The 55,050-nt window shown below is 66.4% G+C and carries 56 protein-coding genes (2 of these 56 cut by a window edge); 32 read left to right on the top strand and 24 right to left on the bottom strand.

Annotated features, from left to right (window positions below):
• On the top strand, positions 1-239 hold the 3' end of the coding sequence (locus tag ATO3_RS11855; protein WP_198963264.1) for a molybdopterin-binding protein. It extends 1,861 nt beyond the left edge of the window; 239 of the gene's 2,100 nt are visible here — the last part of the coding sequence; the start codon falls outside the window, past its left edge; it ends in the stop codon at positions 237-239.
• A gap of 68 nt (positions 240-307) precedes the next feature.
• On the opposite strand, the gene ATO3_RS11850 is transcribed toward ATO3_RS11855, so the two are convergent.
• The gene (locus ATO3_RS11850) at positions 308-1,369 is read right to left on the bottom strand and encodes a hypothetical protein (RefSeq protein ID WP_088650075.1); all 1,062 of its coding nucleotides are present in this window, start codon (positions 1,367-1,369) and stop codon (positions 308-310) included.
• 53 nt (positions 1,370-1,422) lie between these two features.
• On the bottom strand, positions 1,423-1,893 hold the full coding sequence (greA, locus tag ATO3_RS11845; RefSeq protein WP_088650074.1) for a transcription elongation factor GreA: 471 nt from the start codon (positions 1,891-1,893) through the stop codon (positions 1,423-1,425).
• Positions 1,894-2,442: 549 nt separating this feature from the next.
• On the opposite strand from greA, the gene ATO3_RS11840 reads away from it, so the two are divergent.
• From ATO3_RS11840 to ATO3_RS11830, 3 genes are all read left to right on the top strand, one after another.
• On the top strand, positions 2,443-4,095 hold the full coding sequence (locus ATO3_RS11840) for an electron transfer flavoprotein-ubiquinone oxidoreductase (protein ID WP_088650073.1): 1,653 nt from the start codon (positions 2,443-2,445) through the stop codon (positions 4,093-4,095).
• A gap of 240 nt (positions 4,096-4,335) precedes the next feature.
• Positions 4,336-6,072: a tetratricopeptide repeat protein gene (locus tag ATO3_RS11835; protein WP_088650072.1), complete on the top strand. Its 1,737-nt coding sequence runs from the start codon at positions 4,336-4,338 to the stop codon at positions 6,070-6,072.
• 92 nt (positions 6,073-6,164) lie between these two features.
• Positions 6,165-6,998, top strand: coding sequence for a 4-(cytidine 5'-diphospho)-2-C-methyl-D-erythritol kinase (locus ATO3_RS11830; RefSeq protein WP_088650436.1), 834 nt, complete (start codon positions 6,165-6,167; stop codon positions 6,996-6,998).
• Positions 6,999-7,119: 121 nt separating this feature from the next.
• On the opposite strand, the gene ATO3_RS11825 is transcribed toward ATO3_RS11830, so the two are convergent.
• A complete protein-coding gene (locus ATO3_RS11825) occupies positions 7,120-8,025 on the bottom strand; it encodes a polyprenyl synthetase family protein (protein WP_408630813.1) in 906 nt (301 codons plus the stop codon).
• 147 nt (positions 8,026-8,172) lie between these two features.
• Here ATO3_RS11825 and ATO3_RS11820 point away from each other — a divergent pair, with 147 nt between their 5' ends.
• The 3 genes from ATO3_RS11820 to ATO3_RS11810 all read left to right on the top strand — a co-directional run bounded on the left by ATO3_RS11820 (position 8,173) and on the right by ATO3_RS11810 (position 9,453).
• Positions 8,173-8,388: a putative signal transducing protein gene (locus ATO3_RS11820; RefSeq protein ID WP_088650070.1), complete on the top strand. Its 216-nt coding sequence runs from the start codon at positions 8,173-8,175 to the stop codon at positions 8,386-8,388.
• 12 nt (positions 8,389-8,400) lie between these two features.
• Entirely contained in the window at positions 8,401-9,195 is a 795-nt protein-coding gene (locus ATO3_RS11815; RefSeq protein ID WP_088650069.1) for a tRNA1(Val) (adenine(37)-N6)-methyltransferase, read from the top strand.
• 93 nt (positions 9,196-9,288) lie between these two features.
• Positions 9,289-9,453, top strand: a complete 165-nt coding sequence (locus tag ATO3_RS11810) for a YdcH family protein (protein WP_088650068.1) — start codon at positions 9,289-9,291, stop codon at positions 9,451-9,453.
• On the opposite strand, the gene yddG is transcribed toward ATO3_RS11810, so the two are convergent.
• Positions 9,450-10,325: an aromatic amino acid exporter YddG gene (gene yddG / locus ATO3_RS11805; RefSeq protein ID WP_408630810.1), complete on the bottom strand. Its 876-nt coding sequence runs from the start codon at positions 10,323-10,325 to the stop codon at positions 9,450-9,452. The two genes, ATO3_RS11810 and yddG, sit on opposite strands and share 4 nt — an antisense overlap.
• Positions 10,322-11,281, bottom strand: coding sequence for a transcriptional regulator GcvA (gcvA, locus tag ATO3_RS11800; RefSeq protein WP_088650067.1), 960 nt, complete (start codon positions 11,279-11,281; stop codon positions 10,322-10,324). The genes yddG and gcvA overlap by 4 nt, the downstream gene beginning before the upstream one ends.
• 116 nt (positions 11,282-11,397) lie before the next feature.
• Here gcvA and ATO3_RS28820 point away from each other — a divergent pair, with 116 nt between their 5' ends.
• The gene (locus ATO3_RS28820; RefSeq protein ID WP_158217952.1) at positions 11,398-11,553 is read left to right on the top strand and encodes a hypothetical protein; all 156 of its coding nucleotides are present in this window, start codon (positions 11,398-11,400) and stop codon (positions 11,551-11,553) included.
• Between the two features lie 61 nt (positions 11,554-11,614).
• Here ATO3_RS28820 and phbB read toward each other — a convergent pair whose 3' ends face one another.
• The 5 genes from phbB to ATO3_RS11775 all read right to left on the bottom strand — a co-directional run bounded on the left by phbB (position 11,615) and on the right by ATO3_RS11775 (position 16,142).
• The gene (gene phbB, locus ATO3_RS11795) at positions 11,615-12,337 is read right to left on the bottom strand and encodes an acetoacetyl-CoA reductase (RefSeq protein WP_088650066.1); all 723 of its coding nucleotides are present in this window, start codon (positions 12,335-12,337) and stop codon (positions 11,615-11,617) included.
• A 97-nt stretch (positions 12,338-12,434) separates the two neighbouring features.
• The gene (locus ATO3_RS11790) at positions 12,435-13,610 is read right to left on the bottom strand and encodes an acetyl-CoA C-acetyltransferase (protein WP_088650065.1); all 1,176 of its coding nucleotides are present in this window, start codon (positions 13,608-13,610) and stop codon (positions 12,435-12,437) included.
• Between the two features lie 181 nt (positions 13,611-13,791).
• A complete protein-coding gene (locus ATO3_RS11785) occupies positions 13,792-14,694 on the bottom strand; it encodes an EAL domain-containing protein (protein WP_233152119.1) in 903 nt (300 codons plus the stop codon).
• 169 nt (positions 14,695-14,863) lie between these two features.
• Positions 14,864-15,220: a hypothetical protein gene (locus ATO3_RS11780; protein ID WP_088650064.1), complete on the bottom strand. Its 357-nt coding sequence runs from the start codon at positions 15,218-15,220 to the stop codon at positions 14,864-14,866.
• A 355-nt stretch (positions 15,221-15,575) separates the two neighbouring features.
• Complete coding sequence (locus ATO3_RS11775; protein ID WP_088650063.1) at positions 15,576-16,142, bottom strand: TlpA family protein disulfide reductase; 567 nt, start codon at positions 16,140-16,142, stop codon at positions 15,576-15,578.
• A 22-nt stretch (positions 16,143-16,164) separates the two neighbouring features.
• Here ATO3_RS11775 and argH point away from each other — a divergent pair, with 22 nt between their 5' ends.
• From argH to ATO3_RS11750, 5 genes are all read left to right on the top strand, one after another.
• On the top strand, positions 16,165-17,556 hold the full coding sequence (argH, locus tag ATO3_RS11770) for an argininosuccinate lyase (RefSeq protein ID WP_088650433.1): 1,392 nt from the start codon (positions 16,165-16,167) through the stop codon (positions 17,554-17,556).
• On the top strand, positions 17,553-17,771 hold the full coding sequence (locus ATO3_RS11765) for a hypothetical protein (protein WP_088650062.1): 219 nt from the start codon (positions 17,553-17,555) through the stop codon (positions 17,769-17,771). The genes argH and ATO3_RS11765 overlap by 4 nt, the downstream gene beginning before the upstream one ends.
• Position 17,772: 1 nt before the next feature.
• A complete protein-coding gene (locus ATO3_RS11760) occupies positions 17,773-18,090 on the top strand; it encodes a DUF2834 domain-containing protein (protein ID WP_088650061.1) in 318 nt (105 codons plus the stop codon).
• Positions 18,091-18,365: 275 nt separating this feature from the next.
• A complete protein-coding gene (lysA, locus tag ATO3_RS11755) occupies positions 18,366-19,631 on the top strand; it encodes a diaminopimelate decarboxylase (protein ID WP_088650060.1) in 1,266 nt (421 codons plus the stop codon).
• Between the two features lie 33 nt (positions 19,632-19,664).
• Positions 19,665-22,286 (top strand): TIGR02302 family protein, encoded by a 2,622-nt coding sequence (locus ATO3_RS11750; protein WP_088650059.1) that lies wholly within the window; start codon positions 19,665-19,667, stop codon positions 22,284-22,286.
• Positions 22,287-22,480: 194 nt separating this feature from the next.
• On the opposite strand, the gene ATO3_RS11745 is transcribed toward ATO3_RS11750, so the two are convergent.
• Entirely contained in the window at positions 22,481-23,254 is a 774-nt protein-coding gene (locus tag ATO3_RS11745) for a zinc-ribbon domain-containing protein (RefSeq protein ID WP_088650058.1), read from the bottom strand.
• A gap of 174 nt (positions 23,255-23,428) precedes the next feature.
• Between ATO3_RS11745 and ATO3_RS11740 the strand changes: the two genes are divergently transcribed.
• From ATO3_RS11740 to ATO3_RS11725, 4 genes are all read left to right on the top strand, one after another.
• Complete coding sequence (locus ATO3_RS11740) at positions 23,429-24,106, top strand: cell division ATP-binding protein FtsE (protein ID WP_088650057.1); 678 nt, start codon at positions 23,429-23,431, stop codon at positions 24,104-24,106.
• On the top strand, positions 24,103-25,002 hold the full coding sequence (locus tag ATO3_RS11735; RefSeq protein ID WP_088650056.1) for a cell division protein FtsX: 900 nt from the start codon (positions 24,103-24,105) through the stop codon (positions 25,000-25,002). The genes ATO3_RS11740 and ATO3_RS11735 overlap by 4 nt, the downstream gene beginning before the upstream one ends.
• Entirely contained in the window at positions 24,999-25,766 is a 768-nt protein-coding gene (locus ATO3_RS11730; RefSeq protein WP_408630809.1) for a lysophospholipid acyltransferase family protein, read from the top strand. Before ATO3_RS11735 ends, ATO3_RS11730 begins: the two co-directional genes overlap by 4 nt.
• 75 nt (positions 25,767-25,841) lie before the next feature.
• Positions 25,842-26,447 (top strand): pyridoxamine 5'-phosphate oxidase family protein, encoded by a 606-nt coding sequence (locus ATO3_RS11725; RefSeq protein WP_088650055.1) that lies wholly within the window; start codon positions 25,842-25,844, stop codon positions 26,445-26,447.
• A 134-nt stretch (positions 26,448-26,581) separates the two neighbouring features.
• Here the strand turns inward: ATO3_RS11725 and lpdA are convergent, their stop codons facing one another.
• The 7 genes from lpdA to sucC form a co-directional block, all read right to left on the bottom strand.
• Positions 26,582-28,036, bottom strand: coding sequence for a dihydrolipoyl dehydrogenase (gene lpdA, locus ATO3_RS11720; RefSeq protein WP_332888696.1), 1,455 nt, complete (start codon positions 28,034-28,036; stop codon positions 26,582-26,584).
• A 157-nt stretch (positions 28,037-28,193) separates the two neighbouring features.
• Complete coding sequence (locus tag ATO3_RS11715) at positions 28,194-28,589, bottom strand: MAPEG family protein (RefSeq protein ID WP_088650053.1); 396 nt, start codon at positions 28,587-28,589, stop codon at positions 28,194-28,196.
• Between the two features lie 175 nt (positions 28,590-28,764).
• The gene (gene odhB / locus ATO3_RS11710) at positions 28,765-30,348 is read right to left on the bottom strand and encodes a 2-oxoglutarate dehydrogenase complex dihydrolipoyllysine-residue succinyltransferase (protein ID WP_088650052.1); all 1,584 of its coding nucleotides are present in this window, start codon (positions 30,346-30,348) and stop codon (positions 28,765-28,767) included.
• A 4-nt stretch (positions 30,349-30,352) separates the two neighbouring features.
• Positions 30,353-33,319, bottom strand: coding sequence for a 2-oxoglutarate dehydrogenase E1 component (locus ATO3_RS11705; protein ID WP_088650051.1), 2,967 nt, complete (start codon positions 33,317-33,319; stop codon positions 30,353-30,355).
• A gap of 235 nt (positions 33,320-33,554) precedes the next feature.
• Complete coding sequence (locus tag ATO3_RS11700; protein ID WP_088650050.1) at positions 33,555-34,307, bottom strand: hypothetical protein; 753 nt, start codon at positions 34,305-34,307, stop codon at positions 33,555-33,557.
• Between the two features lie 134 nt (positions 34,308-34,441).
• The gene (gene sucD / locus ATO3_RS11695) at positions 34,442-35,326 is read right to left on the bottom strand and encodes a succinate--CoA ligase subunit alpha (protein ID WP_088650049.1); all 885 of its coding nucleotides are present in this window, start codon (positions 35,324-35,326) and stop codon (positions 34,442-34,444) included.
• 82 nt (positions 35,327-35,408) lie between these two features.
• A complete protein-coding gene (gene sucC / locus ATO3_RS11690; protein ID WP_088650048.1) occupies positions 35,409-36,602 on the bottom strand; it encodes an ADP-forming succinate--CoA ligase subunit beta in 1,194 nt (397 codons plus the stop codon).
• A 408-nt stretch (positions 36,603-37,010) separates the two neighbouring features.
• Here sucC and ATO3_RS11685 point away from each other — a divergent pair, with 408 nt between their 5' ends.
• The gene (locus ATO3_RS11685; RefSeq protein WP_088650047.1) at positions 37,011-38,057 is read left to right on the top strand and encodes a glycosyltransferase family 2 protein; all 1,047 of its coding nucleotides are present in this window, start codon (positions 37,011-37,013) and stop codon (positions 38,055-38,057) included.
• Between the two features lie 62 nt (positions 38,058-38,119).
• Here the strand turns inward: ATO3_RS11685 and mdh are convergent, their stop codons facing one another.
• The gene (gene mdh, locus ATO3_RS11680; RefSeq protein WP_088650046.1) at positions 38,120-39,082 is read right to left on the bottom strand and encodes a malate dehydrogenase; all 963 of its coding nucleotides are present in this window, start codon (positions 39,080-39,082) and stop codon (positions 38,120-38,122) included.
• Positions 39,083-39,290: 208 nt separating this feature from the next.
• On the opposite strand from mdh, the gene ATO3_RS11675 reads away from it, so the two are divergent.
• Complete coding sequence (locus ATO3_RS11675; RefSeq protein ID WP_233152118.1) at positions 39,291-40,046, top strand: sulfite exporter TauE/SafE family protein; 756 nt, start codon at positions 39,291-39,293, stop codon at positions 40,044-40,046.
• 4 nt (positions 40,047-40,050) lie between these two features.
• Here the strand turns inward: ATO3_RS11675 and ATO3_RS11670 are convergent, their stop codons facing one another.
• A complete protein-coding gene (locus ATO3_RS11670; RefSeq protein WP_088650044.1) occupies positions 40,051-40,335 on the bottom strand; it encodes a hypothetical protein in 285 nt (94 codons plus the stop codon).
• 18 nt (positions 40,336-40,353) lie between these two features.
• Positions 40,354-40,671 carry a hypothetical protein gene (locus tag ATO3_RS11665; protein ID WP_088650043.1) on the bottom strand — a complete coding sequence of 106 codons (318 nt, stop codon included), beginning with the start codon at positions 40,669-40,671 and terminating at the stop codon, positions 40,354-40,356.
• A 276-nt stretch (positions 40,672-40,947) separates the two neighbouring features.
• On the opposite strand from ATO3_RS11665, the gene ATO3_RS11660 reads away from it, so the two are divergent.
• The 13 genes from ATO3_RS11660 (at position 40,948) to ATO3_RS11605 (ending at position 51,796) form a co-directional block, all read left to right on the top strand.
• A complete protein-coding gene (locus ATO3_RS11660; RefSeq protein ID WP_088650042.1) occupies positions 40,948-41,805 on the top strand; it encodes an HpcH/HpaI aldolase/citrate lyase family protein in 858 nt (285 codons plus the stop codon).
• Between the two features lie 2 nt (positions 41,806-41,807).
• Complete coding sequence (locus tag ATO3_RS11655; protein WP_088650041.1) at positions 41,808-42,362, top strand: NnrU family protein; 555 nt, start codon at positions 41,808-41,810, stop codon at positions 42,360-42,362.
• The gene (locus ATO3_RS11650; RefSeq protein ID WP_088650040.1) at positions 42,359-42,565 is read left to right on the top strand and encodes a DUF1737 domain-containing protein; all 207 of its coding nucleotides are present in this window, start codon (positions 42,359-42,361) and stop codon (positions 42,563-42,565) included. The genes ATO3_RS11655 and ATO3_RS11650 overlap by 4 nt, the downstream gene beginning before the upstream one ends.
• A complete protein-coding gene (locus tag ATO3_RS11645) occupies positions 42,566-43,594 on the top strand; it encodes a MaoC family dehydratase (RefSeq protein WP_088650039.1) in 1,029 nt (342 codons plus the stop codon).
• 395 nt (positions 43,595-43,989) lie between these two features.
• The gene (locus tag ATO3_RS11640; protein WP_143747264.1) at positions 43,990-44,229 is read left to right on the top strand and encodes a hypothetical protein; all 240 of its coding nucleotides are present in this window, start codon (positions 43,990-43,992) and stop codon (positions 44,227-44,229) included.
• Between the two features lie 290 nt (positions 44,230-44,519).
• A complete protein-coding gene (gene sdhC, locus ATO3_RS11635; RefSeq protein WP_088650037.1) occupies positions 44,520-44,903 on the top strand; it encodes a succinate dehydrogenase, cytochrome b556 subunit in 384 nt (127 codons plus the stop codon).
• Between the two features lie 11 nt (positions 44,904-44,914).
• Complete coding sequence (gene sdhD, locus ATO3_RS11630; RefSeq protein WP_088650036.1) at positions 44,915-45,286, top strand: succinate dehydrogenase, hydrophobic membrane anchor protein; 372 nt, start codon at positions 44,915-44,917, stop codon at positions 45,284-45,286.
• Between the two features lie 13 nt (positions 45,287-45,299).
• Entirely contained in the window at positions 45,300-47,105 is a 1,806-nt protein-coding gene (gene sdhA, locus ATO3_RS11625; protein ID WP_088650035.1) for a succinate dehydrogenase flavoprotein subunit, read from the top strand.
• Between the two features lie 85 nt (positions 47,106-47,190).
• Complete coding sequence (locus ATO3_RS11620; RefSeq protein ID WP_088650034.1) at positions 47,191-48,048, top strand: hypothetical protein; 858 nt, start codon at positions 47,191-47,193, stop codon at positions 48,046-48,048.
• A gap of 63 nt (positions 48,049-48,111) precedes the next feature.
• The gene (locus ATO3_RS11615) at positions 48,112-48,891 is read left to right on the top strand and encodes a succinate dehydrogenase iron-sulfur subunit (RefSeq protein ID WP_088650033.1); all 780 of its coding nucleotides are present in this window, start codon (positions 48,112-48,114) and stop codon (positions 48,889-48,891) included.
• A 368-nt stretch (positions 48,892-49,259) separates the two neighbouring features.
• Complete coding sequence (locus ATO3_RS11610; protein ID WP_088650032.1) at positions 49,260-50,429, top strand: type III PLP-dependent enzyme; 1,170 nt, start codon at positions 49,260-49,262, stop codon at positions 50,427-50,429.
• A gap of 128 nt (positions 50,430-50,557) precedes the next feature.
• Positions 50,558-50,719, top strand: a complete 162-nt coding sequence (locus ATO3_RS29005) for a hypothetical protein (protein ID WP_198963263.1) — start codon at positions 50,558-50,560, stop codon at positions 50,717-50,719.
• Between the two features lie 231 nt (positions 50,720-50,950).
• Positions 50,951-51,796 (top strand): urea carboxylase-associated family protein, encoded by an 846-nt coding sequence (locus ATO3_RS11605; RefSeq protein WP_088650031.1) that lies wholly within the window; start codon positions 50,951-50,953, stop codon positions 51,794-51,796.
• A 3-nt stretch (positions 51,797-51,799) separates the two neighbouring features.
• Here the strand turns inward: ATO3_RS11605 and deoD are convergent, their stop codons facing one another.
• The 3 genes from deoD to ATO3_RS11590 form a co-directional block, all read right to left on the bottom strand.
• Complete coding sequence (gene deoD, locus ATO3_RS11600) at positions 51,800-52,504, bottom strand: purine-nucleoside phosphorylase (RefSeq protein ID WP_088650030.1); 705 nt, start codon at positions 52,502-52,504, stop codon at positions 51,800-51,802.
• 328 nt (positions 52,505-52,832) lie between these two features.
• Positions 52,833-53,165, bottom strand: coding sequence for an H-NS histone family protein (locus ATO3_RS11595; RefSeq protein ID WP_088650029.1), 333 nt, complete (start codon positions 53,163-53,165; stop codon positions 52,833-52,835).
• A 140-nt stretch (positions 53,166-53,305) separates the two neighbouring features.
• Positions 53,306-55,050 carry the 3' portion of a protein meaA gene (locus ATO3_RS11590; protein WP_088650028.1) on the bottom strand. 223 nt of this gene lie beyond the right edge of the window, so 1,745 of the gene's 1,968 nt are visible here — the last part of the coding sequence; the start codon falls outside the window, past its right edge; its stop codon occupies positions 53,306-53,308.

The following is a 55,050-nucleotide window of genomic DNA, read 5'->3' as shown; positions in this document are numbered from 1 at the left end:
AAGAGCCGTGGAGCGTCGAGGTGCCGGCGGCCTTTCAGAAAAACAAGAAGCCGGGGCGGCGGGAATACCTGCGCGCGCGGCTTCGCGACGGGAAGGCAGAGGTCTTCAAGTCCGAGGGATCGGGGCGGATCAGCGGGCTCAGCTGGGCCGAGGGGCTCGTGGAACTGGGCGACGGCGGACGCGAGGTGAAGCCGGGCGACATGGTGCGGTTCCTGCCGTTCCCGGCCTTCGGGTTGTGACGGGCGAGAAAATTCGCCGAATTTTCTGGACCGGGCCCTGGTGACATCGCCGGGGCCCGGCGAGACCCTCAGTCGAAGGTGCCCGCCACCCGGCCCAGCAGCATGAAGGCGCGCGCGGTGCGGGTGTCGCCGAGCGCTTGGATGTCGGCATCCGTGGCCTCTGCCTCGAATTCCGCGAACATGTGGTCGAACTTGCGCAGGAAGTGATGCGCCGCGTCGCGGAAGATCGGGTCCTGCTTCATGCGGGCCGCCGTCAGCGCCAGCGATGACCGGTCGCGCACGCCGCCCAGGGACGCCACGGCCCGGCCGCGCACGCCGTGGGCGAACTGGCGCCAGACGTCGGGCCTGGCCTGATCGGGGCGCAGGTCGTCCATGTAGATGCCTTCCTGGCTGAGCAGTGTCAGCACGTCCTGGCTCGCCTGGATCAGCTGCGCGGACTTGCGGTCGCGCAGGGCGCGGCGCAGGGCGGCAAAGCCCTCCTGGTCCTCTGCCGTTTCCGGGAAGTTCAGTGCGCGGATGAAATCCGACACCGGCGGCGGCGGCTCCAGTGCCTCGGCCGGGGTGCCGAGCGCCAGCAGTGCCTGGCCGTCCTCGGCCGGGGCCGGCGCGGCGGGGGCAGGCGCTGGCGCAGCAGGGGGGGGCGCGGCAGGGGGAGGCGCACCGCCGGGCTCGCGGTCGCGCACGGTGTGGAACATGGTCAGCGCGGTTTCGGCCTTGCGCGTGGCTTCGGCGATCTCGTCCAGCTTCTTCTGGATCGAGGCATCGGCCGAGGACGTGCCGCGCTGGTTCTGCGCCATGTAGGCCTGTCGGATCGCGTCGATCGCGGTCTGCAGCCGCAGGCTTTCCTCGCGCATCACCCGGCTGGCCCGCGCCGCCGTCGCAGCGACCCAGATCATGCCCACCGGCAGGAAGATCGCGAGGATGGACATGAGGAACCGCAGCGTGTCGACCGCGGTCCCGTCCTCCTCGGGCACGAACAGGAAGAACAGCAGCGTCGCACCCAGCCACACCAGGGTGAGCGCGATGGCCGCGATTTCGATCCCCGTCACCTGAGGCGGACGGGGCCGGTCGTAAAGCCCCAGCGGCGTGGAGCGTGCGGTTTCGAAGTCTGAAGGCGTCGGTCCGGTCATGGCCGTTTCCTGTCACTGGCTACCATGCGGCCCGGCCTGCACGAACGGCAGGCTCAGACATAGGAGATGGTCAGGACCTCGTAGGATTTCTCGCCACCCGGGGTGCGCACCTCGACGCTGTCGCCCTCTTCCTTGCCGATCAGGGCGCGGGCGATCGGGGATTTGATGTTGAGCAGGCCCTTCTCGATATTGGCCTCGTGCTCGCCCACGATCTGCCAAGTCTTTTCCTGGTCGGTGTCCTCGTCGACCAGCGTCACCGTGGCGCCGAACTTGATCGGGCCCGAAAGCTTGGCCGGGTTGATGACCTCGGAGAGGCTCAGCACGCCTTCGAGCTCCTTGATCCGGCCTTCGATGAAGGACTGCTTCTCACGCGCGGAATGGTATTCGGCATTCTCGCTGAGGTCGCCATGCTCGCGCGCCTCCGCAATGGCGGCGATGATGGCAGGACGCTCGACAGCCTTCAGCTGCTTCAGTTCGGCTTCTAGGGCGGCATAGCCCTTGGGCGTCATCGGGATCTTGTCCATTAGGTCCTGTCCTGGAATTGCGTCATGTTCAGCCTTGGTCCGACCCGGTTTCGAGCCAATGCCGATTAGCATTGCCACGGGATAGCGGAAACGCAAGGGGCGATCAATCGGGCAGCGACAGGCCCGGGCGGCGGGTATCCGCGCGCCGGTTTTGCCGGCGGCCGGGGGCCCGACGCCAGGGGCGCGGCGGTCCGGCGGCGCACCACAACGCCGCGCCGGGCCGACGTGACGGTGGGCGCCCGGGCAGATGGGACGGACCGGTCTGTCGGCAAGACTTCGCGCCCCAAACCGGCGGCTGGCCGCGCCTTTTGTGCCGTCCTGAACGAATCTGCGCATTCGGGGGGTGTCATTGCCGCGGCGCATTGTAACCCAATGTGCGGCGCGCGCCCGGCCACGGGGCGCAAAGAAGGCGGACATGATCCGCGCGCCTTACGTCGCAACGGCGCAGGTTGCCATTGATCCTTGGTCCTGCCAGAACATCGTCCGAGCAAGATAATGTCGCGCGGTCCGGTGACGGACGCGCCCATACGCCACGGGGGATCAGCCAGTATGGCCGAGATTGAACGCGAAGCAATGGAAGTGGACGTCGTCATCGTTGGGGCCGGCCCGGCCGGCCTTTCGGCGGCGATCCGGCTGAAGCAGCTGGACGAGGATCTTGCCGTCGTGGTCTTGGAGAAAGGCTCCGAGGTCGGTGCGCATATCCTGTCGGGTGCGGTGCTGGATCCCTGCGGGCTGGATGCGCTGATCCCCGACTGGAAGGAGAAGGGCGCGCCGCTGAACGTGCCGGTCAAGGACGACAACTTCTACATGCTGGGCGAATCCGGCGGCATCCGCATCCCCAACTGGCCGATGCCGAAGCTGATGAACAACCACGGCAACTACATCGTCTCGATGGGCAATGTCTGCCGCTGGATGGCCGAACAGGCCGAGGCTCTCGGGGTCGAGGTGTTCGCCGGCATGTCCTGTTCCGAGCTGGTCTATGACGAGGCCGGCGGCGTGAAGGGCGTGGTTGCGGGTGAATTCGGCCGCAACCCGGACGGCACCCCTGGCCCGAGCTACGAGCCGGGGATGGAGCTTCACGGCAAGTATGTCTTCCTGTCCGAAGGCGTGCGCGGCTCGCTCGCCAAGGAGGTGATCGAGAAATACGATCTGTCGGAAGGCCATGAGCCGCAGAAATTCGGCCTTGGCATGAAAGAGATCTGGGAGATCGACCCGGACAAGCACAAGGAAGGGTCGGTCACCCATACGATGGGCTGGCCGCTGGGCAGCAATGCCGGCGGCGGGAGCTTCATCTATCACCTTGATAACAATCAGGTCTACGTGGGTTTCGTCGTCCACCTGAACTACAAGAACCCGTACCTGTATCCCTACATGGAATTCCAGCGGTTCAAGCATCACCCGATGGTGGCCGAGCTGCTGAAGGGCGGCAAGCGCATCGCCTATGGCGCGCGGGCGATCTCGGAAGGGGGCTACCAGTCGATGCCGAAGATGGTGGCGCCGGGCGTGGCGTTGCTGGGCTGTTCGGTGGGCATGGTCAACGTGCCGCGGATCAAGGGTAACCACAACGCGATGCTTTCGGGCAAGGCCGCGGCGGAGGCCGCCCATGCGGCGCTGCAGGCGGGCCGGTCGGGCGACGAGCTGACGGATTACGAGACCGAGGTGCGCACAGGCGCGATCGGGCAGGACCTGAAGAAGGTGCGCAACGTCAAGCCGCTGTGGTCGACCTATGGGCTGCAGGCCTCGCTGGCGCTGGGGGGCTTCGACATGTGGACCAACGAGCTGTTCGGCGTGTCGCTGTTCGGCACGATGAAGCATGGCGAGAACGACGCCCAGGCCACGCGCCAGGCCTCGGGGTTCGAACCGATCGATTATCCGAAGCCGGACGGCAAGCTGAGTTTCGACCGGCTGACCAACGTCAGCTTCTCGATGACGAACCACGAAGAAGATCAGCCCTGCCACCTGAAGCTGAAGGACAAGAACGTCCCCATCGCGGTGAACCTGCGGGCCTATGCCGAGCCGGCGCAGCGCTATTGCCCGGCCGGCGTCTACGAGGTGGTCGAGGAAGAGGGCAAGGAGCCGCGCTTCGTGATCAACTTCCAGAACTGCGTCCATTGCAAGACATGCGACATCAAGGATCCCAGCCAGAACATCGTCTGGACGGTCCCGCAGGGCGGAGACGGGCCGAATTATCCCAACATGTGACGGGGATGTAGGGTGGGGTTTTACCCCACCGATGCTCGGGTGGCGGTGGGGTAAAACCCCACCCTACATTAGCGGCCATGCCCGGGCGCCGGTCGGGCCGGGCAGCGGCGTGGGCCGGGTCGCGCGCTGAACGGGCCGGCGAGTCACCGGCGTGGCAGAAATGCGCAGATGTGATGCAACTGCGCCACTGTGGCCATTGCACGCCGCCCTGCGATCCCATAGCCTCCGTCGCATCAAATAATGAGGCAGTCTATCGTGAGTGTGTTGACCTTGTCCCGCGCGGCGATCGCGGGCCTTCTGATGGGGGCCGTGGCGCCCCAGATCGCCCCCGCCGAAACCGCCGCAGGCGCCTACCTCGCCGGCCGCGTCGCGCTGTTCAACAGCGACTTCGACGAGGCCGCCGCCTATTACACCCGGGCCCTGACCCGGGATGCGGCCAATCCCGGGCTGATGGAACATGTGGTCACCGCACAGCTTGCGCTTGGCCGGATCGATGCGGCCCTGCCCGTCGCCAGCCGCATGCAGGAGCTTGGCCTGGAAAGCCAGATGGCCAACATGGTCATCATCGCCGACCTGATCGACCAGGGCAAATTCGAGGCGCTGCTGGATCGCGCCACCCCCGAACAGGGTGTAAGCCCCCTGGTCGACGGGCTGATGCTGGGCTGGGCGCATATGGGCGCCGGCTCTGTCAGCCAGGCGCTGGAGCAGTTCGACGCGGTCGCCGACGACAACGGCCTGCGCGGTTTCGCCATGTATCACAAGGCGCTGGCCCTGGCCTCGGTCGGGGATTTCGAGGGGGCCGAAGCGATCTTCGCCGACACCTCCGACGGCACCGCCGTCCTGTCGCGCCGCGGCGCGCTGGCCTATGCCGAGGTCCTGTCCCAGCTGGAGCGCGACGGCGATGCCGCCGACATGCTGCGCGACGCCTTCGGCCCCGGCGCCGACCCGGCGGTGAGTGACCTGATCATGCGGCTCGACGCGGGCGAGACGCTGCCCTTCACCCATGTCCGTTCCGCCCGCGACGGCATGGCCGAGATCTTCTTTTCCATCGCCGTGCTGCTCAGCGGCGAGAACGCGTCGGATTACGGGCTGATCTACGCGCGCATGGCCCATCACCTGCGTCCCGACCACATCGACGCGCTGCTGCTCTGCGCCGAGCTGCTGGACGATGCCGGCCAATACGACCTGTCGGTCGAGATCTACAAGCAGGTGCCCAAGGACAGCCCCGATTTCCACGCCGCCGAACTGGGCCGGGCCGAGGCCCTGCGCCGTGCCGGCAAGCCCGATACGGCGATCGAGGTGCTGGAACGGCTCGCGGTCGACTACCCCGGGCAGGCCTCGGTTCAATCCGCGCTCGGCGGGCTGTTCCGCGAGCAGGAGGATTACGCCTCGGCCGCCGGCGCCTATGACCGCGCGCTGGAGCTGACACCGGAGAACGGGCGCAACCGCTGGTTCCTGCTGTATGCCCGGGGCATCGCCCATGAACGGCTGGATCACTGGGATCAGGCCGAGGCCGATTTCCGTGCCGCGCTGGAGCTGAACCCAGACCAGCCGCAGGTGCTGAACTACCTCGGCTACTCGCTGGTCGAAAAGCAGGAGAAACTCGACGAGGCGCTCGACATGATCAAGCGCGCCGTCGCCTCGCGTCCCGACAGCGGCTATATCGTCGACAGCCTGGGTTGGGTGCTCTACCGCCTTGGCCGCTACGAAGAGGCCGTGGGCCACATGGAGGACGCGGTGTCGCTGATGCCGGTCGACGCGGTGGTCAACGATCACCTCGGCGATGTCTACTGGGCCGTGGGCCGCCGGATGGAGGCCGAGTTCCAGTGGCGTCGCGCGCTGTCCTTCGTCGACCCGACCGACGCCGATTCCGAGGCCGATCCCGAGCGCATCCGCCGCAAGCTGGAGGTCGGGCTGGACAGGGTGCTCGAGGAAGAGGGCGCGCCGCCGATCTCCGTCGCCAATGACGGGGGCTGAGGCCGCGCTGCGCTGATCCGGTCCCGACGGCCGCCCGCCCGGGCGCCGGGCCCTTGCCCGTATCGAAAGACATGTTCACAGAACGGCCCCCGATGCCCGAACCCCTTGTCGAGGTCTTCGCTCCGGCCAAGATCAACCTGTCGCTTCATGTCACCGGCCAGCGCGCCGACGGCTATCACCTGCTTGATTCCCTTGTGGTCTTTGCCGGCGTGGGCGACAGCATCGCCGTTGCGCCGTCCGACAGCCTGTCGCTGACCATCGACGGACCCGAGGCCGCGGGCCTGGCCGCGGGTCCCGACAACCTGGTGCTGCGCGCCGCGCGCTTCCTGTCCCCGGACCGGGGCGCCGCGATCCGCCTGACAAAACGCCTGCCGCTGGCCTCCGGGATCGGCGGCGGCTCGGCCGACGCGGCCGCCACGCTCCGCGCCCTGTCGCAGCTCTGGGATATCCCTCTGCCAGAGCCTTCGGCCACGGCCCGGATCGGCGCCGATGTCCCGGTCTGCCTGCTGGGCCGCAGCTGCCGTATGGAAGGCATCGGCGACCGCCTGTCGCCCACGGCCCTTCTGCCGCCGATGGAGATCCTGCTGGTCAATCCGCGCGTCGCCGTGCCCACCGGCGCGGTCTTCGCCGGGCTCTCGCGCAAGGACAACCCGCCGATGCCGGGGTCCCCGCCGTCGGACCCTTCGGCCTTCGCCGCCTGGCTTTCCGCCCAACGCAACGACCTCGCGCCGCCGGCAATCGCCTGCGCACCCGAGATCGCCGAAACTCTCTCCGCCCTGGCGGATCTGTCCCCGATCCACCACGCCATGTCGGGCTCCGGTGCCACCTGCTACGCGCTCTTGCCTCCGGGGCAGGCCGCCTTGGCGCGGGACGTCATCCGCAGCACACGGCCCGACTGGTGGTGCGCGCACGCGCCTCTCCTCTGAGCCCCGGACGCAACGTGCCTCTCAGGGGCCAGAGGCCCGGTCTTCTTTTAGTAGAAATACCTTCGGGGAGGGCGGCATCGGATCAAGCAGGATGGCGACGACAAAGCCCCCGAAAATCCGGTCAGCTCAGCCGCGACACCACGTAATCCGCCAGATCCGACAGCATCTCGCGCAGCGGGTGCTCGGGCAGCACCTCCAGCGCCTCGCGGGCCGTCCGCGCCCAGGCCTCGGCCGTCAGCCGCGTGTCTTCCAGCGTGTCATGGGCCCGCATCAGCTCCATCGCCGTGTCCAGGTCGCCCTCGTCCTGCTGGCCCTTCTCGATCGTGCGCTGCCAGAAGGCCCGCTCCTGCTCGGACGCCAGCGCCACCGCGCGGATCACCGGCAGGGTCAGCTTTCGCTCGCGGAAATCGTCGCCCACGTTCTTGCCCGTGGACGAGGCATCTCCGACGTAATCCAGCAGGTCATCCGCGATCTGAAAGGCGATCCCCAGCGCGTCGCCATAGGCGCGCAGCGCATCGACCTGCTCTTCCGGGGCGCCGGAAATCACGCCGCCGACCTCGCAGGCCGCCGCGAACAGCGCCGCGGTCTTGCCGCGCACCACCTGCAGATAGACCTCTTCGGTCGTCTTCAGGTCCTGCGCCGCGGTCAGCTGCAGCACCTCGCCCTCGGAAATCGTGGCCGAGGCGTTGGACAGGATTTCCATCACCCGCATCGACCCGGTTTCGGTCATCAGCTGGAAGGACCGCGCAAAGAGATAGTCGCCCACCAGCACCGAAGACTTGTTGTCCCACAGCAGGTTGGCCGTCGGCCGCCCGCGCCGCTGGGCGCTTTCGTCGACCACGTCGTCATGCAGAAGCGTGGCGGTGTGAATGAACTCCACCGTGGCGGCCAGCTTCACATCCGCGTCGCCCTGGTGGCCGCACAGCTTCGCCGCCGCCAGCGTCAGCATGGGCCGCAGCCGCTTGCCGCCGGCCTCGACCAGGTGCTTGGTGATCTCGGGAATGCGGGGCGCGTGTTCCGACACCATCCGGTCGCGGATCAGACGGTCCACGGCGCGCATCTCGTCGCTGAGAGCGTCGGCAAGCCGATCATGCGGTTTCGATAGTGTGACCTGGTCCATGACGCCTTTGCTACACGGCTCGACAAGTCCGACCCGTGCCCTTAGATCCATCTCATGAAGGAACTTCTGCGCACCACCGACCCGACGATCATGGCGTTCGCATCCGCCCTCCTTGCCGGGGAGGATATAGAGTGCTTTCAGATCGACGTAAATATGAGCGTCCTCGAAGGCGGGATCGGTGTTTTTCCGCGCCGGCTCATGGTCCGCGAGGAGGAATACGAGGCCGCGCTGACGGTGATCACCGACAACGGCATCGACACCGGGCAATAGGGCGGCCGCGGCATGCAGGATGACGCGCCCGGATTTGCCGACGAGGATCTGAGCCGCGATGCCTTTCTAGGCGGCAAGCTCCTCTTGTTGCAGCCGAAATCCGGCTATCGCGCCGGTGTGGACCCGGTTCTTCTGGCCGCGTCCGTGCCCGCAAGGTCCGGCGAGTCGGTGCTTGACCTGGGCTGTGGGGCAGGGGCGGCGGCACTGTGCCTGGGCACAAGGGTGCCGGGGCTGAGGCTGACCGGGCTGGAATTGCAGCCCGCCTATGCCGATCTGGCGGGCCGAAACGCCGCAGGCGCGGGTCTTCAAATGGAAGTGATGACGGGCAACCTCGCATCGCCCCCGCCCGCGCTGCGGCAGCTGGCCTTTCACCACGTCATCGCCAACCCGCCCTATTTCGATCCCGCCGCCAGCATGGCCGCCGCCGATCCGGGCCGGGGCAGCGGGCGGGCGGAGGCGGTGCCGCTCTCGGCCTGGATCGACTGTGCCGCCCGCCGCCTGCGGCCGCGCGGCTACCTGCACGTGATCCAGCGGATCCAGCGTCTGCCCGATCTTCTGGCCGCCGCAACGGCCGCCCGGCTGGGCGCGATCGAGGTCCTGCCGCTGGCCGCCCGCACCGGCCGCGCCCCCGAACACGTGATTTTCCGCGCCCGGAAGGACGGGCGGACGCCCTTCAGGTTGCATTTCCCCCTGATTCTCCACCATGGCGAGAAACACCTGTCCGACAGCGATGACTACAGCCCGATCATTTCCGGCGTCCTGCGGGACGGCAAAATCTTGCCCTGGCCCGGCCGAAAAATGCTTTGATTCTCGTGTGTGACAATTTTGCTAAGACATACGCGTGACAGGTGAAGCGATTTGTGCTGCGATGATGGGGCCCGACAGAAAAGGAGATCCTGTATGACTCTCAGCACGCATGTTTCTGAACTGAAGCGGAAGCACCAGACCCTGAGCAAGAAGGTCGAAGAGGCGCAGCGTGCGCCAAGCATCGACGGCCTGCAGATCGCCGAACTCAAGAAGCAGAAACTGAAGCTGAAAGAGGAAATCGAGCGCCTTTCGACCTAACGTCGCACGCTCGCGCGGGCTGCGGTCAGCGCGCCTCCGGTAATCAGGAGGGTCGCGAGGGCCAGTGACCAGCCCGGGTCCGCCGCACCGACAAGAACCAGTATCAGCGTGGACAGAAGCGGGGCGGCATAAGAGCTTGTTCCCAGAAGCTGGATGTCGCCCTGCTTCACCCCGATGTCCCACACGTAGAAGGCCAGCCCCACGGGTCCGAGCCCAAGCCCGATCGTCGCCAGCCAGGCGCCCGGGCTGCCGGGCCAGACCGTGGGTTCCAGCATCAGGTGCAGCCCCGCCGACAGTACGGCAGTGGCCAGGCAGAAGATTGCGACCGAGGCTGTCGGTGCCGTGCCGATGCGGCGCGACAGGACCGAATAGCTTGACCAGGTTAGCGCGCAGAGCAGCGCCAGCAGGTAGCCGGGCAGATGCGCCGGATCAAAGCCTCTGGCCCCGCCCGAAATCAGCAGAGCGGCGCCGGCAAAGCCCAGCAGCCCGCCGATGATATGGCCGGCGCGCAGCCGCTCTCCGGGCAACAGGCCCGAGAACAGGATGATCAGCAGGGGCCAGAGATAGGCGATCAGCCCCGCCTCGGCCGCGGGCGCCAGCCGCAGCGCCGAGAAGTAGAGCGCGTGGTAGCCGAACAGCCCGATCGTGCCAAAGATGTAGACCCGCGCCCGAACCTGCCGCAGCTGGCCGAACCCGCCGGTGGCCGCAAGCCAGATCAGCCCCAGCGCCCCGCCGATGGCAAAGCAGATCGCGTTCAGCAGCAGCGGCGGCGTGGGCGCGGATCCGACGGTCAGGACCGCCAGCAGCGCCCAGAGCAGGACGGCGATGAAGCCGATCAGGGTGGCTTGCCGGCGGGGTATCGCGGATGTCATGTGGAAGGCAGGTCCCGCGGCACATCTTCGGAGGGGATGATCGTCAGCGTGTCGGACACGGCCGAGGTCTTGTCAATCTCGGAGAGGATCCAGTCGCGGAAGGCGGCGATGGCCGGGCGCGTTTCGTTGCCTTTGGGGCAGATGAACCGGAAATGCGTGGGCGGTTTCAGCGCGATGCCATAGGGCGCGACCAACCGGCCCTCGTGCAGTTCCTTGATCACCATGGATCGGCGCCCCAGCGTCACGCCGGCCCCGGCGAGAGTCGCATCGACCGCATGGTCGGACTGGCTGAAATGGGTCGCGCCCTCCGGCCGGTGCGAAATCCCAACGGCGCGGAACCAGGCGGCCCAGTCGCAGGGCGGATCCACGAAATCCAGCGCGTCGTCCACCAGCAGGGGCGCCTTGGTCAGGCTCTCCGGTGTGGGGTAGAGTTCGGCCATCTCCGGCAGCATGACCGGGGTGACCCATTCGAAGGCCAGCGGCACCGAATACGTCTGGTCATCCGGTCCCCGGCGCAGGCGGATCGCCACGTCGATCGCGTCACGCTCGAAATCGGTCGGGCGCAGGCTGGCCGAGAAGCGCAGCTCGATCTCGGGATGGGCGCGGGCGAATTCGTAGAACCGCGGCGCCATCCAGCGCGCGGTAAAGGCCGGCCCGGCGGTGACGGTCAGCGTGTGGTTGTTGCCCACACGGCCCGCGTCGCGCCACGCTGCCTGAAGCGAACGGAACCCTTCGGCGGTGCCGGGGGCCAGCACGCGCCCGGCCTCGGTCAGTTCGACCGCCCGGTTGAGGCGCCGGAACAGGGGCTGGCCAAGGTGTTCCTCCAGCGTCTTGATCTGAAAGGAAAGAGCGGCGGGGGTCACACCGACTTCTTCGGCGGCGCGCGCGAAGGACATATGACGCGCGGCGGCATCGAAGGCGCGAAGGGCCTTCAGGGGCGGCAGTCTCGTAGGCATTTTTCAGTTAAGCTCACCTTGTCTGAAGGTCGCTAAAGTTTCGTTTGTAAAAAATACCACATACCACCAAATAGGGTCCTGAGGGAGACAGGAACACACACAGGAAAGTCGAAAAGATGAGCACTTCCAGCACCGCAAATCACCAGTTCCACGGCACCTTCGGCGGTGAGAACACCTGGACCTTCGGTCAGCTCCTCCGGGCCTTTGTAAACACGATCACCTCTTCGGACTGGTCGCGTCGTGGCCCCGGTGCCATCCGGTGGGCAAACTGACGCCCGAAGGCGTCAGCCCAGAATGTGCAGACATGCATGACAGACACGCACGGCGGATGGTTCAGACGAAGAACTGACCGCCGTTTGCCGATATGGTGGACCCGTTGATGAAGCCCGCGTCGTCCGAGGCCAGGAAGGCCACGCACCGCGCGATTTCTTCGGGTTCGCCCAGTCGGCCGGTCGGGATCTGGCCGATGATGGCGTCCCGCACCTTTTCCGGCACGGCCATGACCATGTCGGTGGCGATGTAGCCCGGGCAGATCGCGTTCGCGGTGATTCCCTTGGCCGCGCCTTCCTGAGCAAGCGATTTCACGATTCCCAGGTCACCGGCCTTGGTCGCGGCATAGTTCACCTGCGCGAATTGCCCCTTCTGACCATTGATCGACGAGATCACGATCACCCGGCCGAAGCCGCGCTCGCGCATGCCGGGCCAGAGCGGGTGGACGGTGTTGAACACGCCGGTCAGGTTGGTGTCGACCACCTGGTGCCATTGTTCCGGTGTCATCTTGTGGAACGGCGCGTCGCGGGTGATGCCGGCATTGGCGACCACCACGTCGATCGGGCCAAGATCCGCCTCGACCTTGGCGATGCCGGCGGTCGATTCCTCGTAATCGGCGACATTCCACTTGTAGGTCTTTATCCCGGTCTCTTCGGTGAACTTGGCGGCTGCCTCGTCATTGCCGGCATAGCTGGCAGCGACAGAGTAACCCGCGTCCTTCAGGGCTTTTGAAATGGCGGCACCGATCCCTCGGGATCCGCCGGTGACAAGGGCCGTACGCGACATTTATGGTCTCCCTCCACTTTCCTCACGAAATCTTCCTACACGCGCAAAGTGGATCGCGCAACAAAGTTGCGTGATCCTACAGTGATTTACGCGCAGGTCAGGGCCGCTCAAGGCACATGGCAACGCCCATGCCGCCGCCGATGCACAGCGTGGCAAGGCCCTTCTTGGCGTCGCGGCGCTTCATTTCGTACAGGAGGGTGTTCAGGATGCGGCAGCCCGATGCGCCGATCGGGTGGCCGATGGCGATGGCGCCGCCGTTCACGTTCACGATCGAGGGGTCCCAGCCCATGTCCTTGTTCACCGCGCAGGCCTGGGCGGCGAAGGCTTCGTTGGCTTCGACCAGGTCCAGGTCGCTCACCGACCAGCCGGCCTTGTCCAGCGCCTTGCGCGAGGCATAGATCGGGCCGACGCCCATGATCGACGGGTCGAGGCCCGCGGTCGCGTAGGAGGCGATCCGCGCCAGCGGTTCCAGCCCGCGCTTTTCCGCATCCTCGGCCGACATAAGCAGCACGGCGGCCGCGCCGTCGTTGATTCCGCTGGCATTCGCCGCGGTGACAGAGCCGTCCCTGGTGAAGGCCGGGCGCAGCTTGGCCATGGCGTCCATGGTGGCGCCGTGGCGGATGTATTCGTCCTTGTCCATCACGATGTCGCCCTTGCGGGTCTTGATGGTGAAGGGGATCACCTCGTCGGCGAACTTGCCGGCGTTCTGCGCTGCCTCGGCCTTGTTCTGCGAGGCCACGGCGAATTCATCCTGCTGGTCGCGGCCGATCTGCCATTGCTCGGCGACGTTCTCGGCGGTCTGGCCCATGTGGTAGCCGTTGAAGGCGTCCCACAGGCCGTCCTTGATCATCGTGTCGATGTAGCTCATGTCGCCCATCTTGTGCCCCTGGCGCAGCGCGGCTGCGTGGGGGCTCATCGACATGTTCTCCTGGCCGCCGGCGATGACGATGCCGGCATCGCCCAGCTGGATGTGCTGTGCGCCAAGCGCCACGGCGCGCAGGCCCGAGCCGCAGACCTGGTTGATGCCCCAGGCGGCGGCCTCTTTCGGCAGGCCCGCGTTGATATGTGCCTGGCGCGCGGGGTTCTGGCCCTGCGCGGCGGTCAGCACCTGGCCGAGGATGGTTTCCGAGATCTCTTCCTTGGCCACGCCGGCGCGCTCGACCACCGCCTCGATCACCGCGGCGCCCAGGTCATGGGCCGGGGTGTTGGCGAAGGATCCAAGAAAGCTGCCGACGCCGGTGCGTGCAGCCGATGCGATTACAACATTGGTCATGAGTTCCGTCCTCTACCATGCCGGCGGAGGCCGATGGCAGACCGCTGATCGTCAAACCCCCGCCCGTCCATGCCGGAATATCGAATTAACCGCCCAGCGGCAACGGTCAGCGTGTCTCAGTCAGCGGTAACGGCACAACGCCGCGGCCCGGTGTCGTTGATCGCGGCGGGTGTGGCAGGGTTCAGGCGCGGTGGCGATGCGCTTTGCGGCTGGCCCAGGGCGGGCGCAGCGTGGGCGCGCCATAAAGGTGCCCTTGCGCGCAATCCACGCCCAGCCGGGTCAGAACCTCGGCGTCGCGCGTATCCTCGACCCGTTCGGCGACGGTGAACATGTCGAAGCGCCGGGCGATGTCGACCAGCGCGGCGGTCAGGACCTGGTTGTCCGGATTGGCGTGAATACCGCGCACGAATTGCCCGTCAATTTTGGCCAGGTCGAAATCAAGGTCGCGGAAATGGCGAAAGGCAATTGTCCCGGCACCGAAATCATCCAGCGCAAAGGCGATTCCCTTCAACTGCAGTTCGGATATGAAGCCGGCGACCACGTCCGGGATGACAAAGGCGGAATGCTCGCTGATTTCCAGAATCAGCCGCGCGCCCAGATCGGGATGGCGTTTCAAAGCCCGGTCCAGCACCTGCATCCATTGGCTGCAGCCGATGGACCGCGTGGACACGTTTATCGACAGCCGGATATCGGACACCCGCGCCAGGGCTTTCAGCGCGGTCTCCAGGCTGATGCGGTCGATCATCCGACCCAGCTCGGTCGGGTCGATCACGTCGATGAAATCGCGTGCCGGGATCACCCGGCCGGCCGGATCCAGCAGCCGGATCTGGCCTTCGTAGAACGCCGTGGCCTGCGGCGCGCGCAGGCCCATAACTGGCTGGTAGGCCAGCATCGTGTCGCCGCGCAGCAGGGCTTCGCGCACGATGTCCAGCGTTGTGTCATCGTTCCCGGCGGTCGCCCTGTCCGGGACCATGTCCGGGACGGCGTCCTCCGCCACGTCGTCCCGGGCGGGCCCTGTCGCGGCCGACGCAGAGGTCCCGTGGCCAAACGTCATGTCGGGTGTCGTGTCGGATCGCGCGGTCATCTGGTGCTCTTGCCGAAGATCGGGAGCATGATTGGCGGCGACTGGTAAAGGTCCGCTTAAACGCGGATTTCTCGGAAAATTCGATGCGACATGCCCAAGTTATCACACAGGCAACGCGATCCCGTCAGGGCGGAGGCAGTCAGCCGCCGCCCGTGGTGGGCCGGCCTGCTCAGACCGTCTGGTTGCGCAGGTCGGACCGGACGGGTGCGTCGTCCCGAAGGAAGGCCAGCGCCGCCTCGCGTGTGTCGAAGATGCGCGCCTCGAGCGTGGCGAGGCTGTTCAGCGCGTCGCCCAGGACCCTGGAATAGATCCGCCCGGGCCCCGTCGGTGCCAGCATGGCAATTCGTTTTTTCCAGCCCGACCGCAGGTAGGCCCCGCGCATCAGCTGCGCCAGGTTGTTCAGCTCCTCCCGCTCCAGGACAAGCTCGGTGATGTCGCTGTAATCCCGAAACTCGCCCAGCTCGGCGATTTGCCGCGGCGTGTCCTCAAGCGCGTCCAGGTCGTTCAGGATGCAACCGCGGGTCACGCGGCCACAACATGTCATTTCGATAAGGTTTTCATCCGCATTCAACTCGTAAGTGCAAGGCATGCATTTTGTCTCACTATGCTCTTTTGGGTGAAAGTTCACAGCTGCCTACAACCACAAAACGTACCAAATTCGATAAAAGCTGTCTTCCCTTTTCTCCGGAGAGAGCCGGTTGGCGTTGCGTCAATTTCGGCCTGCACCAATTTGGGGCCTTTTGGTGCCGGGCCGTATTTCACCTGTCACCGCCCATGACAGGGCATTACCCGGTCAACCGCCGGGTAGCCGGACATAAGGGGATGGCACATCGAAACCGGAGAAGCCGCCGGGATACAAGCGGACCCTGAGGTCCGACGGATCAGTCGCCGGGGCTGTCCAGCAGTTCGGCAAGAATCGCCCGCGCGCTGTCGGAATGCCAATCGGCATCGCCCTGCAGGCGCGCGATCTCTTGTCCCTGCGGGTCGATCAGCACGGTGATCGGCAGGCCCAGAACGGCCATCTCGCGCGCCACCTGCTGGCGCGGATCCTGGTGGCGGGGCAGGTTGTCGACCCCGGCCTCTTCGAAGAACTTCACGATGCCGGTGGGCGAATTGCGCCCCGTGGCCAGGGTCACCACCTCGAAATCGTCGCCGCCGAACTCGGCCTGCAGCGCGGAAAGCTGCGGCATTTCCTTGCGGCAGGGGGCGCACCAGGTGGCCCAGAAATTCAGAAGGATATACTTGCCTTCATAGTCGGCCAGCGTGCCTTCGCCACCGTCTTCAAGCGTGAAGGCGGCCACGGCTATCGGCTTCGGCTCGGAATGGAAGGACAATTTCTTCATGTCCCCGTCCCGCAGCGCCTCCAGCGTGGGTATATCGGCGGCAACGGCGGTATTTGCACCAAGCGCCAGCGCGGTATAGACGAGCGCGATCAGGACCTTTTTCATGTTTCCTCCGAAGGAAAGCGCGATGACCGAGACGAAATCGAACCAGATGTGGGGCGGCCGCTTTGCAGCCGGCCCGGACGCGATCATGGAGGCGATCAACGCCTCGATCGGGTTCGACCGACGCCTCGCGGCGCAGGATATCGCCGGTTCGCGCGCCCATGCGGCGATGCTCGCGGCGACCGGCATCCTCACTGATAAGGATGCCGAGGCGATCCGGGAAGGACTTCTCACAATCTTGTCAGAGATCGAGGCGGGGGAATTCACCTTCTCCACCGCGCTGGAAGACATCCACATGAACGTGGAGGCCCGCCTGAAGGAGATCATCGGCGAACCCGCCGGGCGCCTGCACACCGGCCGGTCGCGCAACGACCAGGTCGCCACCGATTTCAAGCTGTGGGTCCGCGATCAGCTGGATGCGGCGGACGCGGGGCTGACCGCGCTGATCGAGGCGCTGCTGGTGCAGGCCGAGGCCGGCGCCGATTGGGTCATGCCCGGCTTCACCCACCTGCAGACCGCGCAGCCGGTCACCTGGGGCCACCACATGATGGCCTATGTCGAGATGTTCGGCCGCGACCTCGGCCGTGTCCGCGATGCGCGCCGCCGGATGAACGAAAGCCCGCTGGGGGCCGCGGCGCTGGCCGGCACCTCCTTCCCGATCAACCGCGACATGACCGCCGAGGCGCTTGGCTTCGACCGGCCCGCGGCAAATTCGCTCGACGCCGTGTCGGACCGCGACTTCGCGCTGGAATTCCTGGGCGTCGCCTCGATCTCGGCCATGCACCTGTCGCGCTTCGCCGAAGAGCTGGTGATTTGGTCGTCGGCCCAGTTCCGCTTCGTCACCCTGTCGGATCGCTTCTCTACCGGCTCCTCGATCATGCCGCAGAAGAAGAACCCCGACGCGGCCGAGCTGATCCGCGCCAAGATCGGCCGGATCTTCGGTGCCAACGTGGCGCTGATGACGGTGATGAAGGGCCTGCCGCTGGCCTATTCCAAGGACATGCAGGAGGACAAGGAACAGGTCTTCGACGCCGCCGACAACTGGATGCTGGCGCTGGCCGCGATGGAGGGCATGGTCCGCGACATGTCCGCCAACCGCGAGAGCCTGGCGGCCGCCGCAGGCTCCGGCTTTTCCACCGCGACGGATCTGGCCGACTGGCTCGTCCGTGTCCTGGGCCTGCCCTTCCGCGAGGCGCATCACGTGACCGGCAGCCTTGTGGCACTGGCCGAATCCCGTGGCTGCGACCTGCCGGACCTGTCGCTGGAGGACATGACGTCGGTCCATTCCGGGATCACGGCAGAGGTCTTCGACGTGCTGGGCGTGGACAATTCGGTCAACTCGCGTACATCCTATGGGGGAACCGCGCCGGCGCAGGTCCGGACGCAGATCGCCCGCTGGAAGGAGATCCTGGGATGACATCCCGCCGCCCCGCCGCCCTGATGGCCGCAGCCGCGCTTGTGCTGGCGGCCTGTGGTGCCGACGGCGTGCCCCAGACCCCGCCAACGCCCCCCGACCGCATCCCGACGCCGCAGACGCGGACCAACGTCGGGATCGAACTGTCGACCTCGGGCTATGCCTCGGTCGGTGTCGGGATCAACCGCGGGCCCGCCACCCTGGCGCTTGGGTTCTGAGATGTCGGTGTTGCGGCTGATCTACCTTGGGTTGGCGATCTGGGGTGCGGTGCATCCGATGATGTGGTTCGTGCGCTGGTTCCAGGCCGAGGGCTGGGACATCATGGCCATGGTCGACGCCTGGCACGCCAACATGGCGACCACCGGGCTGGTCTGGGACCTGACCATCGCCGCCGTGACGCTGACGGTCTTCGTGATCTCCGAGGTCGCGGTGCGCCGCAACTGGATCGCCTTGCTGGCGATCCCGGCGACCTTCTGCATCGGGGTCAGCTGCGGATTGCCGCTTTACCTGTTCCTGCGCAGCCGGCCCGTGCAGTGAACCCGCGCCGTGGCTGGGCGCCCTGACCCGAGGGGGTGTGGGGTAGCTGGCGTCGTGGCGGAGTATTTTTGTCCAAGAAGAAGCAGAAGAGGGGACGCATTGTCCTGACGGGGCGCGTGTGGCCGGTGGTGTGTCGGAGTATTTGGGCAAAGATGAAGGACCTGGGTGCGCGCTTGGGGCAGGGCGGGGCCTGATTGCGGGACGTGGGGGGCTTGGAGCGGTTGCGGTGTGATGGCCGTTGATTTGGCGCGCGGCATTGCGTAAGCGCCGGGACCATGGATCACTTCTTGTACCGCGACGGCGTCCTGCACGCCGAGGACGTCCCCGTGGCCGATATCGCGGCCGCTGTCGGAACGCCGTTCTACCTGTATTCCACCGCCACGCTGCTGCGGCACTACCGGCTTTTCGACGAGGCGCTGGAGGGCACCGACCACCTTGTCTGCTACGCGATGAAGGCCGCTTCGAACCAGGCGATCCTGAAGACGCTGGCAGCGGCGGGTGCCGGGATGGACGTGGTCTCGATGGGGGAATACCTGCGCGCCAAGGCCGCCGGTGTGCCGGGCGACAGGATCGTCTTCTCCGGCGTCGGCAAGACCGAGGACGAGATCGCCTGCGCGCTGGACGGCGGGGTCCGCCAGTTCAACGTCGAGAGCGAGCCGGAGATGGCCGCGATCTCGCGCGTGGCCGTGCAGATGGGCAAGGTCGCGCCGATCACCATCCGGGTGAACCCGGATGTCGATGCCAGGACCCATGCCAAGATCGCCACCGGCAAGTCCGAGAACAAGTTCGGCATCCCGATCGCGCGCGCGCGCGAGGTCTATGCGATGGCGGCCGGCCTGCCCGGGTTGAAGGTGGTGGGAATCGATGTCCATATCGGATCGCAGCTGACCGAGCTTGCCCCCTTCGAGACCGCCTATAAAAAAGTCGCCGATCTGACCGCGCAACTTCGTGCCGACGGGCACGACATCCGCCGGCTCGACCTTGGCGGGGGCCTGGGCATTCCCTACACCCGGTCGAACGAGGCGCCGCCGCTGCCGGTGGATTACGGGGCGATGATCCGCGACACGCTGGGCCACCTGGGCTGCGAGATCGAGATCGAGCCGGGCCGCCTGATCGCCGGCAACGCGGGCATCATGGTCAGTCGCGTGATCTACCTGAAATCCGGCGAGGGGCGCGATTTTCTCATACTGGACGGGGCGATGAACGATCTGATCCGCCCCGCCATGTACGAGGCGCACCATGATATCGTCCCCGTGACCGAACCCGTCCCGGGCGCCGAACAGCAGCCCTATGACATCGTCGGGCCGGTCTGCGAAAGCGGCGATACCTTCGCAAAGGGGCGCATGATGCCGCCGCTGGCCGAGGGCGATCTGGTGGCCTTCCGCAGCGCCGGCGCCTACGGCGCGGTCATGTCCAGCGAGTACAATTCGCGCCTGCTGATCCCCGAGGTTCTCGTTAACGGGGATCAATTCGCGGTTATCCGCCCAAGGCCGACCTTTGACGACATGATAAATCGCGATACGCTTCCCCAGTGGCTTTGACGCTATCCCGCGCCAGAGCACCTGGAGAGATTGATGCCCTCGACCGACCGCTCCGCCTCTGCGCTGCGTGATCTTCGCCGTCCGCTCTTCCTGACCCGGCTGGGCCTGGCCGCCGAACGCATGTGGCGGGCCTTCTGGCCGGCGCTGTCGATCGTCATGGTCGTGCTGGCCTGTCTGATGCTGGGCCTGCAGGACCTGATGGCGGTGGAAATCGTCTGGGGCGCGGCGGTGGTCTCGGTGATTGGGCTGGCCGTGACGCTGGTGCGCGGCATCCTGCGCTTCCGCCTGCCGTCGCGGGCCGAGGCGCTCGCGCGGCTCGACGCGACGATGCCGGGCCGCCCGATCCAGGCGCTGATCGACGAACAGGCGATCGGCGGGGACGACCCCGCCTCGATCGCCGTCTGGCAGGCGCACCAGGCCCGGATGAAGGCGCGCGCCGCCTCGGCCCGCGCGCCGCAGCCGAACCTGCGCATCGCCGCGCGCGATCCCTATGCGTTGCGCTATGTCGCGGCGCTGTTCCTTGCCGTGGGGCTGATCTTCGGGTCGGTCCTGCGCGTGCAATCGGTGGCCGAGATGACGCCGGGCGGCAGCGCCCGGGCCGCGGCAGGCCCGTCGTGGGAAGGCTGGATCGAGCCGCCGCGCTATACCGGCCTGCCGACGATCTACCTGGCCGACGTGCAGGGCGATACGCTCGAGATCTCCGAAGGCGCCCGGATCACTTTGCGCTTCTACGGCGAGGTCGGCGCGCTGACGCTGTCGGAAACCGTCTCGGGCCGGACCGAGGATCTGCCCTCGGCCAGCGCGCCGAGCCAGGATTTCACCGTGACCCGCGCCGGCGAGATCACCATCGACGGGCCCGGCGGGCGCAGTTGGCAGGTCGCCGTGATCGACGACGACGACCCGCATGTGGACATCACCGCTCCGCCGGAAACCGAGGCCGCCGGCCAGATGAGCCTGCCTTTCGCCGCCTCGGACGATTACGGCGTGGTCTCGGGCTCCGCGACCATCGCGCTGGACCTCGACGCGATCGACCGGCGCCACGGGCTGGCGATCGACCCCGAGCCGCGCGAGGCGATCATCGTCACGCTGCCGATGCCCATCGCCGGCGACCGCCGCGCCTTTTCCGAAAGCCTGATCGAGGATTTCTCGGAACACCCCTTCGCCAACCTGCCGGTGACCTTCACGCTGCAGGTCGAGGACGAGACCGGCCAGACCGGCACGACCGAGGCGTTTTCCCATGTGCTCCCCGCCCGCCGGTTCTTTGACCCGCTGGCGGCGGCGATCATCGAACAGCGCCGCGACCTGCTGTGGAACCGCGACAATGCCGGCCGGATCTCGCAGATCCTGCGCGCCGTGTCGCACCGGCCCGAGGACGTCTTCCGCTCCGATACCGCCTACCTGCGGCTGCGCGTGATCCTGCGACGGCTGGAGCTGTTCGACGATTACGGCATCACCGACATGCAGCAGGAGGAGCTCGCCCAGGCGCTCTGGGACCTGGCGCTGATCCTCGAAGAGGGCGACCTGGGCGATGCGCTGGAACGGCTGCGCCGCGCGCAGGAACGCCTGGCCGAGGCGATGCGCAACGGCGCGTCCGACCAGGAGATCGCCGAGCTGATGCAGGAGCTGCGCGAGGCGACGGACGACTACATGCGCCAGCTGTCGCGCCAGGCCCAGCAGGACGGTCAGGACGGCGACCAGAACCAGCAGATGTCCGAGAATTCCATGCAGATGACGCAGGATGACCTGCAGCGCATGATGGACCGGATCCAGGAGCTGATGGAACAGGGCCGCATGGCCGAGGCAGAACAGGCGCTGCGCGAGCTTCAGCAGATGATGGAGAACATGCGCGTCACGCAGGGCCAGGGACAGGGCCAGCAATCCGAGGGCCAGCAGGCCATGGAAGGCCTGGCCGAGACGCTGCGCGACCAGCAGGGCCTGTCGGACGAAGCCTTCCGCGACCTGCAGGAGCAGTTCAACCCGGGCGAAGGTCAGCAGGGGCAACAGGGCCAGCAAGGTCAGCAGGGCCAGGGACAGCAAGGCCAGGGCCAGCAACCGGGCCAGGGCCAGCAACCGGGCCAGGGCCAGCAACCGGGCCAGGGCCAGGGACAGGGCAACCCGCAAGGCCAGGCGCAGGGACCCGGTCAGGGCCAGCCCGACGCCGACACCCTGGCCGAACGCCAGCGCGCCCTGCGCGACGAGCTGAACCGCCAGCAGCAGAACCTGCCCGGCGCCGGCACGCCCGAGGGCGACGCGGTGCAGCGCTCGCTCGACCGCGCCGGCCGCGCCATGGACCAGGCCGAGGAGTCGCTGCGCGAGGATGACCTCGCCGGGGCGATCGACAACCAGGCCGAGGCGATGGATGCGCTGCGCGAGGGCATGCGCGAGCTGGGCGACCAGATGGCGCAGCAACAGCAGCAGAACGGCCAGCCCGGCCAGGGCAATTCGGAAGGCGATCGCCAGGCCCAGAACCGTGACCCTCTCGGCCGCGACCAGGGCTCCAACGGCTCGCTCTCGACGGATGAATCGCTGCTGCAGGGCGAAGACGTCTATCGCCGCGCGCAAGAGCTTCTGGACGAGATCCGCCGCCGCTCCGGCGATGGCGAACGCCCCGACGTGGAGCTCGACTACCTCCGCCGCCTGCTCGAACGCTTCTGACCGCCGGGCGGCCCCGCTCGCCCGGCCTTCCGGCACGGTCTCGCCTCCTGCAGCGCGCCGGTGCCACCCCGCGCTGCGGCCCATGTCTTCACCTTGGAAAAATACCTCCGGGGGAGTCGCCGCAGGCGACGGGGGCAGCGCCCCCAGACCCCGCGCTCAACCCGCCCCGTCCGCCGGACCGGGGCACGGCCCGATCAGCCCGAAAAGCTCTTCACCTGCGCATCCAGCCACAGCCGGACCCGGTCCACGCCGTTGACCAGCCCGTTCAGGAAGGCGTCCAGCACCGGCACCTTCTGCGACAGCATCGGCGCATTCGCATACAGCAGCACCAGCAGCACCGCCAGGATCAGCATGGTCGCGAACCCGCGCGAGAACCCGTTGCGCCGCGGCGCCTCGGCCTCGTCGTCCTCGTCATAGACCACCCGGCGCGCGACCGACCGGCTGTTCTCGGACCGAAGGGTAGAGTTGATCTCCTCGATATCCGGCAGCAGGTCGCGGCGCGACGATCCCACCGGGTCCTCCATCGGATCGCTCTGGCGGGCCGGCTGGGTCCGGTTGCGGGCGCGGGTGGCGGGGCTTTCGGGCGCGGGATCTTCCAGCCCAAGGTCAGGCTGGCTTTCCAGAGGCTCCGATCCGCGCAGCCGTGCCTCATGCGCGGCCTCCTGCCTCAGGATATCGGCGATCCCGGGGTCAAGCTCCCGGCGGGCGCGCTCCGCCTCGCTCGCCGGAGGTTCCGGCGCATCGCCGCCCTCGCCGTAATCCCCGTAATCTTCGTCCACGGCCTCCTCAGGCCCGGGGGGCACGGCCGCCGCGGCCCGCTCGGCGGTGTCCGGGTCCATGGCATGGTCGGGATGGGGCTGGAACCAGGTTACGCCACAATTGGAGCATTGCACGTCACGCCCGTCCTGCGGGATGACCTCCGCAGGAACCTCGTACTGGGCGCCGCAATTCGGGCATGTGATCCGCATCCTGCCTCCGCTCCGCTGGCTGCGGTCCGTCGCCGCAACAGGCTTGTCCCCTCCGGCGTTAGACGATTCCGCAATCACCGGCAATTCCCGGCACCGATTCCGTCCGCCAAAGTCGCGCCATTGCAACTGCTTTGCGGCTGAGGCATGACTTTCCGCAAAGCGAGAGGGGCAGACGTGATCGAGCTGGAGCAGGTGGGCTATTCCTATGGCGGGGCCGAGTTGTTCGGCGATGTCTCGCTGCAGCTGGCGCCCGGATCATTTCACTTCCTCACCGGCCCCTCGGGGGCAGGCAAGACGACCTTCCTGCGGCTGCTCTACGGGGCGCTCAGCCCGACCTCGGGGCGGGTCCGGATCTTCGACACCGACCTTGCGGCGCTGGACCGCGACGGGCTGGCCCGGATGCGGCGGAGGATCGGGGTCGTGCACCAGGATTGCCAGTTCCTCGACCACCTGCCGCTGATCGACAACCTGGCCCTGCCGCTGACGGTCTCGGGCCGCGATGTGGCCGCCGAGGCCGACAACCTGGCCGAACTGATGCACTGGGTGGGCCTGTCCTCGCGCGCCGAGGCCCTGCCGCCGGAACTGTCGGGCGGCGAGCGCCAGCGCGCGGCGCTGGCCCGGGCGATCATCATGTCGCCCGACGTGATCATCGCGGACGAACCCACCGGCAATGTCGACTGGGACATGTCGCAGCGCCTGCTGCAGCTGCTGATCGAACTCAACCGCATGGGCAAGACGGTGGTGATGGCCAGCCACGATCTTGCCCTGATCCGCGCCACCAAAAGCAAGATCCAGGCGCGCGTTCTGCGGATCTCCAAGCGCAGGCTGACCACGGCGGGGGCGGACCTATGAAGGTGACCGACCTGCGCGCGCTGGTGCTGGGCGATGCCCAGGCCGACCGGGTGGTGCCGCCGACGGGATTCACCGCGCGGCTGACGCTCTTTGCCTCGGGCGCGATGGCCTTCCTGGCCGTCTTCGCCATGGCGCTGTCGATGGCCTCGGGCCGCCTCGCGACCCGCTGGTCCGAAGAGCTGGCCCGGTCGGCCACTGTCCGCATCTCGGCCCCCGACGACCAGATGGCGGCGCAGACCGACCTGACCCTGCGGCTGTTGCGCCAGACCCCGGGCGTGCAATCCGCCCGCGCCTTCACCGACGAGGAACAGGCCGCGCTGCTGCTGCCCTGGTTCGGCCCGGATCTGCCGATCGACACGCTGCCCGTCCCCCGCCTGATCGAGGTGATCGAGACGGCCGAGGGCTTCGACGCGGCCGGGCTGCGCCTGCGGCTGCAGGCCGAGGTGCCGGGCGCGGTGCTTGACGACCACACGCGCTGGCGCCGGCCGCTGGTGGTCGCGGCCGACCGGCTGCGCCTGCTGGGCTGGATCTCGATCCTGCTGATCGGCGGGGCGATGGCGGCGATGATCACGCTGGCCGCCAATTCCGCGCTGGCCGCCAACCGACAGGTGATCGAGGTGCTGCGGCTGGTGGGCGCGCAGGACGGCTATATCGCCCGCGCCTTCGTGCGCCGCTTTACCCTGCGCGGGCTGATCGGCGCCGCGGCAGGTGTGGCCGCCGGGCTGCTGGGCATCTTCTTCCTGCCCAGTGTCTCGGACGAGGGCGGGTTCCTCACCGGGCTGGGCTTTTCCGGGGCGGGCTGGCTCTGGCCGCTGGTGATCCCGCCGCTGGCCGCCGTGGTCGCCTGCCTTGCCACGGGCTTCGCCGCCCGCCGCACGCTGAGGTCGCTGTCATGAGCTTCAACACCGCTCCCACCGGGCTGCGCGGCGCGGTCCGCTGGGTCGTTTCGCTGATCTTCACGGTGCAGATGTATCTCGTGATGCTGATCCTGGGTATCGTCTTCGCGCCCTGGGCGATCGTCTCGCCCGAGGGCGCGCGCAAGGCCTGCAACCTCTATTGCCACTGGGTCTTCTGGACCGCGCGCTGGATGGTCGGCATCCGCACCGAATTGCGCGGCCCGGTCCCGCAGGGCGAGGTGCTGATCGCGGCCAAGCATCAGTCCTTCCTCGATATCCTGATCCTGTTCGAGGCCCTGCCGCGCCCGAAATTCATCATGAAACGCGAGCTGATGTGGACGCCGGTCATCGGCGTCTATGCCAAGCGCCTGGGCTGCGTGCCGGTCGACCGGGGCAAGCGCGGCGCGGCCATCGCGCGCATGATCGAGGACGTGGCCCATGGCCGCGCCGATCCCGGCCAACTGGTGATCTACCCGCAGGGGACCCGCGTCGCGCCGGGCAAACACGTGCGCTACAAGTCCGGCGCCGCCGTGCTTTACACCCAATTCGCGCACAGCTGCGTGCCGACGGCGACGAACGTGGGCCTTTTCTGGCCGCGCAAGGGCATCATGAAACACCCCGGCACGGCGGTGGTCGAGATCCTGGAAACCATCCCGCCGGGCGTCGAAACCGCCGCCTTCATGACCCGCCTGGAAACCGAGATCGAAACCGCCAGCGACGCGCTGATGGCCGAGGCGGGCTTCGCCCCGGACCGCGCCGCCTGAGCCGACGGGGACCTGCATCTGAGCCGTCCCGGTGCGGGGGCGGACCGTAACGCGCCAAACAGGGAGCCGCGCCCCATGGACTACATCACCGATCTTTCCGCGCTCGAGGCGCTTTACGGTCAGCCCGGCCAGCCCGCCTTGCGCAAGGTGGTGACCCGGATGACGCCGCTCTATCGTCAGTGGATCATGGCCTCGCGCCTGTGCATCCTGGGCACGGTGGGGCCCGAGGGCACCGATGGCAGCCCGCGCGGGGACGATGGCCCCGTGGTGCAGGAGCTGGACGACACTACGCTGGCGCTGCCGGACTGGCGCGGCAACAACCGGCTGGATTCGCTGCGCAACATCGTCCGCGACGGGCGCGTGTCGCTGATGTTCCTGGTGCCGGGGTCGAACAACGTGGTCCGCGTGAACGGGACGGCGCGGCTGACCGCCGATGCCGGGCTGTGCGCCCGGTTCGAAAAGGGCGGCAAGCAGCCCGCGACGGTGATCGTGGTGTCGATTTCGGAGATCTACAGCCAGTGCGCCCGCGCGCTGATGCGCGCCAGGACCTGGAAAAGCGGCGACGAAAGCGCGGACCTGCCCACGGTGGGGGCGCTTCTGGCCGAGGCCTCCTCGGGCGAGGAGGGCGGGGCGGCCTATGACGCGGAGTGGCACGGGCGCGCGGAAAAGACCATGTGGTGAGCGCCATGGCCGAGGGGTTGCGGCGCCTGACGGCGCCGCCCGGGGCCGGAGGCTTCGCCTCCGGCCGGCTCAGAGGACGCAAAAGGGCCGCCCCGCAGGGCGGCCCTTTTGCTTTTTCGGACAGCACGGCGCGATCAGCTGTGGATCGGGCCGTCGCCGCAGGCCAGGGCCGCTTCGCGCACCGCCTCGGAATAGGTCGGGTGCGCGTGGCAGGTCAGCGCCAGGTCCTGCGCCGCGGCGCCGAATTCCATCGCCACGCAGATCTCGTGGATCAGGTCGCCCGCCGCCGGGCCGATGATATGGGCGCCGAGGATCCGGTCGGTTTCCGCATCGGCCAGGATCTTCACGAACCCTTCGGCGGCAAAGATCGCCTTGGCCCGCGCGTTGCCCATGAACGAGAACTTGCCCACCTTGTACTTGCGGCCCGCCTCCTTGAGGCTTTCCTCGGTCGCGCCCACGTTCGACACCTCGGGGTGGGTGTAGATCACGCCCGGGATCACGTCGTAATTCACGTGGCCATGCTTGCCGGCGCAGACCTCGGCGACGGCCATGCCCTCGTCCTCGGCCTTGTGGGCCAGCATCGGGCCGGCGATGCAGTCGCCGATCGCGTAGATGCCTGGAACCGAGGTCTGCCAGTGGGCATCGACCTCGACCTGGCCGCGATCCGTCAGCTTCACGCCCAGAGTGTCCAGCCCCAGGCCTTCGGTGTAGGGCTTGCGGCCGGTGGCGACGAGGACGGTCTCCGCCTCGATCTCGTGCTCGCTGTCGTCCTTGCGCAGCTTGTAGCTCACCCTGGCCTTGCCGCCCTCGGCTTTGGCCGATTGCACGGCGGCGCCCATGACGAAGTTCAGCCCCTGTTTCTTCAGCATCCGCTGGAACTGGCGCTGCACCTCGGCATCCATGCCGGGCGTGACCACGTCGAGATATTCGACCACCGTCACCTCGGCGCCGAGGCGGGCATAGACCGAGCCCAGTTCCAGCCCGATGACGCCGGCGCCGATCACCACCATCGACTTCGGCTTGTCCTTCAGCGACAGCGCGCCGGTGGAGGTGACGATGGTTTCCTCGTCGACCTCGACGCCGGGCAGGCTGGCGGGAACCGAGCCGCTGGCGATGATGATCGACTTGGCCTCGTGCACCTCGTCGCCGACCTTGACCTTGCCGGCCTCGGGGATCGAGCCCCAGCCCTTCAGCCAGGTGATCTTGTTCTTCTTGAACAGGAATTCGATGCCGCCGGTGTTGCCGTTCACGACATCCTGCTTGTAACTCTGCATCTGCGCCCAGTCGACTTCGGGTTTTTCGACCTTCAGGCCCATGGTGGCGAAGTTATGCTCGGCCTCGTGGAGTTCATGGGTGGCATGCAGCAGGGCCTTGGACGGGATGCAGCCGACATTCAGGCAGGTGCCGCCGAGCGTCTCGCGCCCCTCGACAACGGCGGTCTTCAGGCCGAGTTGCGCGCAGCGGATGGCGCAGACATAGCCGCCGGGGCCGGCTCCGATGACGATGACGTCGTATTCTGCCATTTGGGTCGTCCTTTCTGTTTGGTGGGGAAGGGGGCGCTGCCCCCTCTGGGCCTGTGGCCCATTCACCCCCGGAGGTATTTTTGCAAAGATGAAGATATGGGGCGGGTCATGGGACCCCCGGACCGTGGTGTCCGGCGCGACGCGGGATGGCGGCGTGCAGCGCAAGAGAGGGCCCCGCGCCGGTTGCAGCGCGTTCTGGTGAAGTGGCCGGCCGGGTCCCGCATCACGCCACCAGCCCGGCGATCAGCATCACCAGCGTCGCCAGGAAGCCGACCGCCCAGATCAGCGAACGTCCGGGGGCGAGCCCCGCGACATAGGCCGGCACATAGGCGATGCGCGCCGCCAGGTAGACCCAGCCACAGATGGCGGTGAGCGGCGAGGTGGCCTCGCCCAGCACCACCACCACGACGGCGATGGTGAAAAGGATCAGCCCTTCGAAATGGTTGTTCAGCGCGCGTTGCAGGCGCCCGGCGGTGCCGGTCAGCTGGCGGGGTTCGTCCCGCGGCGAGGCGGCGTATTTCGAGCCGACCTGTTTCTGCGCGGCAATCGAATAGGCACCGAACTGCGCCACCTGCAGCAGCGCGGCCAGGGCCAGGGCGGTGAGTTCGGGTGAGGTCATGCGCCTGTCCCTGCTGCGGCGGGTGTCGCGTGCGGTGGGGTGAAACCCCACCCTACACGGGCATCACCCACGGCCCGGGCGGGGGCATTTCCGTCCGGGCCAGCGGTGATCCTGTCATGTCTGGCCGTGCATGTTGCCATGGGCGGTCGGGCGGGGTCTCCCCCGCCGCTCCCTGTTACAGATCCATCAGCAGCCGGCGCGGATCCTCGAGCGCTTCCTTGACGCGCACCAGGAAGGTCACCGCACCCTTGCCGTCGACGATACGGTGGTCGTAGCTGAGCGCCAGGTACATCATCGGGCGGATCTTGATCTCTCCGCCGATGACCATCGGGCGTTCCTGGATCTTGTGCATGCCCAGGATCCCCGATTGCGGCGGGTTCAGGATCGGCGAGGACATCAGCGAGCCGTAGACACCGCCGTTCGAGATGGTGAAGGTGCCGCCCTGCATTTCCGCCATCGACAGCTTGCCGTCGCGGGCGCGCTTGCCCTTCTCGTTGATCGCCTTCTCGATTTCCGCGAAGGACATCGAATCCGCATCGCGGATCACCGGCACCACTAGGCCCTGCGGCGTGCCCGCGGCGATCCCCATGTGCACGAAGTTCTTGTAGACGATGTCGGTGCCGTCGATCTCGGCGTTGACCTCGGGGACCTCTTTCAGCGCGTGGCAGCAGGCCTTGGTGAAGAAGGACATGAAGCCCAGCCGCACGCCGTGCTTCTTTTCGAACAGGTCCTTGTATTCGTTCCTGAGCGCCATGACCTCGGTCATGTCGACCTCGTTGTAGGTGGTCAGGATCGCGGCGGTGTTCTGCGCATCCTTCAGGCGGCGGGCGATGGTCTGGCGCAGGCGGGTCATCTTGACCCGTTCCTCGCGGCTTGCATCCTCGGCCGGAACCGGGGCGCGCGGCGTGGGGGCGGGCCCGGATTTCGACGCATCCGGCGCCGAGGCGGCGGCCGCCACGGCCTTGGCCACGTCGTCCTTCATGATGCGGCCGTCGCGGCCGGTGCCGGTGACCTTGTCGGCCGAAATCCCGGCCTCGGCCATCGCCTTCTTGGCCGACGGCGCGTCTTCGACATCCGAGCGGCCCGAGCCTTTCGGCGCCTCGGCGGCAGCCGGCGCGTCAGAGCCGGAATCGTCGGATTTCGCGGCCGGCGCGGCGCCGGAGGAGGAGATCACGCCCAGCTTGGCCGAGGCATCCACGGTCGTGCCCTCGGGCGCGGTGATCTCGGCCAGCACGCCGGCGGAGGGGGCGGGCACCTCGACCGAGACCTTGTCGGTTTCGAGCTCGCAGAGCATCTCGTCCTGTTCGACGCTGTCGCCCACGGCCTTGAACCAGGTCGACACGGTCGCTTCGGAGACGCTTTCGCCCAGGGTCGGGACCATCACGTCGACGCTGTCGCCGCCCGGGGCATCCTTGGACGCCTCCTTGGACCTGGTGTCCGGGCTGCCCTTGACCTCTTCGACGTATTCCGCGTCCTGCTCGGTCTTTTTCGCGCTGGCGCTGGGGGTCTCGGACGCTTCGCCGCCCTCGGCGATCGTGGCCAGCAGGGCGTCGACGCCCACGGTCTCGCCTTCGGCGGCGACGATCTCGCCCAGGGTGCCGGCAGAGGGCGAAGGCACTTCGACGGTGACCTTGTCGGTCTCCAGCTCGCAGAGCATCTCGTCCACGGCGACGGCATCGCCGGGCTTCTTGAACCAGGTGGCGACCGTGGCCTCGGTGACGGATTCGCCCAGGGTGGGCACGCGCACTTCAGTGGTCATGTCTTCAGTTTCCTTTGATCGTCAGCGCGTCGTTCACGAGCGCTTCTTGCTGTGCCTTGTGCTGGCTGGCGAGACCCGTCGCGGGCGAGGCCGAGGTCGCGCGGCCCACGTAGACGGGACGCTTGTGAACCGCGTCCGTGCGGCCCAGCACCCATTCGATATTCGGTTCGATGAAGCTCCAGGCGCCCTGGTTCTTGGGTTCTTCCTGGCACCAGATCATCTCGGCCTGCGGGAAGCGCTCCAGCTCCTTGACCAGCGAAATCGCCGGGAAGGGATAGAACTGCTCGATCCGCAGCAGGTAGATGTCGTCGATCCCGCGGGCGTCGCGTTCTTCGAGCAGGTCGTAGTAGACCTTGCCCGAACACATGACGACGCGCTTGATCTTGGCGTCGGCCACCAGCGTCGTGTCCGAATTGCCGTGCTCGGCATCGTCCCACAGAACGCGGTGGAAGCTGGATCCGGTGGTGAATTCCGACGCCTTGCTGACCGCCAGCTTGTGGCGCAGCAGCGATTTCGGCGTCATCAGGATCAGCGGCTTGCGGAAGGACCGGTGCAGCTGCCGGCGCAGGATGTGGAAGTAGTTCGCCGGCGTCGTGCAGTTCGCCACGATCCAGTTGTCCTGCCCGCACATCTGCAGGAAGCGTTCCAGCCGGGCCGAGCTGTGTTCCGGGCCCTGGCCCTCGTAGCCATGCGGCAGCAGCACCACGAGGCCCGACATCCGCAGCCATTTCGATTCGCCAGAGCTGATGAACTGGTCGAACATGATCTGCGCGCCGTTGGCGAAATCGCCGAACTGGCCTTCCCAGAGCGTCAGCGCGTTGGGCTCGGCCAGCGAATAGCCGTATTCAAAGCCCAGCACCGCGTATTCCGACAGCATCGAATCGATGACTTCGTAATGCGCCTGGCCCGCGCGGATGTTGTTGAGCGGGTAATACCGCTCTTCCGTCTCCTGGTTGATCAGGGCCGAATGCCGCTGCGAGAACGTGCCCCGCGCCGAATCCTGCCCCGCCAGCCGGACCGGATAGCCCTCGGTCAGCAGAGAGCCGAAGGCCATGGCCTCGCCGGTGGCCCAGTCAAAGCCCTCTCCGGTCTCGAACATCTGGGTCTTGGCCTCGATCAGCCGCGACACGGTGCGGTGCGCCGGAAACCCTTCGGGCAGGCGGGTCAGGGCGGTGCCCAGATCCTTCAGCGTGTCCTCGCTGATCGCCGTCTCGCCGCGCACGTATTCCTCGCCGTGGCGATCCAGGTGCGACCAGCGCCCGTCCAGCCAGTCGGCCTTGTTGGGCTTGTAATCCTTGCCGGCCTCGAACTCCTCGTTCAGGTGCGACTGGAAGGCGGCCTTCATGTCCTCGATCTCGCCCTCGGGGATGAGGCCATCCTTGACGAGACGTTCGGTATAAAGGCTCAGCGTGGTCTTGTGGGTCTTGATCTTCTTGTACATCACCGGGTTGGTGAACATCGGCTCGTCGCCTTCGTTGTGACCGAAGCGGCGGTAGCAGAAGATGTCGATGACCACGTCCTTGCGGAACTTCTGGCGGAATTCGGTCGCGACCTTGGCGGCATGCACGACCGCCTCCGGATCGTCCCCGTTCACGTGGAAGATCGGCGCCTCGACCATCAGCGCGATATCCGTCGGATAGGGCGAGGTGCGCGAGAAATGCGGCGCCGTGGTAAAACCGATCTGGTTGTTCACGATGATATGGATCGTGCCGCCGGTGCGGTGGCCGCGGATACCCGACAGCTGCAGGCATTCCGCCACCACGCCCTGGCCGGCAAAGGCCGCGTCGCCATGCAGAAGGATCGGCAGCACCGCGGTGCGCTCGTCATCGTGCAGCTGGTCCTGCTTGGCCCGCGCCTTGCCCAAAACGACCGGGTTCACCGCCTCCAGGTGCGACGGGTTCGCGGTCAGCGAAAGGTGCACCGTGTTGCCGTCGAATTCCCGGTCGCTCGACGCGCCGAGGTGGTATTTCACGTCGCCCGACCCGTCGACATCCTCGGGCTTGAAGCTGCCGCCCTGGAATTCGTTGAAGATCGCGCGGTAGGGCTTTTGCATCACGTTGGCCAGGACCGACAGGCGGCCGCGGTGCGGCATGCCGATGACGATCTCTTTCACCCCGAGGTTGCCGCCCCGCTTGATGATCTGCTCCATCGCCGGGATCAGGCTTTCACCGCCGTCCAGGCCAAAGCGCTTGGTGCCCATGTACTTGACATGCAGGAACTTTTCAAAGCCCTCGGCCTCGACCATCTTGTTGAGGATGGCGCGCCGGCCCTCGCGGGTGAACTGGATCTCCTTGCCCAGCCCCTCGATCCGTTCCTTCAGCCAGCTGGCCTGTTCGGGATCGGAAATATGCATGTACTGCAGTGCGAAGGTGCCGCAATAGGTGCGTTTCACGATCTCCAGGATCTGCCGGAGCGAGGCGACCTGCAGGCCCAGGACGTTGTCCAGGAAGATCGGCCGGTCCATGTCGGCATCGGTGAAGCCGAAGGTCTTCGGCTCCAGCTCGTGGTGGTTGGTCATGTCGCGCATGCCCAGCGGATCGAGATCGGCGGCCAGGTGGCCCCGGATCCGGTAGGCGCGGATCAGCATCAGCGCGCGGACACTGTCCAGCACGGCCTGCTTGACCTGCTCGTCCGAGACTTCGACCCCGGTGGACTTCGCCTTGTCCTTGATCTTCTTCGCGGCGGCCTTGGCCTCTTCGGGCGGGGCTGCGGGCCAGTCGCCGGTCAGCGCCGCGGTCAGGTCGTCGCCGGGCATCGGCGGCCAGTCGGCGCGCGCCCAGGACGGGCCCGTGGCCTCTTTCTTCACGTCGGTTTCCGCATCGCCGAGCGCCTTGAAGAACTCGGCCCAGGCGGCATCGACCATATTGGGGTCGTTGGCATACTGGGCATAAAGCTGTTCAAGGTATTCCGCGTTGTGCCCCTGCATGAAGGAAGAGGCATGGAACAGGTCGTTCGGGCTTTGGTCGGTCATGTGTGGACCTCGTGAAGGTTGGGACCGGGGGTCGAGAGGCGGGCGGGGCGGCGCAACGCGCGATGGCGGGGCAGGCCGGGGCGCGCGTCGAGGCACAGGGCCGGTGCCCTGTCCTGAGGCCGCGCCGGGTGGCCGGTGCCGTGTCGGAGTATTTGAGACAAAGATGAAGCAGGGGACGCCGCGCCGATGCGGCGGGCGGTCTGCGGGGCAGGGGCCGGGCTATCCGGAGCGGGGATCACAGGAATTGCACCGTCACGCCGCTGCCGAAGCCGCCGACGCAGCTGGTGCCGGTCGACGAGGTGTAATGCACCCAGGCCTGGCGGGATGCGTTGACGGTGAAGCCGCTGCAGCTGTCGATGGTGCCGGACGGGCTGCCGTTGGTCACGCCGCCGGGATAGAGCGATTGCGCCAGGCCGCGCACGGCGGTGTCGGCATCGCTGACGCTGGCGAATTCCGAACGGAACACGCAGTGGCCGGCGGGCAGGATCTGGGCGCGGACGTTGTTCTTGGTGAAGAGGCGGTTGCCGCCTTCGTTGCCGCCATCGGCCCAGCCGGCCGACATCAGCAGCTGCGCGGCCTGGGCGGCGTTGCCGGCGGCGCGCAGGCAATTGCCCATGCCCTCCGCCTGCGCGGCGCTGTCGGTGGAGCGGCTGTCGGCGTCGTAGCCGGCGGCAAGGCCGAGGCCCACGGTGCCGGCGACCAGGCCGGCCGAATTGACGCCCGCGCTGGTGCCCGCGGCGGTGCCTGCGCCGGCGGCGCCCGCGGCACTGCCCGCCGAGATGGCCGAGGATGTGGCGGCGGCGCCGGCCGAGACCGCGCTGCTGCCGGCGGAGACGGCAGTTCCGGCCAGGTTGGCCGCGCCCGAGGCCGCGGTGCCCGCGACACTGGCCGTGGTCGAAACGGCGCTGCCGGCGACATTGGCCACCGTGCCGACGACCGATCTCCGGCCGCAGCCGGACAGAACGACGGCCGCGCTTAGCGCGGCCATTGTGGCGACAACAAGCGGGCGACGCCCGCGCGGGCGCCGGGCCCGAACCTTAACGAATTGTGAATCTGCCGCCATAACCCATTGAATCTCCTCATGTGCCGGGGTGTCCCACGCGTGGGACACCCCGTCGGTGCTTAGCCCTTGATGGCCTCCAGAACGGCCTCTCCCAGGCCCGCGGGGCTGTCGGCGACGACGATACCGGCGGATTTCATCGCCTCGATCTTGTCGTCCGCGCCGCCCTTGCCGCCGGCGACGATCGCGCCCGCGTGGCCCATGCGGCGGCCCGGAGGCGCCGTACGGCCGGCGATGAAGCCGGCGGTGGGCTTCCAGCGGCCCTTCTTCTTTTCCTCCGCCAGGAAGGCGGCGGCGTCTTCCTCGGCCGAGCCGCCGATCTCGCCGATCATGATGATCGCCTCGGTCTCGTCATCGGCCAGGAACCATTCCAGCACGTCCAGATGCTCCGTCCCCTTGATCGGGTCCCCGCCGATGCCGACACAGGTCGACTGGCCCAGGCCCACGTCGGTGGTCTGTTTCACGGCCTCATAGGTAAGCGTGCCCGAGCGGGAAACCACCCCCACCTTGCCGCGCTTGTGAATGTGGCCGGGCATGATGCCGATCTTGCAGGCGTCGGGCGTGATCACGCCGGGGCAGTTGGGCCCGATCAGGACCGACTTGCTGTCATTCAGGGCGCGTTTGACCTTCATCATGTCGAGCACCGGGATGCCCTCGGTGATGCAGACGATCAGCTCCATCTCGGCGTCGATGGCTTCCATGATCGAATCCGCCGCGAACGGGGGCGGCACGTAGATCACCGAGGCGTTGGCGCCGGTCACGTGCTTTGCTTCGTGGACCGAATTGAAGACGGGCAGACCGATGTGTTCCATTCCGCCTTTGCCCGGGGTCACGCCGCCGACCATCTTGGTGCCATAGGCGATGGCCTGTTCGGTGTGGAAGGTGCCTTGCGAGCCGGTGAGGCCCTGACAGATCACCTTTGTGTTTTCGTCGACGAGGACTGCCATTGTGGCGTTCTCCTTTTTGTGGCGGGCTGGCCGCCAATTCCGTTCGGTGTGGCGGGGCAGGCCCCGCCCTGCAAATCTCGGCTCAGCCCTTGACGGCCTTCACGATCTTCTCGGCGCCGTCCTTCAGGTCGTCCGCGGCGATTACGTCCAGGCCGGAATTCGCGATGATGTCCTTGCCCTTCTCGACGTTGGTGCCTTCCAGGCGCACGACCAGCGGGACCTGCAGGCCGACCTCTTTCACCGCGGCGATCACGCCCTCGGCGATGACGTCGCAGCGCATGATGCCGCCGAAGATGTTGACCAGGATGCCCTTCACGTTGGGGTCCGAGGTGATGATCTTGAACGCCTCGGTCACCTTCTCCTTCGTGGCGCCGCCGCCGACGTCGAGGAAGTTGGCCGGTTCCGCGCCGTAGAGCTTGATGATATCCATCGTCGCCATGGCCAGGCCCGCGCCGTTGACCATGCAGCCGATTTCACCGTCGAGCGCGATGTAGTTCAGATCGTACTTGGAGGCCTCGAGCTCTTTCGGATCCTCTTCCGTCGTGTCGCGCAGGTCGGCGATGTCGCCGTGGCGGTAGATGGCGTTGCCGTCAAAACCCAGCTTGGCGTCCAGCACCTTCAGATCGCCCTTGTCGGTCACGATCAGCGGGTTGATCTCGAGCATCTCCATGTCCTTCTCGACGAAGGCCTTGTAAAGCAGGCCCATCAGCGAGACGCATTGCTTCACCTGCGCGCCCTTGAGGCCCAGCGAGAAGGCGATGCGGCGGCCGTGGAACGGCTGGTAGCCGGTGGCCGGATCGACGGAGAAGGACAGGATCTTCTCAGGCGTGCTTGCTGCGACCTCCTCGATGTCCATGCCGCCTTCGGTCGAGCAGACGAAAGAGATCCGGCTGGTCACGCGATCGACCAGAAGCGCCAGGTAAAGTTCCGTCTCGATGCCCGAGCCGTCTTCGATATAGATGCGGTTCACCTGCTTGCCGGCGGGGCCGGTCTGGTGCGTGACCAGGGTGCGGCCGAGCATCTTCTTGGCTTCCTCGGCGGCTTCTTCCACCGATTTGGCGATGCGCACGCCGCCCTTTTCGCCTGCATCGGCCTCTTTGAAGGAGCCCTTGCCACGGCCGCCGGCGTGGATTTGCGCCTTGACCACCCAGAGCGGGCCGTCCAGTTCGCCTGCCGCGGTCTTCGCCTCATCCGCCTTGAGAACGACCCGACCGTCCGAGACCGGCGCGCCGTAGCTGCGCAACAGCGCCTTTGCCTGGTATTCGTGGATGTTCATGGAAATCCGTCCCGTCTTGCTTGCGTTGGCTCACCTATAAGCCTGCATGGCGCACGGGTTTAAAGAATTTATTGCCGCAGGACGGATTTCGGCGAAAAAAATCCAATTTTGTGATCACACGATTTCTGGGTGTGATCACAAGCGTCGGGATGGCGGGTCGAAGCTGATTCGCGGTCGCCCGGGAATGCCACGCCCCGGGTGTCGGGCCGGGGCGGGTCAAAGCCCGGGCGGGAGGGGGACGTTGCGTCGTCCTCTCCGCGTCATAAAGGGCGAATGGCACGGCGGCGGTCATCGGTCGCGCCTCGGCGCAACAAAACAGTGCGGAACTGCAGCGCTGTCGCGGCTCTGGCGATGTCTGCCGGAACAGGAGGCTTGGTGTGTCAATAGCGCGCAGTCTAGCATCGTGACATGGACACCGATACCGCGTCGACACCGCCCCGGTGGGGCATTGCCTCCATGGTCAGCGAGCCGGAGCCGCTGATCCTGGCCTTCGTGGCGCATTGGCTGGAGCTGGGCGCCAGCCGCATCACGCTGTACTTCGACACCGCGGCGCCGGCGATCGGGCGGCGGCTGGAGCGGATCCCGGAATGCGAGGTGATCCAGTGCGATGCCGCCTTCTGGGGCGCCTCGCCGCTGGACCGGCCGGCGCTGAAGGTGCATCGGCAGGCCGACAACCTGAACCGCAGCTACCGCGAGAGCGACCTGGACTGGATGGTCCATGTGGATGCGGATGAATTCCTGGTGCCCGACCAGCCGCTGGCGCAGATCCTGGCCGGGATGCCCGACGATGTGGATGTCGTCTCGATGCCCGTGGCCGAGCGCATGTATGACGGCGCGCCGGAACCGGACACGATCTTCGGCGGGGTGTTTCGCCGCTCGCACCGCGCCCGCCTGGCGGAGGAGGTCGCGCGGATCGACGGGCCGGTGGCCGCCTACCTCGACCGCGGACTGGCGGGGTATCCCGGGGTCAAGTCGGCCACGCGGGTCGGGCGACCGCTGACGCTGGGCATTCACGGGCCGGACGAGGTGAGGGCGGTGCGGCGGGTGATCCTCAGGCAGGCGCATCTGCTGCATTTCGACGGGCTGACGCCGGGGCACTGGATCTGGAAGAAACGCCGCTTCATCGCGCAGCGCAAGGACCTGTCGGGGCTGCGCCCGTCGATCCGGACGCAATGCGAGGCGATCGCGGCGGCCGGCGAGGCCGAGGCGCTGGCGCTGCACGACCGGATCAAGGTGCTGGATGCGGACCGGTTGCGGGCGCTGGAGGCGCTGGGGCTGATCCTGCGGCCGGGTCTGGACCCGCGGCAGGCGGCCTGGGACCGGTTCGGGCGCGCGGGGCAGGATTTCACGCCGAAGGGCTTCGCCTACGAGGACATCGCCTTTTCGCCCTTCTCGATCCTGCATCACCTGCGCAGCCGGGCGCGCAACCTGAAGCGGCGGCTTTTGCCGGGCTGAGCCGGTTCAACGAAAAAGGCCGGGCACGGGCCCGGCCTTTCGCGAAACAGCAGGGGTGCCGATCAGGCGAGGCTTTCGTCGATGCCCTTGCAGGCATCCACGAGGCCCTTCACCGCGCTGACCGAGCTGTCGAACATTTCCTGCTCTTCCTTGGTGAGCGAGATGTTGACGATCTTCTCGATGCCGCCGGCGCCGATCACGGTGGGCACGCCCACGTACATGCCCTTCACGCCCAGTTCGCCATCGCAATAGGCGGCGCAGGGCAGGACGCGCTTCTGGTCCTTCAGGTAGGCTTCGGCCATTTCGATGGCCGAGGTGGCCGGCGCGTAGAAGGCCGAGCCGGTCTTCAGCAGGCCGACGATCTCGGCGCCGCCGTCACGGGTGCGCTGCACGATGGCGTCCAGCTTCTCCTGCGTGGTCCAGCCCATCTTCACCAGGTCGGGCAGCGGGATGCCGGCGACGGTGGAATAACGGACCGAGGGGACCATCGTGTCGCCGTGACCGCCGAGAACGAAGGCGGTGACGTCCTTCATCGAGACGCCGAATTCCAGCGACAGGAAGTGCCGGAAGCGTGCCGAATCGAGCACGCCGGCCATGCCGCAGACCTTGTGCGGGGGCAGGCCCGAGAACTGCTGCAGCGCCCAGACCATGGCGTCGAGCGGGTTGGTGATGCAGATCACGAAGGCGTCGGGGGCATGTTCCTTGATGCCCTCGCCCACGGACTTCATGACCTTGAGGTTGATGCCCAGCAGGTCGTCGCGGCTCATGCCCGGCTTGCGCGGGACACCGGCGGTGACGATGCAGACGTCTGCGCCGGCGATGTCGGCGTAGGACTGGGTGCCCGAAAGAGCCGCGTCGAAGCCCTCCGAGGGGCCCGATTCCGCGATGTCGAGCGCCTTGCCTTCGGGGGTGCCCTCGGCGATGTCGAACAGGACGACATCGCCCAGTTCCTTCAGCGCGGCGAGATGGGCAAGCGTGCCGCCGATCTGACCTGCGCCGATCAGCGCGATCTTGGGTCTGGCCATGAGATGGGTCTCCAAATCCGGTATGAAACGCCGTTTGCCTAGTGCGGAATGGTCCTTGGCGCAAGGGAGGCGTGGCGCGGCTCATTGCGGCAGGGGCTGTTCGGGCGCTAACGGCCGCGTTAAACCGGGCGGGTCGCCTGTATTCTGGCCCTGTTTCCCGCCGATGCCACGCATCCGGCCGGTCTCCGGGCGCCTGGGAGGATCCCGCTTGCTTGAACTGACCCCGTTCTTCTTCGCCGTCTCCGTGCCGGCGGTGCTGTTTGCCGGAATATCGAAGGGGGGCTTCGGATCGGGGGCGGCCTTTGCCTCGTCGGCGATCCTGGCACTGGTGCTGCCGCCGGGTCAGGCCCTGGGCGTGATGCTGCCGCTGCTGATGCTGATCGACGCGGCGACGCTGGGCCCGTTCTGGAAACGCTGGAGCGTGCCGGATGCCAAGCTGCTGATCCTGGGGGGGCTGCCGGGGGTGGCTCTGGGGGCGCTTCTGTACCAGATCGCCGAGCCGGACGTGTTCCGGGTGCTGATCGGGGCGATCGCGCTTGGGTTCATCGCCTGGCAACTGGCGGTGCAGTACAAGGTCTTCCAGGCCCCGGCCGAGCGGCTGCCCGGCTGGGTCGGGCTGATCGCCGGGGCCACGGCGGGCTTCACCAGCTTCGTCAGCCATGCCGGCGGGCCGCCGGCTGCAGCCTACATGCTGTCACAGAGGCTGGACAAGACGACATACCAGGCGACGACGGTTCTGGTCTTCTGGGCGATCAACATCGCCAAGTTCGTGCCCTACGTGCTGCTGGGCCTGTTCACCGCGACCTCGCTGACGGCGAATCTGATCCTGGCGCCGGTCGCGCTGATCGGGACATGGATCGGGGTAAAGGCGCACCACAGGATGAACGAACGCCTGTTCTTCGGCATCACCTACGTGGCGCTGGGGGTCACCGGCGTAAAGCTGGTGTGGGAGGGGCTGACCTGAGCGGTCAGACCCCCTGTCCGGTATAGGGAAAGACATCCACCGCGACGCTGCCGCGCGGATGGGCGGCCAGCCAAAGGCTCTGTCCTCCGGGAATCGAGAGGCTGATGCTCTCGCCCGAGCGCAGCATGGCGGCGACCTGCGGGTCGAGCAGCGGCTGGAGGATGTCGGCCGTCCGGGCCCAGCGGATGTCGTAGGCGCTGGTGTTGGTCATCAGAAGGGTCGCGGCGGTCGTCACGTCGTAACGGTTGGCCGCGTTCCAGTCGGGGGTCAGGTCATATGCGGTGGTCATCTCTGCGATCTCCCGCGTTCAGGCCGGATCGCCGGCGGGCCGCGGCTCGTCCAGCCGCTCGAAGGCATCGCCGGCGGCGACAAGGCAGGTGGTGCCGTCGGGCATCGTCACCGTGATCGTCCAGGATCCGGTCTGCACCGAGGCAAAGACCTCGACCACCGCGTTGTTCGAGCCCAGCCCGATGCTCTGGCGGGTCTCGCCGTAGCTGTCGGCGAGGCGCTCCAGCACCGTGGGGCGGGGGGCGCAGTTGCGGGGGGCCGTCTGGCCGGCCGCCTCGTGGGCGCCCAGGGCCAGCAGCCCAAGGCCTGTCGTCATTCTGATCGCCATGTCGCGCATCGTCTGTCGCCTTTCCGTGGTTGTGTCCGCGCGGTCCGGGCGCGGGCCGGTGATGGCGGTATCGTTGCGCGCGGCATGGCTTCATCGGCGTAAAACCACCGCGCGCCGGGGTCGCAACAGCATGGCCGCTGCCGTGGCTCCGGGCCGTCGGGACGGGCAGGGCGGGCCAATCCCGCTGCAGGCCTGAGGCTGTCGCTGCGCTGCGGCGATTTCGGGGTTGATCTTTTCGTGCGGGGATGACCATCAATGCGCAACATTATGTCTGAGGAGGTTACAATGGATCCGCGCAACCGCCCCTGCCGCTCCGTGCTTTACATTCCCGGCTCGAAGGAGCGCGCGCTGGACAAGGCGCGCGGGCTGGCGGCCGACGCGATCATCTTCGATCTCGAGGACGCGGTAACGCCGGCCGAGAAGGTCACCGCCCGCGAGACGCTGACCGCGCAGCTGGCGCAGGGTGGCTATGGCGCGCGCTTGCGGCTGGTGCGGATCAACGGCTTTGACACCGAATGGGGCCGCACCGATGCCGAGGCGGTGGCGCGCATGGCGTGCGACGGGGTGCTTCTGCCCAAGGTCGAGAGCCTCGCGCAGCTGGACGAGCTGGCCGAGATCACCGGCGATCTTCCGATCTGGGCGATGATGGAGACCCCTCTGGGGATGCTCAACGCCGGCACCATCGCCACCCACCCGAAGCTGCAGGGCATGGTGATGGGCACCAACGACCTCGCGAAGGAGCTGAAGGCGCGCTTCCGCCCGGACCGTGAGCCGATGCTCACCGCGCTCGGCCTCTGTCTTCTGGCGGCGCGGGCGCATGGGCTGATCATCATCGACGGTGTCTACAACGCCTTCAAGGACGACGAGGGGCTGATGGCCGAATGCGTGCATGGCCGCGACATGGGCTTTGACGGCAAATCCCTGATCCACCCCGCACAGCTTGAGATCACCAACCGTGCCTTTGCCCCGTCCGATGAAGAAATCGACCTGGCCAAGCGTCAGATCGCCGCGTTCGAAGAGACCGAGGCCAGCGGGCAAGGGGTTGCGGTGGTCGACGGCAGGATCGTGGAGAACCTGCACGTTGCCACGGCGCGGGAGGTTCTGGCAAAAGCGGAGTCAATCTCAGCAATGCACGGGAGCTAGCCATGGGTTGGGTGCTACTTGTACTGGGCGTCGGTCTGTGGTGGGCCGCGCATCTCTTCAAACGGGTGGCGCCTGCGCGCCGCGACGCCATGGGCGACAAGGGCAAGGCGGTTGTCGCGTTGGCGTTGCTGGTGTCGATCGTCCTGATGGTGTTCGGCTATCGCGACACCGGCTTCGTCAATATCTGGTTCCCGCCCGGCTTTCTGGTGCACGTGAACAACCTGCTGGTACTTATCGCCATCTTCATGATGAGCCCGGCGCCGAAAAAGGGCCGACTTCTGAACGGAATGCGGCATCCGATGCTGACCGGCTTCGCGATCTGGGCGATCGCGCACCTGCTGGTGAACGGCGATCTCGCCTCGGTCCTGCTGTTCGGCGGGCTGCTGGTCTGGGCCGTGGTCGAGATGGGCATGATCAACGCGGCCGAGCCCGAATGGACCCCGCCCGCGACCGGCACCTATGGCAAGGATGCCATGTTCTTCGCTGCCTCGATCGTCCTTCTGGCGATCATCGGCTACATTCACGGCCTCGTCGGCCCATCCCCGTTTGGCTCATGACAACACTCTACCGTTTCCTCTCCGAAGACGACACATCCGCGTTCTGCCACAAGGTGTCTGCCGCGCTGGCGGCCGGATGGCAGCTGCACGGCGGGCCGACCTATGCCTTCGACGCCGCCAATGGCGTGATGCGCTGCGGCCAGGCGGTCACCAAGGAAATCGAGGCCGACTACAGCCCCGACATGAAACTGGGGGCGCAGTGAATGGCCAAGACCAACCCGGGGCGGTTCTTCGAGGATTACGCCGTCGGCGACGTGCTGACCCATGCGGTGCCGCGCACGGTCTCGGGCGGCGAGCGGGCGTTGTACCACGCGCTCTACCCGGCGCGGCATGCGCTTTATTCCTCGGATGAATTCGCGAAGGGCTGCGGGTTGCCGGCCAGTCCCGTGGATGACCTGATCACCTTTCACATGGTGTTCGGCAAGACGGTGCCGGATGTCTCGCTGAACGCGGTGGCGAACCTGGGCTATGCCGAGGGGCGGTGGCTGAAACCGGTCTACGAGGGCGACACGCTGACCTCGGTGTCCGAAGTCATCGGGCTGAAGCAGAATTCGAACGGCAAGACCGGGGTGGTCTATGTCCGCACGACAGGCCGCAACCAGCATGGCGAGCCGGTGCTGGACTATTGCCGCTGGGTGATGGTGCGGAAGAAGAACGTCGACGCCCCGGCGCCCGATACCGTGCTGCCGGAGCTGAAGACCGTGCTGGCGCCCGGGGATCTGGTCATTCCCGAGGGGCTGGATTTCTCGACCTACGACACCGCGCTGGCCGGAGAGCCGCATCGCTGGGGCGATTACGAGATCGGCGAGACGATCGACCACGTGGACGGCGTGACGATCGAAGAGGCCGAGCACATGCTGGCCACGCGTCTGTGGCAGAACACCGCGAAGGTCCATTTCGATGTCTCGGTTCGGCCCGAGGGGCGTCTGATCTACGGCGGTCATGTGATCTCGATGGCGCGGGCGCTGTCGTTCAATGGCCTGGCCAATGCGCAGATGATCGTGGGGCTGAACGGCGGGGCGCATGCGAACCCCTGCATGGCCGGTGACACGGTGAGGGCCTGGTCCGAGGTACTGGACAAGGCCGAGACCTCGGCCCCCGGTGTCGGAGCGATCCGCCTGCGGCTGGTGGCGACGAAAGGGGGTGAGCCCTTTGCGCTGAAGGACGAGGGCGGGAAGTACCGCCCGGAGGTCCTGCTCGATCTCGATTACTGGGCCTTGATGCCGATCTGAGAGACTGACGGCCTGAGAAGGCGCGCGCCGGTCGTGGCCGACCGTCTGGGGGCGCCTGTGAAAGAGTGCCCGTACTGCGGTCGCATGGTGCGCCTTTCGGCGTGAACGGATCCGGGCGAATCCCTGTGCGGTCGCGCCGGGCGATACGTTGTAAACCGGTCCGAAAGCACGATCTGTGGGTCCGTGCATCGCCCGCGAGCGGGCTTGTGTGGCCCAGAGAATTTCTGTAGCCGATCCATGCGTTAACCAGGACCAGTGTGCCGTTCTCGCTTATCCACAGAATCCGTGGAAAAACCTGTTCAAAACGGGACTCGGCGAGATCGCGATGCCGTGCCTTGTGGATAATTCTGCAGTGCAGCAGCGCCATTGTAACGATTATGAAAGAAAGCTAATCTGTGGTCACTTTGGAACTGGGGGTTCTGAACATGTATGACACGCTCGAAGCGGCGCCGGCCGAGCATATTCTTGGCATGGGCAACGAAGGCGAGGTCTTTGGCCTGATGTCCGAGCTGACCCGGTCGCGGCGCCTGTCCGTCATTGTCCGACAGCTCAACGAAGCCGTTCTCGACGGTGAAATCGACGAACGCGATCGCGCCATTGCCGCGCTCTCGCGCATGGGCCTGTGGTTCGAGTAACCCGCGCGCACGGCTAGACCCGAAGGGCGGAGAATCGCCCCGGGTCGCCCATATCTCCTCTCTTCACACGGATCCCAGGACGCGACGCCCACGGAGACACCTCCGAGGGGCGCTTTGCCGCGTGTCTGAATCAAGCGTTAAAATTTTGTGATCACAGGTTCCATTGCTGTGATCACATCGTTCGAAAAAGTATCAATCCGTGCCAAAAAACCGCGCTGCAGAGCAGCGAGATGCCGTGACAGGCGCGTAAAAAACCTTAGAACAGGGGTATCAAACGGAAAGGACATGCCATGGCCGACGTGAATCGCGGCAGTCGCCCGCTGTCGCCGCACCTGACGATCTATCGTCCGCAGCTGACCTCCTTCAGTTCCATCATGGTCCGGGTGACCGGCATCGCCTGTTTCGGCCTGGCCATCCTGGTCGTGGCCTGGTTCCTGGCCGCGGCCTCCTCCGAAGGCGCCTACGGGATCGTCGACGGCCTGATGACCAGCTTCCTGGGCGACCTGATCATGTTCCTGGGCGCCTGGGCGCTCTGGTACCACATGCTGGGCCGGCTGCGTCACGTGATCTGGGACCTGGGCTATGCGCTTGAGGTTCCGATTTCCGAGAAGATGGCGATCGGCATGGTGGCCGGCGCCACGATTCTCGCCCTGTTGACGGCCATCGTCCTCTGAGGAGCCCGGATATGAGATTTCTGACAGATCGCAAGCGCGCCGAGGGTCTGGGCGCTTCGGGGGCCGGTACGCAAGATCACTGGCACATGATGATCACCTCGGCCGCGCTCGTCGTGCTGGTCCCGCTTTTCATCTTTACCTTCGGCTCTGCCCTGGGCGGCACCTACGAAGAGGTTCTGGCCTATTACAGCCGGCCTTTCCCGGCCGTCGTCGCGGCGCTGACCCTGGTGGTTGGCGTGATCCACCTGCTGCACGAGGTGCAGGACGCGATTGTGGACTACATCCATGGCGTGGCCGGCAAGCTGACCTACGTGGCTGCGGCGGCCGTGGCCTACGTGCTGATCGCCGCCGGCCTGTTCGCGCTTGTCAAACTCGCACTCTGAAGGACCGGAAATAATGGCTGAGTACGAATACGAGACGCATGAATATGACGTCGTGGTCGTGGGTGCCGGCGGGGCCGGTCTTCGCGCAACGCTGGGCATGGCGGAACAGGGGCTGCGCACGGCCTGCGTGACCAAGGTTTTCCCGACGCGCTCGCACACGGTTGCGGCGCAGGGCGGGATCGCCGCGTCGCTGTCCAACATGGGGCCAGACCACTGGCAGTGGCACATGTACGATACCGTCAAGGGGTCGGACTGGCTGGGCGACACCGATGCGATGGAATACCTCGCCCGCGAGGCGCCCAAGGCGGTCTACGAGCTGGAACATTACGGCGTTCCGTTCTCGCGCACCGAGGAAGGCAAGATCTATCAGCGTCCCTTCGGCGGCCACACCACCGAGTTCGGTGAAGGCCCCGCGGTGCAGCGCACATGCGCCGCCGCCGACCGGACCGGCCATGCGATCCTGCACACGCTTTACGGCCAGTCGCTGAAGAACAACGCGGAATTCTACGTCGAATACTTCGCGATCGACCTGATCATGTCCGAAGACGGGCAGTGCCAGGGCGTGGTCTGCTGGAAGCTCGACGACGGCACGATGCATGTGTTCAACGCCAAGATGGTCGTGCTGGCCACCGGCGGCTACGGGCGCGCCTATTTCTCGGCCACCTCGGCGCATACCTGCACCGGCGATGGCGGCGGCATGGTGGCCCGCGCGGGGCTTGCGCTGCAGGACATGGAATTCGTGCAGTTCCACCCCACCGGCATCTACGGCTCCGGCTGCCTGATCACCGAAGGCGCGCGGGGCGAGGGCGGCTATCTGACCAACTCCGAAGGCGAACGGTTCATGGAGCGCTACGCGCCCCAGTACAAGGACCTGGCGCCGCGCGACTACGTCAGCCGCTCCATGACCATGGAGATCCGCGAAGGCCGCGGCGTGGGCGAGCACAAGGATCACATCTTCCTCAACCTCAACCACCTGCCCGCCGAGGCGCTGGCCGAACGGCTTCCCGGCATCTCGGAATCGGCGAAGATCTTCGCCGGCGTCGATGTCACGAAAGAGCCGATCCCGGTTCTGCCGACCGTGCATTACAACATGGGCGGCATCCCGACGAACTACTGGGGCGAGGTGCTGAACCCGACCGAGGACAACCCGACCGCCGTGGTCCCGGGCCTGATGGCCGTGGGCGAGGCGGGCTGTGCTTCGGTGCATGGCGCGAACCGGCTGGGCTCGAACTCGCTGATCGACCTGGTGGTCTTTGGCCGCGCCGCCGCGATCCGCGCCGGCAAGACCGTGGATCACGAGGCGCCGAACCCGACGCTGAACCAGGCCTCGATCGACAAGGCCTTCGCCCGGTTCGACAGCCTGCGCTATGCCGATGGCGGCACGCCGACGGCCGAGCTGCGGCTTGAGATGCAGCGCACCATGCAATCGGACGCCGCCGTCTTCCGTGAATCGAAGACGCTGGAGGAAGGCGTGGTGAAGATGACCGAGATCGCCGCCAAGCTGGGCGATCTGAAAGTCACCGACCGCTCGCTGGTCTGGAACTCGGACCTGATGGAGACGCTGGAGTTGACCAACCTGATGCCCAACGCGCTGGCCACGATCTATGGTGCCGAAGCCCGCAAGGAGAGCCGTGGCGCCCATGCGCACGAGGATTACTCCACGCGCGACGACGAGAACTGGCGTGTCCACACGGTCAGCCGTGTCGAGGGCAACGAGGTCACGCTGTCCTACCGCCCGGTGATCGTCGATCCGCTGACCACCGAGGACGAGGGCGGCATTTCCCTCAAGAAGATCGCGCCGAAGGCGCGGACCTTCTGATGATCCGATCCCGGGGCCGCAACGCCGCGCCGCGCGGCCCCGGATCCGGCATTGGCCCGCGCGAGGCATCGTCCGGGGGCAGGGCATGAACATGGTCCTGCGCCCCGTCACATCCGTTGCGCCCGATTTCGCCCCAGGCCGGGTGATCCGCGTCTACGGCATGCGCCGCTCGGGCAACCACGCGGTGCTTGATGCCTTTCTGCGCAACGCGCCGGGGGGCGACGCGGTGTTCTTCAACAATTGCAAGCGCGCTCAGGATCCCCTGGGCAGCCACCGCAGTCTGGACATCCGCCAGGGCGGGGCGAAGGTGCAGGCTGCCGGCCTGCCGCTGGGCGAGGCGCTTGCCCTGGCCGGGCCGACCCCGCTGACCATCGTGTCCTGCGAGGACATGATGCCCCGCCCCGACGCCCGGGCGATCTGGCATGACGAAGAACAGACCGTGCTGATCTACCGCAGATTCCTGAACTGGGCGGCCTCCCTTCTGCAGAAGATCAAGGGCAACAGCGGCTATGGCGCTGTCGAGCGGATGCGGATCATGACCCGCGCCTGCCGCAGCTATACCGTCGCGCTGCAGATCGCCTCGGGGCGCGAGGACGTGGTGCCGGTGCTTTATGACCGCTGGATCGCATCCGACACGTACCGGGCGGACCGGATGGCCGCGATCGGACTGGAGCCCCACGATTTGGATCTGGGCGAGGTCCAGCGCTACGGTCGCGGCTCCTCTTTCCAGCCGGAGGTCAGGGATGCCGCCGAGCTGGGCGCCGACAAGCGAGCCGAGCTGCTGGCCGGCGATCCCGAATTCGGCATCCTGCTGTGGCTTGTCGCCCATGACTTCGAACTGTCCGAACTGATCGCGGCGCATTTCCCGCAGGATGCCGCCCGCATTCTTCAGCTGGCCGAGACGGCCGGGCTGACCTTCCACCTGCCAGAGGCGGGCCGATGACCCGCTTCTTCCGACCCCAGAGATCCCGGCCCACGGCCGGAGACGCGCACCAGGAGACGAGACATGGTTGAACTCACGCTGCCGAAAAATTCGCGCATCCGCACCGGCAAGACCTGGCCCAAGCCGGAAGGCGCGAAGAACGTCCGTAAGTTCCAGATCTATCGCTGGAACCCCGACGATGGTGAAAACCCCCGGGTCGATACCTATTTCATCGACATGGACAAGTGCGGGCCGATGGTCCTGGACGCGCTGATCAAGATCAAGAACGAGATCGATCCGACGCTGACCTTCCGCCGGTCCTGCCGCGAAGGCATCTGCGGGTCCTGCGCGATGAACATCGACGGGATCAACACGCTGGCCTGCATCTACGGCCTGGACGAGATCAAGGGCGACGTGAAGATCTACCCGCTGCCGCACATGCCGGTGGTCAAGGACCTGATCCCCGACCTGACCCATTTCTACGCCCAGCATGCGTCGATCATGCCGTGGCTGGAAACCAAGACGAACCGCCCCGCGAAAGAGTGGAAGCAATCCATCGAGGATCGCAAGAAGCTCGACGGGCTGTATGAATGCGTGATGTGCGCCTCGTGCTCGACCTCGTGCCCCAGCTATTGGTGGAACGGCGATCGCTACCTTGGCCCCGCCGCACTGCTGCACGCCTACCGCTGGATCATCGACAGCCGCGACGAGGCCACGGGCGAGCGTCTGGACGAGCTGGAGGATCCCTTCAAGCTGTACCGTTGCCACACGATCATGAACTGCGCCAAGACCTGCCCCAAGGGGCTGAACCCGGCCAAGGCGATCGCCGAGATCAAGAAGATGATGGTGGAACGGGTCGTCTGAGCCAGACCTCCGCGCAATCGAAAAAGGCCGTCGGCGGGACCAGCCGGCGGCCTTTCGCGTTCCTAGACTGGCGCGGCAGCCGGGCCGGACCAAGGGCGCGGGGCTCATCTTTTCCCGGGCCGTCGTCCGTAAGCACGATCGCGCCGCTGTGGGCCCCGGACCAGCGCGCGCAATTTTTTGAAAGCTCGCGCAATTTCCCCCTTGATCGACTCTGCATCTTGCCCGATATGCGCGAACAGTGACGCCAACGCACGCGCCTCTGTCCCAGGGCCCCAGGGCATGACCCCAAGGCCAATGGTTACGTAGCGACGGTAACGTCTCCCTTGGAATTTTGGCCCCTTCCCGGGCTGGGTCTACTGGAGATGCCCATGACCGCCTATGTAACCGAATTCTCGGTGCGCGATCGCGCGCGCGATCTGTCCCGCGTCGAAGCGTTCATCGAACTCAACAGCTTCGAGCGTCCGACCCTTGTTCTGGACACCGACGTGGTCACCGACAATTTCCACGCGCTGCAGGCCGGCCTGGGCCACGCCCGGATCCACTATGCCGTGAAGGCCAACCCGGCCCCGGAAATCATCGACACGCTTGTCGCGCTTGGCAGCCATTTCGACGCGGCCAGCCGTGGCGAGATCGAGCTTTGCCTGTCGCGCGGCGCGCCCGCATCGCATATCTCCTTCGGCAACACCGTGAAACGGGCGTCCGACATCGCCTTCGCTCACCGCGCCGGCGTGACCCTGTTCGCCGCGGATTCCGATGAAGAGCTGGCGAAGATCGCCGCCCATGCCCCCGGTGCACAGGTCTACATCCGCCTGATCGTCGAGGCGTCGGAAGCCGACTGGCCGCTCAGCCGCAAGTTCGGTTGCGACCGCGCCATGGCTCTGGAGCTGCTCGACCGTGCCGTCGACCTGGGCCTGGAGCCGGTGGGTTTCAGCTTCCATGTCGGCTCTCAGACCCGTCGCGCCTCGATGTGGGCGCCGACGCTGGACGAGGTGGCCGGCACCTGGGAGGCCGCCCGCGCGGCCGGGCATGACCTGCACCTGCTGAACATCGGTGGCGGCTTCCCGGCCTTCTACGGCGAAGTCATCGAGGCCCCCACGCCCTATGCGGCCAGCGTCATCTCGATGGTGCGCGACCGCTTCGGCGATGTCGAGGTCATGGCAGAGCCGGGCCGCGGCATGGTCGCCAATGCCGGCGCCATCGCGGCCGAGGTCATGCTGGTCTCGCGCAAGTCGGACAGTGACCTGCACCGCTGGGTCTATCTGGACATCGGCAAGTTCTCGGGCCTGGCCGAAACCATCGACGAGGCGATCCGCTACCAGTGCGCGACCGACCGTGACCACGAGGCCACCGGCCCCTGTGTCCTGGCCGGCCCGTCCTGCGACAGCGCCGATGTGCTCTACGAAAAGACCCCGGTGCAGCTGCCTGTCGGCCTGACCGCCGGCGATCGTGTCGTGATCCGCAACTGCGGCGCCTACACGTCCAGCTATGCCTCGGTCGGGTTCAACGGCTTCCCGCCGCTCGACGTGGTGGTGCTGTAAGGCCATATCGGGATAATGCTGCATTGCGGCAAGTGAATGCCTGCAATGCAGCATTGTCGGGTGACCCGACCCCGGCGAGCACCTAGATAGCGGGGCAGGGAGGAGCTCTGACAGTTACGGAGTTCCTGATGGATCTGTCGAACACGCAAGCGGCCCAGGCCGCGCCCGCCGTCGAAGTGCAACACGCGCTCGATATCCTGAACGAGGCCTGGGCCTATTATTCGCCCGAGCCGGCCATCGTGCAGAACGACGAAGAGCCCGATCTCTTCGAGTACTACGCGGCGGCCTGATGGGGCTGAGCTGACCCGGCAGCGCGGTCGCACCTGCGACGCGGGCTGCCGGTGGCCTCACTGTCCTCTTGTCCGATTGTCGCCGGGCAGGTGTCTGGCCCTGTCATTGGACGCCGACCCCCGGATTTCTCCCTTGACCCGATCAGCCGAAGGCCGCCCCTCTGGCGCCCGGTCGCATGCAGGGCTAACCTGATCGTCCACCGCTTTCCCGCAGCAGCCAGGACGATCCCCATGTACCCGCCCCCCGCAGATGCAGAGCAACGCCGTGCCGTCGCGCCGGTGATATGCTACCCGACGCGGACGCTCCCGCGGCCCGATCTGGACCTGTATCGCACGGCACGGAAGACAGCGCAGAAGATCTCGGAGGTGCTGGTCGCCCCGAGAGACGCCGCCACCTTCACCGTCACGGCAGGGCAATTCTTTCGCATTTCCTCGGTCGAGGGTCCGCAGGTCGGTGACCTGAACCTGTGGAACGCGGCCGATCTTTCCGGACGCTTCTATTCCGGCAAGACCCGCGCCCTGCATGGCACGCACCTGACGACGGGCGAGCGGATGTGGTCCGCCTTCCCGCATCTGCGTCCCATGGCCACGATCGTCGAGGATACGCTGGACTGGTACGGGATCGACGCCTTCGGGGGCAGCGTGCACGACGTGATCGGCACCCGCTGCGATCCCTATACCGGCAACCTGCTGGCCGGCACGCAATATCACCATTGCTGCCATTCCAACCTGACCCGCGCCCTGGCCGACCACCTTGGCTGTTCCGTGGCCGAGGCCGAGCCCCATGTGCATGACGTGCTGAACGTCTTCATGTGCACCGGCTTCACGCGGGACACGGGCCAGTATTTCATGAAGGCCAGCCCGGTGCGCCCCGGCGATCACCTGGAGTTCTTCGCGGAGATCGACCTGCTCGGCGCGCTCAGCGCCTGCCCGGGCGGCGATTGCTCGGCCGAGCATTCCAGCGATACCGCCGCCTGTCACCCGCTGCTGGTCGAGGTCTTCGCGCCCTCGGACGGCGCGCTTGCGGGCTGGGCGCAGCCGCAGGTCAGCGGCTACGACCGGTCTCACGGCCGCTAGGGCTCAGGCGAAGGCGGCGCTCAGGGCGATCTCGACCATGTCGCCAAAGCTCTTCTCGCGGTCTTCCGAGGGCAGCGCTTCGCCGGTCAGCAGGTGGTCGGACACGGTCAGCACGGCCAGCGCGCGGCAGCCGTGGCGCAGGGCGAGGGTGTAGAGCTCGGCCGCTTCCATCTCGACGCCCAGGATCCCGTGGCGCACCATCTGCTCGTTCAGGTCGGGCCGTTCGTCATAGAAGACATCCGACGAATAAATCCCGCCCACATGGGTCGGCGTGCCCTTCGACTCGGCCGCGGCGACGGCGGCGCGCAGCAGCGACCAGTCGGCGGAGGGGGCGAAGTTCAACTCGCGGAAAATCCCCAGCGACGGTGTGCTGACGCTGGTCGCGGTCATGGCGACGATCACGTCACGCAGGTTCACATGTTCCTGCATCCCCCCGCAGGAGCCGATGCGGATCAGGGTCTTGGCGCCGTAATCGCGGATCAGCTCGTTCACGTAGATCGACAGCGACGGCATCCCCATGCCCGAGCCCTGGATCGTAACCCGGTGGCCGTTCCACGTGCCGGTATAGCCCAGCATCCCGCGCACCTCGTTGACCAGTTTCGGCGCCTTCAGAAAGGTTTCGGCCGCCCAGCGGGCGCGGTAGGGGTCGCCCGGCATCAGGACGGTTTCGGCAATGTCTCCGGCGGCGGCGCCGATATGGATGGTCACGGAAGAATTCCTTTCTTGTCTTCGCGGATCGGGGCCGGCGGGCCGCAATCGGTCCGGATCAGGTTTTCCAATGTGGCGGTGGCGTCAAGCCCGGATGGCGGCAAAGGCCGGTCGCGTCGGGGAAGACAATGAGAAAGGATCGGGGCGAGAAAGGATCGGGCCCGAACACCGGCCCCCTTAAAACAGGAAACCCGGCGCAAAGCCGGGTTTCGTTGCTGAGCACTTGGTTCGGATCCGATTTCGGGTGAATGGCCGAGCGGAGCGGACCCGGCCATTCCTGGCCGTGACTGCCGAACATCTCCGGCAGTGGCTCTTTCAGAGGTCTGCGTCAGATTTCCATGTCTTCCGGAGCAGCCCCATTGGCCAGTGCGTCATTGAACCAGCCGGGTTTGCGCCCGCGGCCCGTCCAGGTCTGGGTCGGATCGTCGGGATTGCGGTATTTCGGCGGCGAGACCGGCTTGTCATCCGATTTGCGACGGGACCCGTCGGGGCCTCCGTTCAAAACATCGGACAAGGAAAATCCAAATTCTGCAGCTGCCTTTTCGGCGGCTTGCCGGGCTTGGGCTTTCTCACGGACGACCGCATCGCGCAATGCAAGGTCCACCTGGCTCCGAAGATCTTCCAGTTCCTTGCTCGTCATGGAGGTCAGGTCAATAGGCATTTTTTCTCCTTTTTATCCCCATCGAGTTTGTAATCATAGATTATTTCGGGGAGAAGAAAATAGGCACCAATCCTTTTTTTACAAGATGACGTGGCGGAGAATTGACGCTCCTTAGCATCAAATTCCCCGCGCTGTATTTACTATTCTGCAGCCACTGATGCCGGATCCGCGAGCCTGACGATGTCCATCATTATCGAATTCAGCTCGAAATCTTTTGGTGTGTAGACTTTGGCGACTCCCCCGGCCCGCAGCGCATCGGCATCCTTGTCCGGAATAATGCCCCCGACGATCACGGGAATATGACCCAGTCCGCTGTCGCGCATTAGCGTCATGACCTCGTGAACCAAGGGCAAATGACTGCCGGAAAGAATTGAAAGACCAAGCACGTGGCTGTCTTTTTCCTTCAGATCGGCCACGATTTCCGCCGGCGTGAGGCGAATCCCGTCGTAGGTAATGTCCATTCCACAGTCGCGCGCGCGGAAGGCAATCTGCTCCGCGCCATTGGAATGGCCGTCGAGGCCGGGCTTGCCAACCATGAAATTCAGCCGGCGCCCAAGCCTGTCGCTGACCGTGTCGACCATCTCGCGCAAGTCGTCCAGACCCTCGGTCTTGTTGGACACGCCACGCGATACGCCGGTCGGGCCGCGATAGGTGCCGTGGGCCCGCCGCATCTCTTCGGCCCATTCCCCGGTTGTCACACCCGCCTTTGCTGCGGCAATCGAAGGTGGCATGATATTGGCCCCGGATGCGGCGGCTTTGCGAAGGGATTCCAAGGCTTTGATCACCTTTTCCTCGTCCCGCTCCGCGCGCCAGGCATTCAGTCTATCAATCTGTTCCTGTTCGACCTCGGGATTGACGACCATGATATCGCCGCCCTCGGTCATAAGCGGAGAAGGCTCGGACGTGGTAAAGCGATTGACGCCGACCACAACTGTTTCCCCGGCTTCGATCCGGTTCAGCCGTTCGGCATTCGACTCTACCAGCCGGGACTTCATGTAGTCGATCGCGGCAACCGCGCCGCCCATTGAATCGAGATTGGCCAGTTCGGCGCGGGCGCCGTCTTTCAGCGCCTCCACCTTGCGGTCCACCGCGGGATTGCCGTCGAAGAGATCCTCGTACTCCAGCAGGTCTGTCTCGTAGGCGAGGATCTGCTGCATGCGCATCGACCATTGCTGATCCCAGGGACGGGGCAGGCCGAGCGCTTCGTTCCAGGCCGGCAATTGCACGGCGCGGGCTCTGGCCTTCTTTGAAAGAGTGACAGCCAGCATTTCAATTAATATACGGTAAACGTTGTTTTCCGGCTGTTGTTCTGTCAGTCCAAGAGAATTGACCTGGACACCATAACGAAACCGGCGATACCGGGGATCAGTCACACCGTAACGCGTTTCACAAATCTCGTCCCAAAGATCCACAAATGCGCGCATCTTGCACATTTCGGTCACAAACCGGATACCCGCGTTAACGAAGAATGAAATACGACTGACAAGTCGCGGAAAATCGGCGTCTGCAACCCTTGGTTGCAGCTCGTCCAAAACGGCCTGTCCCGTCGCAAGGGCAAAGGCCAGTTCCTGTTCCGGAGTCGCGCCTGCTTCCTGCAAATGGTAGGAGCAGACGTTCATCGGATTCCACTTCGGTACGTGGGCATAACAATACTCGGCGACGTCCGCAATCATCCGAAGGGATGGCTTTGGCGGGCAGATGTAGGTGCCGCGCGACAGGTATTCCTTGATCAGGTCGTTTTGCACCGTGCCCTGCAGGGTCGCGATATCCGCGCCCTGTTCCTCGGCCACCGCAATGTAAAGCGCCAGCAGCCAGGGGGCCGTGGCATTGATCGTCATCGAGGTGTTCATCTGGTCCAGGGGGATCTGGTCGAACAGCACCCGCA

Origin of the sequence: Marinibacterium profundimaris, assembly GCF_002210095.1 — a bacterium.
Classification (GTDB): Bacteria; Pseudomonadota; Alphaproteobacteria; order Rhodobacterales; family Rhodobacteraceae; genus Marinibacterium; species Marinibacterium profundimaris.
The sequence above is the reverse complement of the archived record's forward strand: the minus strand, read 5'-3'. Positions and strand labels throughout refer to the sequence as shown.

Excerpts from the sequence above, each read along its gene's own strand:
- ATO3_RS11685 (WP_088650047.1), top strand. The coding sequence starts at position 37,011 with ATGGACACCGATACCGCGTCGACACCGCCCCGGTGGGGCATTGCCTCC.
- ATO3_RS11785 (WP_233152119.1), bottom strand. The coding sequence starts at position 14,694 with ATGACCGCGCGATCCGACACGACACCCGACATGACGTTTGGCCACGGG.
- sucD (WP_088650049.1), bottom strand. The coding sequence starts at position 35,326 with ATGGCAGTCCTCGTCGACGAAAACACAAAGGTGATCTGTCAGGGCCTC.
- phbB (WP_088650066.1), bottom strand. The coding sequence starts at position 12,337 with ATGTCGCGTACGGCCCTTGTCACCGGCGGATCCCGAGGGATCGGTGCC.
- ATO3_RS11745 (WP_088650058.1), bottom strand. The coding sequence starts at position 23,254 with ATGCGGATCACATGCCCGAATTGCGGCGCCCAGTACGAGGTTCCTGCG.
- ATO3_RS11610 (WP_088650032.1), top strand. The coding sequence starts at position 49,260 with ATGACCGCCTATGTAACCGAATTCTCGGTGCGCGATCGCGCGCGCGAT.
- ATO3_RS11660 (WP_088650042.1), top strand. The coding sequence starts at position 40,948 with ATGGATCCGCGCAACCGCCCCTGCCGCTCCGTGCTTTACATTCCCGGC.
- ATO3_RS11730 (WP_408630809.1), top strand. The coding sequence starts at position 24,999 with ATGAGCTTCAACACCGCTCCCACCGGGCTGCGCGGCGCGGTCCGCTGG.
- gcvA (WP_088650067.1), bottom strand. The coding sequence starts at position 11,281 with ATGCCTACGAGACTGCCGCCCCTGAAGGCCCTTCGCGCCTTCGATGCC.
- argH (WP_088650433.1), top strand. The coding sequence starts at position 16,165 with ATGACCGAGACGAAATCGAACCAGATGTGGGGCGGCCGCTTTGCAGCC.
- ATO3_RS11665 (WP_088650043.1), bottom strand. The coding sequence starts at position 40,671 with ATGCGCGACATGGCGATCAGAATGACGACAGGCCTTGGGCTGCTGGCC.
- mdh (WP_088650046.1), bottom strand. The coding sequence starts at position 39,082 with ATGGCCAGACCCAAGATCGCGCTGATCGGCGCAGGTCAGATCGGCGGC.
- ATO3_RS11645 (WP_088650039.1), top strand. The coding sequence starts at position 42,566 with ATGGCCAAGACCAACCCGGGGCGGTTCTTCGAGGATTACGCCGTCGGC.
- sdhC (WP_088650037.1), top strand. The coding sequence starts at position 44,520 with ATGGCCGACGTGAATCGCGGCAGTCGCCCGCTGTCGCCGCACCTGACG.
- ATO3_RS11810 (WP_088650068.1), top strand. The coding sequence starts at position 9,289 with ATGACTCTCAGCACGCATGTTTCTGAACTGAAGCGGAAGCACCAGACC.
- ATO3_RS11765 (WP_088650062.1), top strand. The coding sequence starts at position 17,553 with ATGACATCCCGCCGCCCCGCCGCCCTGATGGCCGCAGCCGCGCTTGTG.
- ATO3_RS11670 (WP_088650044.1), bottom strand. The coding sequence starts at position 40,335 with ATGACCACCGCATATGACCTGACCCCCGACTGGAACGCGGCCAACCGT.
- ATO3_RS29005 (WP_198963263.1), top strand. The coding sequence starts at position 50,558 with ATGGATCTGTCGAACACGCAAGCGGCCCAGGCCGCGCCCGCCGTCGAA.
- lysA (WP_088650060.1), top strand. The coding sequence starts at position 18,366 with ATGGATCACTTCTTGTACCGCGACGGCGTCCTGCACGCCGAGGACGTC.
- ATO3_RS11830 (WP_088650436.1), top strand. The coding sequence starts at position 6,165 with ATGCCCGAACCCCTTGTCGAGGTCTTCGCTCCGGCCAAGATCAACCTG.
- ATO3_RS11615 (WP_088650033.1), top strand. The coding sequence starts at position 48,112 with ATGGTTGAACTCACGCTGCCGAAAAATTCGCGCATCCGCACCGGCAAG.
- ATO3_RS11820 (WP_088650070.1), top strand. The coding sequence starts at position 8,173 with ATGAAGGAACTTCTGCGCACCACCGACCCGACGATCATGGCGTTCGCA.
- ATO3_RS11760 (WP_088650061.1), top strand. The coding sequence starts at position 17,773 with ATGTCGGTGTTGCGGCTGATCTACCTTGGGTTGGCGATCTGGGGTGCG.
- ATO3_RS11620 (WP_088650034.1), top strand. The coding sequence starts at position 47,191 with ATGAACATGGTCCTGCGCCCCGTCACATCCGTTGCGCCCGATTTCGCC.
- ATO3_RS11840 (WP_088650073.1), top strand. The coding sequence starts at position 2,443 with ATGGCCGAGATTGAACGCGAAGCAATGGAAGTGGACGTCGTCATCGTT.
- sdhD (WP_088650036.1), top strand. The coding sequence starts at position 44,915 with ATGAGATTTCTGACAGATCGCAAGCGCGCCGAGGGTCTGGGCGCTTCG.
- sdhA (WP_088650035.1), top strand. The coding sequence starts at position 45,300 with ATGGCTGAGTACGAATACGAGACGCATGAATATGACGTCGTGGTCGTG.
- ATO3_RS11725 (WP_088650055.1), top strand. The coding sequence starts at position 25,842 with ATGGACTACATCACCGATCTTTCCGCGCTCGAGGCGCTTTACGGTCAG.
- ATO3_RS11850 (WP_088650075.1), bottom strand. The coding sequence starts at position 1,369 with ATGACCGGACCGACGCCTTCAGACTTCGAAACCGCACGCTCCACGCCG.
- ATO3_RS11750 (WP_088650059.1), top strand. The coding sequence starts at position 19,665 with ATGCCCTCGACCGACCGCTCCGCCTCTGCGCTGCGTGATCTTCGCCGT.
- ATO3_RS28820 (WP_158217952.1), top strand. The coding sequence starts at position 11,398 with ATGAGCACTTCCAGCACCGCAAATCACCAGTTCCACGGCACCTTCGGC.
- odhB (WP_088650052.1), bottom strand. The coding sequence starts at position 30,348 with ATGACCACTGAAGTGCGCGTGCCCACCCTGGGCGAATCCGTCACCGAG.
- ATO3_RS11605 (WP_088650031.1), top strand. The coding sequence starts at position 50,951 with ATGTACCCGCCCCCCGCAGATGCAGAGCAACGCCGTGCCGTCGCGCCG.
- ATO3_RS11705 (WP_088650051.1), bottom strand. The coding sequence starts at position 33,319 with ATGACCGACCAAAGCCCGAACGACCTGTTCCATGCCTCTTCCTTCATG.
- yddG (WP_408630810.1), bottom strand. The coding sequence starts at position 10,325 with ATGACATCCGCGATACCCCGCCGGCAAGCCACCCTGATCGGCTTCATC.
- ATO3_RS11650 (WP_088650040.1), top strand. The coding sequence starts at position 42,359 with ATGACAACACTCTACCGTTTCCTCTCCGAAGACGACACATCCGCGTTC.
- ATO3_RS11825 (WP_408630813.1), bottom strand. The coding sequence starts at position 8,025 with ATGGTGTCGGAACACGCGCCCCGCATTCCCGAGATCACCAAGCACCTG.
- ATO3_RS11655 (WP_088650041.1), top strand. The coding sequence starts at position 41,808 with ATGGGTTGGGTGCTACTTGTACTGGGCGTCGGTCTGTGGTGGGCCGCG.
- ATO3_RS11700 (WP_088650050.1), bottom strand. The coding sequence starts at position 34,307 with ATGGCCGCGCTAAGCGCGGCCGTCGTTCTGTCCGGCTGCGGCCGGAGA.
- ATO3_RS11715 (WP_088650053.1), bottom strand. The coding sequence starts at position 28,589 with ATGACCTCACCCGAACTCACCGCCCTGGCCCTGGCCGCGCTGCTGCAG.
- ATO3_RS11815 (WP_088650069.1), top strand. The coding sequence starts at position 8,401 with ATGCAGGATGACGCGCCCGGATTTGCCGACGAGGATCTGAGCCGCGAT.
- ATO3_RS11790 (WP_088650065.1), bottom strand. The coding sequence starts at position 13,610 with ATGACCAATGTTGTAATCGCATCGGCTGCACGCACCGGCGTCGGCAGC.
- ATO3_RS11595 (WP_088650029.1), bottom strand. The coding sequence starts at position 53,165 with ATGCCTATTGACCTGACCTCCATGACGAGCAAGGAACTGGAAGATCTT.
- greA (WP_088650074.1), bottom strand. The coding sequence starts at position 1,893 with ATGGACAAGATCCCGATGACGCCCAAGGGCTATGCCGCCCTAGAAGCC.
- ATO3_RS11775 (WP_088650063.1), bottom strand. The coding sequence starts at position 16,142 with ATGAAAAAGGTCCTGATCGCGCTCGTCTATACCGCGCTGGCGCTTGGT.
- ATO3_RS11735 (WP_088650056.1), top strand. The coding sequence starts at position 24,103 with ATGAAGGTGACCGACCTGCGCGCGCTGGTGCTGGGCGATGCCCAGGCC.
- ATO3_RS11835 (WP_088650072.1), top strand. The coding sequence starts at position 4,336 with ATGAGGCAGTCTATCGTGAGTGTGTTGACCTTGTCCCGCGCGGCGATC.
- sucC (WP_088650048.1), bottom strand. The coding sequence starts at position 36,602 with ATGAACATCCACGAATACCAGGCAAAGGCGCTGTTGCGCAGCTACGGC.